Raw genomic sequence first — 57671 nt, forward strand, 5'->3', positions numbered from 1 at the left:
CGTTTTACCGAAGCAAAACGGATCTGACCCCTGATTGATTTCGATATCTGACAGAAGTGTCGACCAAGGTCGACACCTACCAAACGCCATCGGAATCCGTCAGAGGTGGGGCGGTGTCGGAGTGCGGGGTGTCAGCCGCATGGATGCGGCTGCCAAGCTTGCAGGGACGTACTTGCAGCGTCCCCGCAGTCCGACACCGCCCCGCCATCCCACGGAATCCATGCTGTTGCTGTTGCTGTTGCTCCAGCGCGTAGCGGGTGCAGGGCTGCAAGCCCTGCCGAACAACCCCCTAATCGTGACCGCTGTCGTCCAGGCTGATGATGCCGCGCCGCAGCGCCTGGGTCACCGCGTGCGTGCGATCACCCACCCCGAGCTTGTCCATCAGGCTCTTCATGTGCGCCTTCACCGTCTGCTCGGAAATCTGCATGCGCTCGCCGATGCGCTTGTTCGACAGGCCACCGGCCACATGCCGCAGCACCTCGGTCTCGCGCGGCGACAACCGGTCCTCCACCACATGTGCGGCAATGCTCGCAGCGACTGCCGGTGGTATCGGTGCGCGCCGGCCGCCAGCGACCATGCGGATCGTATCGACCAGCTCGTGGCGCAGCATGTCCTTCAACAGGTACGCACTGGCGCCGGCCTGCAGCGCCCGTACCGCACGCACGTCACCGCGATAGGTGGTCAGCACGATGATGCGCGCACGCGGGTCCATCGCGCGGATCCGCACGATGGCTTCCACACCATCCAGGCGTGGCATCTGCAGGTCCATCAGCACCACGTCCGGCTGCAGCTGCTGATAGCGCTCGATGGCTTCCTCGCCATCGGCGGCCTCGCCGAGCAGGCGCAGGTCGGAATGGGCGCCCAGCAGCGCGGCCAGGCCGTCACGCAGCAGTGGGTGGTCGTCGACCACCAGCACGCCGATCGGGGCAGGGGACTCAGTCATGGTGGCTTCTACTCCAGGGCCAGCGCCAACGCGATGGGCGGCGGTGATACAGGCGACGGGCGGGAACCGCCAGCGCGACTTCAGTGCCCAGCCCGGGGCGGGTCCACAGCCGCAGCTCCGCGCCGAGGCGCTGCGCGCGCTCACGCATGCCCTGCAGGCCCCAATGGCCATGCCCGGCATTTTCGTCGGCGATGCCGACGCCATCGTCGCGCACGTGCAGCAGGAAGCACCGCGCGCCGTAGGACAGCTCTACCTCGATGGCGCTGGCATTGGCGTGGCGCAGTGCATTGCGGATGGCCTCGCGGCCGATCAGGAACACCTCCTCGGCGGCATCGGCCTGCAGCGCTGGTGTTGCGCCTTCCACAGTCAGGCGCAGCGGATTGGTGCCGTGCCCGGCGTATTCGGCGTGAACATCGGCCAGCGCCGAAGCGAGGTCGCGGCCCGCGAAAGGAGCGTCGCGCAGTGCGTTGACCCGCTCCCGGCCCTCGGCCAGGTTGCGTTCGGCCAGCTGCATCGCCGATTCCAGCTGGCCGCGCACCCTGTCCGGGGTCTGCGGCGACTGGCTGATCGCGTGCAGCCGCAGGATCAGGCCCTGGCTGCCCTGCAGCAGCGTGTCGTGCAGGTCGCGGGCAATGCGTTCGCGTTCGCCATGGCGTTCCTGCAGGCGCGCACGGAACAGTGCAGCCAGCTGCCCGCTGCGGATGCGCACCGCCAGGACCAGCAGCGCAAGCACCGCGGCGGCGCACAGCAGCTTGAACCACAGGGTCTGCATGAAGGTAGGGGCGATGCGGAAGGTGCGGCTGGCGGGTGCAGTGCTCCAGATGCCGTCTTCGTTGGCGGCTTCCACCTCGAACCGGTAATTGCCCGGTGCGAGGTTGGTGTAATACGCGCGCGTGCTGCTGCCGGCATCCTGCCAGCCGTCGTCGACCCCGGACAGGCGATAGCGGTAGCGGTTGCGCTCCGGGCGCGCCAACGACAGCGCCACGTAATCGATCTGCAATTGGCTGGTGCCGGCCGGAAGGCGCAGGCCGTCGCGCAGTGGCTGGTGTTCACTGCCGTACAGCACGTCGCCGATGCGCACGCTGGGCGCCATGGTGTTGACGTGCGAGCGGGTGGTGTCCAGCCAGGCCAGGCCCTGGTTGGTGGCCAGCCACAACAGGCCATCGCTGGCCAGCGCGGTGGTGGAGATCGGTCCGCTCTGCAGGGCGATGCCCGGCATGCCATCCACCGCATCGAACAGGCGGGGCGTCACCGGCTGCCGGCTGCGCAATGCGCGCCGCAGCTGATCGCTCCCGAGCCGGACCAGGCCACGACTGCCATTGAGCCAGAGGTAGCCATTCGCATCGGCCACCATGCCGGTGATGCCTTCCATGACGCCGGCCATGTCGGTGCTCACCTGAACGAACCGGCCATTGCCCGGGCGCACGGCCAATCCGGCCTCGCCGGCTACCAGCAGGAGGTCCTGATGATCGAGTACCGCCGTGATCGGCCCGACCGACAGGCCGTGGCTGGCGTCGAAGGTTTCGATCTGCGTCGCCCCCATGCGGCGCAGCCGGCCGTCTGCATAGCCGAGCAGCAGCTGGCCGTTGGCATCCAGCGCCAGTGACGAGCAGGCCTGTTCGGGCAGGCGGCGTTCGCGTTGCCACTGGCCCTGCTGGTAGTGCAGCACCCCCCGTTCGCCGGTGCAGACCCAGGCCTGTTCGTCGTCGGGGAACAGCAGGGCATGCAGTGGTTGCCCGGTGAACGGCGCAGGCAGCGGAATCCGCGTGGTGCGGCCGGCCACGGTGCGCGCAAGGTTGACCCAGTCGAACTGCCAGATCGGGGCAGCTGCCTGGCGCGCGGCGGCCTGCAGCTGCGTGGCGCTGCCATCGAGCAGGGTGCGCTCGAGGTCGTAGGGCTTGAGGTCTTCGCCATAGCCATACACATGGCCATCGCTGGCCCGCACCAGCGAGCGGTAGGGATCACTGGGACCAACCGCCAGCGTGTGCACGCTGCGCGCGCGGAAGCGGTTGAGGCCGAGATTGGTGCCGACCCAGAGATTGCCTTCGCGATCAACGATGATCGGCACGGCCGAGGTGGCGGTCAGCCCGTGCGGCGAATCGAAGCGCTCCATGCGTATGGCGCGGTCGCCATCGAAGGTGACCCGGGCGACACCGCCATGCGGGCTCATCGTTGCCCACAGCGCGCCATCGGCAGTGAACTGCAGGCGCGCCGCCACCAGCTCCGGCAACCGCCGTGCCTCGCGCTCGCTGTCCGGCAGCAGGCCTCGTGCGTTGGCCAGCGGCGACGTACCGCGCACGCGGTCGGCCAGCCACACTTCCCCCTGCGGACTTTCGGCCAGCGTCGCCATCTGCGAAACGGCGATGCCGGTGTCCTTGAAGGCCGCCTGGCCGGCCGCGCGCACCCAGATCTTCAGGTCGGCCAGTACCCAGAAGGTGCCGCGGCTGTCGTGCAGCAGCCATTGCACGCGATGTTCCGGCACCCCCATGCCAGCGGGCAGCGGCTGCCAGCGTTGGCCAGTGAACTGGCGTAGTCCACCATTGATCGCGGCCCACAGCCGGCCGTCACGGTCCTGGCTGAAGTGTGGCACCACACCCACCGGCACGCCCTGGTCGCGGCCGTAGTTGTGCAGCTGGCCGCGCGCAAACTGGCTGATGCCGGCCTGGAAGTAGCCGATCCACAGTGCATCGTCGCGGCCCCGCGCAAGGGTGACCATGTTGGTGGACGGGAAATGGCTGCCCGCGGGAGCGGCCTGGCGTTCAAAGCGACGACCGTCGAAGCGGTACAGCCCTGAGCCGGTGGCCAGCCACAACAGGCCATCGCGATCCTGGGTGATGTCCCAGATGTCACCGGGGGCGCCCTGGCCGACGCGCCAGGCCGTGTGCTCGTAATCGGGCAACCCGCCGCTCACCGGCGGGCGCTGCACGGCAAGGGCGGGCAGGGCGGTCAACAGCAGCAGGCAGGTCAGCAGCGTCCGCAGGTGACGTTGCAACGGGAAGGGGCGGCCACGCATGGCGCGCATTCTGGCAGGTGCGGGGCAGTCCGGGGTGACCCGAACGGGGTAGGCAGTGGCCGCCGTGGTCGGCTATCACGCCGGCATGACCCCTGGAGCCCGGCCATGCAGCGCCTGTTCGTGATGTTCCCTGATCGCGGTCCGGGCATCGGCCTGCTGTGGCTGCGGCTGTGCCTGGCCGCCGCGCTGTGCGCGCCTGGCACGCATGCTGGTTGGGGGGCGGTGCTGTGCGGGCTGGCGGCGGCCATGCTCGTGCTGGGCGTGTTGACGCCGCTGGCGACCCTGATGGCAGCCGCGACCATGTTCGCGCAGCAGGCACCGTGGCCGCTGGTGGCGTTGCCTGCGGCGCTGCTGATGCTGGGGCCGGGCGCCTACTCGGTGGATGCGCGCTTGTTCGGGCGCCGCCTGCTCGGCCGTCGGCCTCCCCCATTCGGGTAGGTGCCGGCCTCGACCGACGGGGGTAGGGCATCGTGCGCCGGCCACGCACCATGGGCCACCCCCTCGCGGCGCCCCGCATGGCCACCGTCAGTCCGTCCGATCCGTCCGCCACCCCGCTTGCCCCGCAGCAGGCCGCCGCACTGCAGCGCGCCCTGCGCTATGTCGATGAGCACCTGTCGCAGCCGCTGCGGGTGACCGAGCTGGCGCAGGCTGCCTGTGTCAGCCGCTTCCACCTGGTGCGCCTGTTCCGTAGCGGCACCGGTGCCAGCCCGCTGCGCTACGTGCGCCGCCGCCGCATCCAGCGTGCCTGCCAACTGCTGCCCAGCGCGCAGTTGCCGATGGCGTGCCTGGCCCAGCAGCTGGGCTTCTTCGACCAGAGCCATTTCGTCCGCAGCTTCCGCGCCGAGACCGGCTGCAGCCCCGGCCAGTATCGGGCCGGCGATGCGGCCCTGCTGCTTCCCCCTGATCATGTTTCCCACGGAGTCCACCCATGAGCCTTGCCACCGCCACGCCCGCCCCGGCCCTGCTGTCGCCCACCGACCATGCCCTGGTGCTGATCGACTTCCAGTCGCAGATGGCATTTGCTACCCACACGATCGACATCTCCGCGCTGCGCAACAACGTGTCGCTGATCAGCAAGGGGGCCAAGGGGTTCAACGTGCCGGTCGTGTTGACCACGGTGGCCGAGACGTCATTCTCCGGCCCGATGTTCCCGGAACTGCCGCAGATCTTCCCGGGCCAGCCGGTGTTCGACCGCACTTCGATGAATACCTGGGAAGACCAGCCGGTAATCGATGAGATCAACCGCATCGGCAAGCGCCGGCTGGTTCTTGCCGGCCTGTGGACCAGTGTCTGCATCGTGGGTCCGGCGCTGTCGGCGCTGGCGCAGGGCTTCGAGGTCCACGTGATCACCGACGCCTGTGGCGATGTCAGCGAAGAAGCGCACGAGCGTGCGATCACCCGCATGGTGCAGGCCGGCGCGGTGCCGATGACCAGCGTGCAGTACCTGCTTGAACTGCAGCGTGACTGGGCACGCGGTGAAACCTACGACCTGACCACCGGCATCGCCCGCGACCACGCCGGCGGCTATGGCATCGGCATCCAGTACGCCAAGCGCATGTTCGGCGCGCAGGAAGGCGGGCACTGAGCATGCTGGCCGGCCACGGCCTCGACCTGGCCCTGCTGATGCTGCGGGTGGCGGCAGGCGGCTTCCTGCTGCCTCACGCGCTGGGCAAGCTGTTTGGCTGGTTCGGCGGACCGGGGCTGGCCGGCTTCGCCACCGAGCTGCGCGGTTTTGGGCTGCCGGCAGTGGCGCCGTTGCCGCTGCTGTTGTCCCTGCTGCAGGTGCTGTCCGGGCTGGCCGTGCTGCTGGGCTGGCAGACCCGCATCGCCGCGCTTGCCGCCGCTGCCTTCATCGGCTTCACCGTCCTGTTGGCCTTGCCCAGGGGCTGGTTCTGGATGCGCGGCGGCAGTGAGTACCCGCTGATGTGGGCCACGGTGCTGCTGGCCATCGCCCTGGCCGGGCCGGGGGCCTGGGCGCTGGACGGTCCACGACTTCCGGGAGCTTTCGCATGAGTCACGATCCCCTCGACCACGGCCGCCGCAACGTGGTGCTGGCCAGCGGTGCCGCGGTTGCGCTCGGCCTGGCCGGTCGCGCCGCTGCCGCACTCGATTCCACTTCCAAGGAGCGTCGCATGAGCACGCTGGTCATCCGCAATGCCCGCATCACCACACTCGACCCGCAGCAACCTCACGCGCAGGCATTGGCCGTGCAGGAGGGCCGCATCGTCGCTGTCGGCAGCGATGAGGAGATCATGCGCGGCTGGGGCAATGAAGCGACCCTGATCGACGCGCAGGGTCGGCGCCTGCTGCCCGGCCTAAACGACAGCCATACCCACCTGATCCGCGGTGGCCTGAACTACAACCTGGAGCTGCGCTGGGACGGTTTGCGCTCGCTGGGCGACGCGCTGGACATGTTGAAGGCCCAGGTCGACCGCACCCCGGCACCGCAGTGGGTGCGCGTGGTCGGTGGCTTCACTGCCGCACAGTTCAACGAGAAGCGCCTGCCGACGCTGCAGGAGCTCAACGACATTGCGCCGGATACGCCGGTGTTCCTGCTGCACCTGTATGACCGCGCGCTGCTCAACCGCGCCGCGCTGCGCGCCTGCGGCTACAGCAAGGACACGCCGGATCCACCGGGCGGGCAGATCGTGCGTGACTCGCTGGGCAACCCGACCGGGCTGCTGCTGGCCAAGCCCAACGCGCTGATCCTGTATGCGACGCTGGCCAAGGGGCCACGCCTGCCGATCGAGTACCAGGCGAACTCGACGCGCCACTTCATGCGCGAACTGAACCGGCTCGGCATCACCTCGGTGATCGACGCTGGCGGTGGTTTCCAGAACTACCCCGAGGACTACCAGGTCATCGAGCAGCTGCATCGCGATGACCAGCTGACGGTGCGCATCGCCTACAACCTGTTCACCCAGAACAAGGGCAAGGAAGTGGACGACTTCCGCGGCTGGAGCGAGATACTGCAGCCGCGCCAGGGCGATGACCTGCTGCGCCACAACGGCGCTGGCGAAATGCTGGTGTTCTCCGCGGCCGACTTCGAGCTGTTCAACGAGCCGCGCCCGGAACTGCCGCCTGAGCTGGAACCGGAACTGCACGATGTGGTGAAACTGCTGGTCGAGAAGCGTTGGCCGTTCCGCATCCACGCCACCTATGACGAGAGCATCACCCGCATCCTCGATGTGTACGAACAGGTCAACCGCGAGGTGCCGTTCGATGGCCTGCACTGGTTCATCGACCACGCCGAGACCATCACCCCGCGCAACATCGAACGCATCCGCGCGCTGGGCGGCGGCATCGCCGTGCAGCACCGCATGGCCTACCAGGGCGAAGCCTTCGTCGAGCGCTATGGTGTGCAGGCGGCGCGGCACACGCCGCCGGTCAAGCGCATGCTGGCCGAAGGCGTGCCGGTCGGTGCCGGTACCGATGCCACCCGCGTGGCCAGCTACAACCCGTGGGTGGCGTTGTCCTGGCTGGTGACCGGGCGCACCGTGGGCGGGCTGGCCCTGTATGGCGATGAGAACCTGCTCGAGCGCGAACAGGCGCTGCGCCTGTGGACCCAGGGCAGCGCCTGGTTCTCCGGCGACGAAGCGGTGAAGGGCACGCTGAAAGCTGGCCAGCTGGCTGATTTCATCCTGCTCTCGGCCGACTTCTTCCGCGTTGATGACGCGCAGATCGCCGACATCACCAGCCTGCTGACCGTGGTCGGCGGCCGCATCGTGCACGCCGACGGCGACTACGCCGGCCTGGCGCCGCAGCTGCCGCCGGCGATGCCGGACTGGTCGCCGGTCAACCGCTTCGGTGGCTACCACGTTGGCGGTGCCGCCACCGGATTGGCCGCCGCGCATCGCCACCATCACGGTGTGCCCTGCAGTACGCATGGTGCTCACGGCCATGCCGCGCAGCATTCGGCGCCCACCGACGACCTGAGCGCCTTCTGGGGTGCGATGGGATGCTCGTGCTTCGCCTTCTGAGCCTGGCGCTGCTGGCCATGCCATGGATGGCGCTGGCCTGTGACACCGGCCGCTGCACCGACATGGGCGGCGGGCAACTGCAATGGGACGCCTCGCTGCGCTTCAGGGGGATGTACTACGACCCGGCCCGGTTCGGTATCGGCGGCAGTGAAGACGGCTACGGTCTGCTGCGTGCACTGGCGTCGGCCACGTATGTCGAGGACAACTGGCAGGCACGGGTGCAGCTGGGCGTGCATGCCGAGAATGGCAAGGCAGGTGGACCCGGCCGCACCGACCGCAGCGCGCTGGACGTGCAGCAGGCGTACTGGCGCTGGCAGCGCGGTGGCTTCCATCTGCAACTCGGCCGGCAGGAAGCCGGCTATGGCAGCTCGCGGCTGTTGTCGGTGCGCGATGGGCCGAACATCCGGCTGGCATTCGATGGTGCCCGTGCAGGCTGGAAAGGCCGCCTCGGCACGCTGGACCTGATGGCGCTGCGACCGCTGGAGAACCGACCCGGCGCCTTCGATGACCGCAGCGAACGCGGTGCCCACTTGTGGGGCGCGTATGCGACCACCGCGCGTGGTCGTGGCCCAGGCCAATGGGATCTGTACCTGCTGGACTACCGTCGTGAAGGCGCGCGCTTTGCGGCGGGCTCCGGTACCGAGCGACGGCAGACCCTGGGCGCGCGCTGGTTCGGCCAGGCTGGTGCACTGGACTGGAACAGCGAGCTGGTGGCGCAGGGCGGTGAACTGCGAACGACCGCTGGCACGCTCGCTATCCACGCCTGGACGCTGGCCACCGATACGGGGTGGCGCTGGACGGACCTGCCGCTGCAGCCGCGTCTGGGGCTGAAGGCCGACATCGCCAGTGGCGATGGCAATCTGCACGACGGCCGCCTGGGCACCTTCAATGCCTTGTTCCCGAAGTCGGCCTATTTCAGCGAGGCCAGCTTGCTGGCCCCGGCCAACCTGATGGACGTCCAGCCGACCCTGACACTGCGCCTGCACGACGCGGTGACCACGGAACTGGGCGTACAGATGGCCTGGAAGCATCGTCGCGCCGATGCGGTCTACACCACGCCGGCACCGCTGGTGGCGTTGCCGGGCAGCGCCGGCGGCGCGCGCCGCATCGGCACGCAGTACAAATCCGAAACCCGCTGGCAGGCCAGCGAACACTGGCAATGGCAGCTGCAGCTGGCCTGGGTCGATGCCGGGCCTGCACTGAAGCAGGCCGGCGGCCGGGACACGCTGTTCGCCTCGATCGTTGGAGCATGGCAATGGTGAACGCAACCGCGTCGCAACCCCCCGTACAGGCCGCAGGCGCCTGGTCCCCACTGAAGATCCAGATGTTCCGCTCGATCTGGCTGGCGATCCTGGCCAGCAACATCGGCACCTGGGTCAATGACGTGGCCGCCGCCTGGGTGATGGCCGAACGTACCGGCTCGCCGTTGATGGTGGCCCTGGTGCAGTCGGCCACCACCGTGCCGATCGTGCTGCTGGCACTGGCCGCCGGAACCCTGGCCGACATCGTTGATCGCCGCAGGTACCTGCTGGCCACGCAGGGTTGGATGCTGCTGGTCGCCGCCGTGATGGCGGCGCTGACCGCAATGGACATGCTGACCCCGCAGCTGCTGGTGCTGCTGACCTTCTGCATGGGCTGCGGTGCGGCGATGGCGATGCCGGCGCAGGCCGCTATCGTGTCCGAACTGGTGCCGCAGCCGATGCTGGCCTCGGCGGTGGCGCTGAACTCGATCGGCATCAACATCGCGCGCTCGATCGGCCCGGCCATCGGCGGCGTGATCGTCGCCCAGCTCGGTGCGGTCTGGGCCTTCGGCTTCAACGCCATCACCTTCGCCGCAATGCTGTTCGTGGTGTGGGGCTGGAAGCGCGACCCGAAGCAGTCCAGCCTGCCGCCGGAAGGCTTCGGTGCGGGCCTGAAAGCGGGCCTGCGCTATGCGAGCCGCGCCGGGCGGTTGCAGGCGGTGCTGATCAAGTCGGTCGGCTTCTTCTTCTTCGCCGCAGCGATGAATGCGTTGCTGCCGGTGGTGGTGCGTGGGCAGATGCAGGGCGGGGCGGGCCAATACGGCATGCTGCTCGGCTGCATCGGCATCGGTGCGGTGGGGGGGGCGCTGCTGCTGCCGAAGCTGCGCGCGCAGCTGGATCGCGACCTGCTGGTACTGCTGGCGACCCTGTCGCTGGCCATGAGCCTGGTCGGGCTGGCGCTGACCCGAAGCTGGTACGTGCTGCCGCTGGTGATGCTGGTCAATGGCTTTGCGTGGATCACCGTGCTGTCGTCGCTGCAGATCGCGGCGCAGACCGCAGTGCCGGCGTGGGTGCGTGCGCGTGCGCTGGCGCTGTACATCATGGTGTTCTCTGCCGGCATGGCCGCCGGCGGCCTGAGCTGGGGCGCACTGGCTCAGCGCACCTCACCGGAGCTGGCCCTGCTGGTGGCTGCCGCGGGTGCGGTCATCGGCGGGTTGCTGGTGTGGCGCGTGCGCATCGCCGGCACCGAAGACCTGAACCTGCGTCCGGCGGGGCACTGGCCAGCCCCCGAACTGTCGGTACCGGTATCCAATGATCGAGGCCCGGTGCTGGTGACCATCGAGTACCGCATTGACGATGCTGATCGCGCCGCGTTCCAGGCGCAGATGCGCGCACTGGGCACCATCCGCCGCCGCGATGGCGCCGTGGTCTGGGGCGTGGTCGAGGATGTGGCCACCCCGGGCATCCACCTGGAGTATTTCGTGACCCCGTCGTGGCTGGAGCACCTGCGCCAGCACGAACGCATCACCGCCGACGACAGGGCGATCCAGGAAGTGCTGCGCGGATTGCATCGCGGTGAGCGTGCGCCGGTGGTGCGCCACTTCGTGGGTGGGCATGACCCGCTGCCTGCCGCTGTGCCGCATCACCACAACGACATCTGACAAAAAAAGGGGACGGAGGGGATTAAGTCGTTTGTGCACAAACGACTTAATCCCCTCCGTCCCCTTTTTGCGATCGAAGGGGCGGCGGCACCGTTACAGTGCCGCCGCGGCACATCAACTGCGCGCGAACGCCAACAGGTCGGCGTTGAACTGCTCGGCGTGGGTGATGGTCAGGCCGTGCGGGGCACCGGCGTATACCTTCAGTTCGGCATTCTTGATGATCTGCGAGGAGAGCTTGGCCGAGGCATCGAACGGGACGATCTGGTCGTCATCACCGTGCACGACCAGTGCCGGCACGTCGATCTTCTTCAGGTCTTCGGTGTAATCCACTTCTGAGAATTCGTGCACGCAGTCGTACTGGCCCTTGACGCCACCGAGCATGCCCTGCAGCCAGAACGCATCACGCATGCCCTGGGTGACCGTGTTGCCATCGCGGTTGGCGCCGAAGAACGGGGTGGTCAGGTCCTTGAAGAACTGCGAACGGTCGCCGCCGGTGCCCTTGCGGATGCCGTCGAAGACCTCCAGCGGGGTGCCGGCCGGGTTGCCGGCGGTCTTGAGCATCAGCGGCGGCACGGCGCCGACCAGCACCACCTTGGCCACGCGCGTGCTGCCGTGGCGGCCGATGTAGTGGGCCACTTCGCCGCCGCCGGTGGAATGGCCGACCAGGATCGCGTCCTTCAGGTCCAGCGCCTCGATCACTGCAGCCAGATCGTCGGCGTAGGTGTCCATGTTGTTGCCGTCCCAGGTCTGGCTGGAACGGCCGTGGCTGCGGCGGTCGTGGGCGATCACGCGGTAACCGTTCTGGCCCATGAACAGCATCTGCGGATCCCAGGCATCGGACGACAGCGGCCAGCCGTGGGCGAACACGATCGGCTGGCCGTTGCCCCAATCCTTGTAGAAGATGCGGGCGCCGTCGGCGACGGTGACGAAGTTGCTCATTGCAGGTTCCTTGGCGGAAGGGAGGGAAGGCACCGGCAGGCTGCCGGTGCCTTCGGCAGTACAGCGCAGGTGCCGGCGACGGACTTGCACCGCTGTGCTGGATTGCAGAGGATGTGACGCATATCGCTCTGGCGGGACCCGAGTCGCGCGCCGAGGATGTCCGCAGCCCGCCTGTGGAATGCCCGGATGCCCGCCACGCGATGGTCCCTGCTGTTGTGCCTGCTGTTGCCGATGGCCGCGCCGGCTCAGACCAATGTCTACAAATGCGTGGATGGACCGCATCCGGTCTACCAGCAGACACCCTGCCAGGGCCGGGCGGCGTGGCGCTGGGATGTCCCGGCGGAGCAGTCATTGTCCCGTGGGGCGGTGGTTCCCGCAGTCACGCCATCGAAGCCGTCGCGTCGCCCGCGTCGTGCCGTCCGGGCGCAGGGCGCATTGATCACGATCAGTACGGATGCGGCGGCCTGCGAGCGTGTGCGCCGCCAGCGCGGACAGGCGCTGCTCAAACGTCGGCGGTTGGATTTCGTGCAGCGCCGGCAGCTGGATGACGCAGTCTACGACGCCTGCCAGTGAAGTGGTGCACTGAAGCGCCGAAAACAACAACGGCGCCCTGGGGCGCCGTCGTGTGCAATGCCGTGAGTGCAGCTCTCAGCGGCCGTCGCTGGTGGCGGCCGGTGCCGGCGAGGGCACGCTGTCCGGCTTGGGCAGGCTCAACTCCGGGTTGCCCTGTTCGGCCTGCAGGATCTGGATGCGGCGCTGCAGGGCATCCAGCTGGCTGTTGGTGCTCTGCACATCGGTGCTGAGGCTGACTGCCTGCTGCTGGGCCTGCTGCAGGGCGGCGCTGACCTGCGCCGACTGTGCCTGCTGCTGTTCCATTTCCTGCTGCAGGGTGCGCAGGCGTTCTTCGTTGTAGGCCACCAGGCGCTCGGTGTAGCGCTTGCCGGCTTCCAGGCGCGTGGTGTCGATGTAGACCTGGGCCAGCTGCTCGGACTGCTGCGCGAAGGTGCGGTAGACACGTTCGGCGTTGTCCACCGCATCGGTCTTGATCACCCGCCAGAAGTTCTTCTCCTGGAACAGGGCGACGTAGTAGGTCAGGGTTTTGGCGTTGAACAGCAGGCTGGCGCCGTAGTTGCCGTTGTAGGTGGTGCGCAGCTCGGTCAGCTGGCGCGAATCCATCAACTGCTTGAGCTCGTCCACGGTATTGCGCACCACCGGCGCGCTGCGCGCCGGTTCGGCTGCAGCCTCGCGGTCGCCACGCGCGGCCATCGCCGCCGGTGCCACCAGCATCATGGCCACGGCCAGCACTGCTGCGTTGCGCGCATGCCGGGCGAAGACCGCGCCCCCTGAAGTTTCTCGCATGTCTAGACCATCCACGGATGAGTGTGGGTTGAGATGAAGGTGGTTCCCCGCCGGGAGTCTAGCATGGGCGCGGGCGCCGCCAAGGGCGGCGGTCACGGCGCGATTTCAATAGACCAGCTGTGCCGCGCTGCACTGGATCGACTGCACGTTGACGTCGGTCCGGCCCAGTTCCAGGCCCAGCACGCTGGCCAGCAGGTTGGTCAGCAGAGTGCCGACACTGTTGAGCACCGGTCGCAGTGCGGCCAGGATCGGCTTCAGCACGGTGCACAGCAGGCCGCTGCAGCTGACGCTTCCGTCCGGGTTGGCGACGCCGCTGCCACCGGCGCCATCGAGGAAACCCGCCGGCGCGGTCTGGATGTACGACGCCAGGTTGTTGCGTACGCAGCCGTTGTAGTCGATCAGGTTGCCGAGCAGGCTGTCGCAGCGGTTGATCAGCAGGCCGCCGACCAGCGAGCCGAGCAGGCCATCGAGCAGGCCCAGGCCCTGGCCGGTGACGGTCGTCCTGTAACCGGTCCACACCGAACCGTCTTCCCAGCAGGTGGTCAGGCCCAGCAGGCAGGGCTTGGGGACGCCATTCTTCACCGTCCAGTTGCCCAGCGGGGCGAGGTTGCGTGCCGGATCGCCATCGCGCAGCAGCGGGATGACCTGGTCGACGTTGTAGCGTCCGCCAGTGGGAAAGGCCGCCTGCAGGTAACGATCGGCCAGCGCCTTGGCCGTGTCGTTGGCACTCATGCCCTGCTTGGGCGAGCTGAGCATGCCCGACAGCACCCGCAGCAGCTCGTTGACCAGGCTCGACACTGCGTCACCGATCGCGAGCGGATTGATCCGGGTCGAGCCGGTCTCGCCCGCAGCCAGGGTCAGGTTCTGTGAGCCGGTGAGGGCGGGCAGGGTGATCCTGTCGTTGATCAGCGGCTGGCCCAGCAGCTTCAACAGCTGTTCGTTCTGCAGCGTGGCGTCGCAGACATTGGCCTTGGAGAATCGCTGTGCGGGGTCGACGTTGCCGACGCAGGCACGCAGCACCGAGGAATCGACCTGGATGGTGGCCTTGGGGGGACTGCCGCCGCACTGGATGCCGGTCAGGGTACCCATGCCGTTGGCCACGTCGACGTGCAGCGGCAGGTGCAGGCGCGTGCCGAGCAGGTTCAGCAGCGGCCCAAGCGCGAACAGGTTGTTGCTGTCCACGTCCACCATCAGCCGCACCTGCGCATTGTAGGCGCGGGTGCCGACGCCGCCGATGGCGATCGACGGCGGCTCGACCACGCCGCCCTGGATGTTGATGCCCAGCAGGTCCAGCCCCTTGATCGTCACGCCGTTGCCATCGTTGGCGATGGAGATGGCGGTGCTGATCAGGTTGAGCACGTTGATCTTCGATTCCAGTGCGCTGCCGACGGTGCCGTCGGGTGAGACAACTTCCGCGAACAGCCCGCCGCCGCCGGCCTGGCTGCCGAGCACGATGTTGAGCTTGTTGATGTCCAGCTGGGTGGCGACCAGGTCGGACAGGGCGCGCAGCTGCACGCCCACCGTCGAGTCACGGCCGACCACGGTGGCGGTGGCATCGACCAGTTGCGCCAGCGAGATCTTGTTGACCGACAGCAGGCGGTTGAAATCGGCCACGCTGAGGTTGGCGCTCACCGGGATGTTGAGTGCCTTCAGCAGGCCGGATGGGGTGACGTTGGCCTGCGCCAGACCGTCATAGGACAGCACCGTGGCATTGCTGACATCCAGGCCGACCAGGCGCAGGGTCGACAGCAGCACGGAATCGCCATTGGTACGCAGCAGCTGCGAGCCCACCGCGAACACCGCCGTTGGCTCCGAGCGGCGGGCGACCGCCTGCACGCTGACGGTCGGCAGGCTGGTGTTCTGGCCGAAGAAGGGCAGCGCGCTGCGCTCGGCGATCACCTGCACCGCATTGCGCGGGTTGCTGGCATCAACGCTGGTGACGAAACGGTTGCTGGTACCGCGGCTGGCACTCCAGTTGCCGCAGCGGACCTGCAAGGTGCCTGCGAACCTGTTCTGGGCCAGTGCGCTTTGCCGGGCGGCGCTGTTGTCGCTGTTGTCCGCGCTGCACAACTCCAGTCGCTGCGCGCCGGCCAGTGCGGCCAGGTCGGCAACCTTCTGCGCATCGCGCTTGGCCCAGAACAGATAGCCGATCTCGATCAGGCCCAGCATCGCCAGCAAGGCCAGCATGACCAGCATCATGGTGACCGACATGCCGCCGCGTGCGCGGCCGAAACTGAACTGGCGCGGGCGTTTCATGGCCTACCTCAGCGTCCGGAGGAGGAGGCATCCTTGGACCGGGCAACATCGGTCTCAAAGAAGTCCGGGATCTCGTGTTCAAAGCTCTTCAGGTAACGCGCATAACTCAGGGTGGCCTGGTCACCCAGGATCGGCAGGCGCTGGCCGGCCTGCTGTCCCGACGCCTGCAGGCGGAACAGGTTGCGGGTGGCTTCGCCGCTCTGCAGGCGCGCACGCGGTGTTGCCGGCGGGGCACCGTCGGTTGCGGGGAGTGCCGGTGGCACCGCTGCCACCGCCGCGGATGCGGCGGGTGCGGCCAGCTCCACGGTGGGAAGCGGCTCGGCCTGCATCGGTGCTGCGGCCGGTGCCGACGGCAAGGGGCCACCTAGCATCTGTCCGGTCAATGGCTGTTGCTGGGCCTGCACGGCACCGGCAGCAAGCAGGCAGGACAGCACGGGCAACAGGCGTCGGGTCAGGCGCATCGCAGTCATGGTGTGCTTCCGGTCGGGTGTTCGGTGGTGCTGAAGCGTTCCAGCATCGACGGTGGCAGGCGCTGCGGATCGCGCTCGTCACGTGCTTCGCGGCGTGGTTCGGCTGCCAGCCGGGTGCTGCCCGACGCACGGGCGCCGTGTTCGCTGCTGGCCGCGGACGCAGGCGCAGGGGCGTTGACGGCGGCCGCCGCCTGCCGCTGCTGCAGGCGCGTGCGGATCTGCTGGGCCTGCTGCTGGATGCTGCGGCGCGTTTCGTCGTTGAGGTTGGCCTGTGCCGCCAGGCGCTCCGCGGTGGCCTGGTCGCCGCGCAGGAGCGCCCACAGTGCGAGGTTGGCCGTGGCCTTGGCGTTGCCTGGCGACAGTTCCAGGGCCTTGGCCAGCGGCTCGCGCGCCTGGTCGAACTGGCCGGCGCGCAGCCGCGCATAACCCAGGTCGCCCAGGTAGTCGGTGTTCAAGGGCTGCAGTTGCGTGGCGCGCGCCAGCGCCTGTTCGCTGCCGGCGTCGTCATCGCGGCGTGCAGCGATCAGGCCCAGGCCGTGGGCGGCCGCGGCGGCCTGCGGCCCGCTGGACAGCTCGCGATACAGCGCGACCGCTGCGTCGCTCTGGCCAGTCTCGCGCAGGGCGTCGGCCTGCAGCAGGCGCAGGGCGGGGCGATCACCATAGCGTTGGCGGAAGGCCTCCACGTGGGCGAGCGAGGCATACCAGGCGCCCTGCTGCTGCATGCGCTCGATCAGCTCCAGATAGGTGTTGCGGCTGTCCTGCGGATCGGGCTCCGGCGGCGCAAGGCTGGGCGCCCGCACGTACTTCGGCGTGGTCGATGCGCAGCCACTGGCCAGGGTGGCGAGGGCGACGGCAAGCAGCAGGCAGGGGGTGCGCAGGGCGGGCATCAGGGCGATCCCATCTTGGACATGGTGGTGGCCAGCGCGACCAGCGCTGGACCGGCAAGCACCAGCATCAGTGCCGGCAACAGGGTCAGCATCATCACCACGGTCATCTTCACCGAGAGCTTGCCGACCTTTTCCTTCAACGTGTTGCGGCGCTGCTCGCGCAGGCGGATGCTGAACTGGCGCAGCGGTTCCTGCACGGCGCCGCCGTGCGCATGCACCTGCAGGATCAGCTGCATCAGGCTGGCCAGGTCGTCATCGGCGTAGACCTCGCTCAAGCGCCGCAGTGACTGCGCGCGGGTGCGGCCGTGGGTGTAGGCCACGTTGGCTTCCTGCAGTTCGCCGCCCAGTACCGGCAACGCATCGCGCAGCTTGTCGCCCAGCGTCTGCAGGCTCTGGTCCATGCTGAAGCCCACGCCCTGCAGCAGGCGCAGCAGGTCGATCAGCAAGGGCAGTTCGTTCTCGACCGCGCGGCGGCGGCGCTTGACCCACGACGACAGCACGAACTTGGGCAGCAGCAGCCCGGCCGCCAGCGCACCGATCACCACCATCACCCTGGCCAGACCGTGCGCGCTGCTGAACGCCAGCGCCAGCGCCAGCACCAGCAGCGCAAGCAACAGGCGCAGGCCGAGATAGATGGCGGTGCCGCGGCGCGTGTTCCAGCCGGCCAGGTCCAGCAGCAGCCTGTCCTCGTTGGCCAGCAGCGCGGCCTCCAGGCGGCCACCACTGAGCGAGCGCCCGAAGCGCTCGAGCCAGCCCAGCGAGTCGCGGCGCGTGGCCTCGGTGTCGCGGGCTTCCTCGCGCGGCTGCAGGGCGGTCTTCAGCGCGGCCGAGGTGCGGTGCTCGCGATGGCTGCGCACCCAGCCGGCAATGCCGAGCAGGGCGACGCCCGCTGCCAGCACCAGCAGCGAAAGGGCGAACCAGGCGCTGGCGCTCATCGGGCACCTCCCGGGTAGCTGCGGGCGGTCATAGCGATTTGGCCAGGCGGTACAGCAGCAACGCCCCGAGCAGTTCCAGGCCCAGTGCGATCAGCAGGATCCTGTGGCCGAGCGGGTCATGCAGCACCGGCTGGAAGAACGCCGGGCTGGAGATCGCCATCAGCACCGCACTGGCCGGTGGCAGCAGCCCCAATACCCAGGCCGACATGCGGGTTTCCGAGGTGGTGGCGGCCAGCTCCTGCTGGGCCTGCTCCAGGTCGCGCATGAAATCACCCATGCGCTGCAGGATCTGGTCGGCGCGCCCGCCGATGCGCACGCTCACCCCGATCACCACCGCCAGCACCTTCAGCACGTCCATCCGGTACGGCTGTGCGGCCAGGCTCAATGCACGATCCAGCTCCATGCCGCTGCGCGCATAGCGCACCGTGGTGTCCAGCAGGCCGCGGAGTGGCGCGCTGGTCTGCATCGAAGACACCTGGAACGCGGCCTGCAGGCTGTTGCCCAGCGCGGTGAGGCGGACCAGGTTGTCGAGGAAGTCCGGCATCTGGTGCAGCAGCTGCGCGCGCAGTCTCGTGATCCGGCGCATCACCCACAGCCAGCAGCCCAGCAGGTACAGCATAAGGGTCAGCGGAAACATCCAGGCCGTGCCCAGCCGCACCGCCGCCACGACCGCAAGCACCAGTCCCGGTACCAGCAGCATCAGTGGCATCTTCCAGCCCGGCTGCAGGCCGGCGCGCTGCAGGACGCCATCCCAGGGTAATGCGCGGCTCCCACTGCTGGCGGGGCGGGCCGAATCGTTCGCCGCCGCAACGGCAGGCCCGGCCGGCACCGCACCGGCCGTGCTGCCGCGTGCCAGCTGCTGCTCGGTGTGCTGCAGCGAGGCCTGGCGCTGTTCACGGCTGCTGGCGGTACCCCACAGCCAGACGGCCAGCGCCAGCAGCACCGAGATGATGCTCAACACGCCCAGCAGCAGGCCGGTGCCCATGTTCAGAAGTCCCCGTAGAGTGATTCGCGCAGCTGCTGGCGGAACGGCTCCAGCTTGTGCGAATGCGGATGGAAGCCCAGGCCGATCCAGCGGTCGATCTCGCGGCCGGTGCCATCGATCTGCACCTCGTGGCGGAACATCTCCTGGGTGGTGATCAGGTTGTCGCTGACCCCGGTGATCTCGGTGATCGAGACCAGCACCCGGCGCCCGCTGCCCAGTCGCGAGATCTGCACGATGAAATCAATGGCGCTGGCGATCTGCCGGCGCAGGCTGTCTTCGCTGCCCTGGAAGCCGGCAAACCCGGCCAGCATCTCGATGCGGTACAGGCAGTCGCGCGGCGTGTTGGCGTGGATGGTGGCCATCGATCCGTCGTGGCCGGTGTTCATCGCCTGCAGCATTTCCAGCACTTCAGCGCCGCGCACTTCGCCGACCACGATGCGGTCCGGGCGCATGCGCAGGCTGTTGCGCACCAGGTCGCGGATGCTGACCGCGCCCTGGCCCTCGGCGCCGCCGATGCGGCTCTCCAGGCGCACCACGTGCGGATGGTTCAGCGAAAGCTCGGCGGTGTCCTCCACGGTGATGACGCGCTCATCGGCCGGCACGTAGCTGGCCAGGGCATTGAGCAGCGAGGTCTTGCCCGAGCTGGTGCCGCCGGAGACCAGGATGTTGCAGCGCCCCAGCACCATCGCCTTCAGCAGTGCCTGCATCGGTGCGTCGAAGGTACCCTTGGCGAGCAGTTCGTCGGGGGTGAACGGGTCCTTGCGGAACTTGCGGATGGACACCATCGGTCCGTCCACCGCCAGCGGCGAGATGATCGCGTTGAGGCGGCCACCGTTGGGCAGGCGCGCGTCGACCATCGGATTGGAATCATCCAGCCGGCGGCCGAGCGGGGCGAGGATGCGGCGCAGGATGCGCAGCAGGTGGGTATCATCGGTGAAGCGCTGGGTGGCGCGCTTGAGCTGTCCGCCCTGCGAAACGTGCACGTCCTTGAAGCCGTTGATCAGGATGTCTTCGATGGATGGGTCGTGGAGCAGGTCGTCCAGCGGGCCGAAACCGGTCAGCTCCTTGACCAGTCCCTCGGCGACCACCTGCATCTCTTCTTCGTTGATCGGGATGCGCCATTCCTGGATGAAGCCCACGGTCTGCACCTGCACCCAGCGGGCGATGGTGTCCGGGGCCCAGGAATCGATGTCGATGCGCTCGTCCTCGATGCTGTTGAGCAGGTGCTCATGCGCGGCCGACAGCACCTTCTGGTACTGCTCGGTCTGCGCGAACGGCAGGTGGCCCGGGGCAGATTCGGGCAGTACCGGGCGGGCAACGGCATGCGGGAACGGGGTTACCTTGTCTTCCATTGCGATCCACCCAGGGCAAGGGAGAGTCTTTCCCGCAGGCCATGCGGCTGGACCGGGCAGGCGGCCGGATCCAGGCGCGACACGAGCGGGGCGAGGGCACGCAGATAGGGGTCGCGCGGGGCATCCTGCAGCAGCAGGTGTCCCTGGCTGGCGGCCAGGCGCACGCGCGGTCGTTCGGGCAGCGTCGCCAGCAGCGGTACTTCGAAGCGGCGTGCGATCTGTTCCGGGCTCATGCCGCTGCTGTCATCGTGGCGGTTGATCACCAGTTGCAGGCGCTTCTCGCGCTCACGCTGGCCCGCCAGGTGCTTCAGGGCCTGGTCCAGAGAAACCAGCGTGGCGATCGAGGCATCGGTGACCAGCCAGATCTCGTCGGCCTGGTCCAGCAACAGGGGCGGAAGCTGCCGCAACGGGCAGCCGCCGGCATCGCACAGCACGCTGGCGAACACGCCGCGCAGGCGCTGCAGCAGCGCGCCAGGATCCGAGGGCGGAACGGCATCGCTGCCACTGGCACGATCCAGCAGCACCAGCCCGGAGTCATGGCGCGCCATGGCCGTGCGGGCGAGGGTGGCATCGATGCGGCTGGCATTGCGCAGCGCGTCTTCGTAGTGGAAGCGGCTGTCGAGATTGAGGTACAGCGCGAGGTCGCCGGAGGGCTGCGCCAGCTCCATCAGCAGGCCGTCCTGCTGCACGGCTTCGCCCTGGGCCAAGGCGCGCGTCTGCTGCGCCAGCACCGAAAGATGTGCGGCCAGGGTGCTGGTGCCGACGCCGGCGCGCACACCCAGCAGCACGATCAGGCGTGCCTTGTGTGCGTGCTGGGCAACCGCTGCCGGGCGCGGAGACAGGGCGCGCCGCAAGGCCGCCTCGATGCCTGCGTCGTCACTGTCCAGGTCCAGTACATCGCGCAGGCCGGCGCGCAGCGCGATCACCACGCCTTCGACCTGGCCGGCGCTGGTGGCGCCCACGGCCACCAGCGGCAGGTCCGGTTGGGTCTGCTGCAGCTGCTGCGCCAGCACGCTCGAGGCGGCCGCATGCTCGGGCCGGAAGTCGAGCAGCACCAGGCTCTGCGGGCCGCGTTGCAGGTCCTGGGCGGAGGTGGGGGCGTTGCTGTCCTGCCAATGCAGGGCGGTGCTCGGCGGCAGCTTGGCGGCCAGCCGGGGCAGCAGTTCGCGGTCGATGCCGTACAGGACCAGGTTCATTGGCGGTCCTTGCGGATGCAGCGGCTGGGCGGTGGCGTAGGGCATGGGCGTGGTATCGCAGGCATCATGGAGTCAGCGCGAGAATCCGGGCACCGGGTCCTGGCTGACCGGACCCAGCAACCAGGAACCCCACTCGGGGAGATGCGGCCTGGCTTCGCGCTCGCCGGGCAGCGGCAGTTCGGTGTTGCGCGCCAGTGGTTGCACCAGGCGCGGGGTGACGATGATCACCAGCTCCTTGTCCTGGCGCTTGTAATCGAAGTTGCGGAAGAACGAGCCGATGATCGGCAGGTCGCCCAGCAGCGGAATCTTGCTGACGTTGGAGACGATGTTGGAGCTGACCAGGCCCCCGATGACGAAACTCTCGCCATCACCCAGCTCGACGGTGGTGTCGGCGCGGCGGGTGGTGATCGAGGGAATCTGCACGTTGTTGAGCACAATGGCATTGCTGTAGTCCAGGTCGCTCGCTTCGGGCGCTACCTTCAGCGCGATGCGGTTCGCTGCCAGCACGGTCGGGGTCACGGTCAGGCCGATGCCGAACGGCTTGTAGGTGATGGTGGTGGTGCCAAGCCCCTGCGGTTCCAGGATCGGCAGTTCGCCACCGGCCAGGAAACTGGCGCTCTGCCCGGACAGCGCCACCAGCGTCGGCTCGGCCAGTACGCGGGCCATGCCATTGGCCTGCAGCAGTTCGACATCGGCGTTCCACAGCCCCTTGGTCGAGCCGAAAACAAGGCGGAACGCCGAGGAAATCGGCGAGACGGCCTCGTTGCTGCTGTTGCCTTCCTTCATGCCGGGCAGCAGGCCGGTGTTGCCCGGCAACCCGGTGCCGGGCCGCGCGAAGCCGTAGGCGAAGCCGCCGTTGCGGTTCTGGAAGTTGATGCCGATCTGCTTCATCGCGGTCTTGTTGAACTCGACCACCTTGACCTCGACCTGGACCACACCGCCGCTGCTGATGGTGGACGTATCGGCAAGCGCACCTTCCTTGCCCAGTGCCATCGCCGCCGTGCGTTGTTCCTGCATGTGCGAGAGCACGCTGTCAGTGCTTCCCTGCAAAAGGCCCTGCCGGTCCTGCTGGGTGAACACCAGATCGTTGCCGCCGGTGCTGGCCGCACCCTGTACGGCGCTCTGCACCCGTACCGTCACCCGTTGCGGCTCGGCCTGCTTGCGGTGCCACAGCAGCAGGGTGGTGGTGCCGGGCATCCTGCCCACCAGCAGCGCCTGGCGCTGGCCGCGCAGCATCACGATGTCGGCAACGCCGGGGTCGGCAATGGCCACCCGTTCCAGGTCGGCCGGCAGGTTCCAGGGACGCTGCTCACGGGCCTGCAGCACCAGGTCATCGGCGGCCACGCTCGTTGCCGGTGCCAGCAGCACCAGCAGCAGGGCCAGCCACCGCTGGCGGGGAGAAAGGCGTGGACGGCGGCGACGTTCGGTCATGGATGCGCTCGATGCAGGTCAAAGGGAGCCACGGGGGGCGGAACTGTCGCCACGGATGATCTCGATACCCGAAGCGCGCGGGGCGCTGCGACGGGGCGCCGGCGCACGCGCGGGTGCATCCGCGTTGCTGCGTGGCGGGGCACTGCCGCGGCCGGCCAGCGCGTCGCCGTCGATACCGGCGAAGGCGTGGTTCTCCGGGCGCTGCAGTGCCAGCTGCTGCTCTGCGTCGAGCCCACGCAGCGGATCGATCACGCCGCGCGACTGAGGGAACAGTGCGAGGTCGGGCAGGCCGGTATCGGCGGGATTGCGCAGCGCCAGGAACAGCTTGCCCTGCTGCGCACCCAGCAGCAGTCGATTGGCGTCGGCCACCGGTACCGCCAGCACCGCGCTGCGCGCGGGTTGCGGGGCTTCATTGCTGCTGTGGCTGCCGCCACTGCCGGTGATGTCGGCCGCGCGCGGGTCGTTGCGGGTGTCGGCCTCGCTATTGGAGGTGGCTTCCGAGGCGACCGGCGCGATGTCCTGCTGCCCATAGCTCAGCACGCGCAGGCGCGACAGCAGCAGGCGCGTCTGCGCGGCTTCGGCGGGGCTGTTGATGCTGGGCTGGGCATTGCGCAGGTTGAGGAAGACGTCGACGAAGTCGCCGGGAAGGATGCGGTTGCCGGCACCGACCAGTTCGTCCACGGGCACGGCCAGTGCGCGCTCGCCCGGCCGCAGCTGCAGCGAGAAGCCCTGTGCCAATGCGCTGCTGCTGACCGGGCTGCCTTCGGCGATGTCCTGCACCGGCACCTTGCCGACCACGGCGGCGATGCTGGTGGCGGCACCGGCGACGGGGGATGTGCGCTGGGCCAGGCGCAGGTCGTTGGCGCTGATCGGCTCGCCCGCGGGCAGGCGCGCCACGGCTTCCACCACCGTGATGGCCTGCACTTCGTTGTGCGTGATCGGCGCGGCCGTGACCGGTGCGGCCGGTTTGCGCCCGATCATGAAGGCGATCAGCGCCAGCAGCACGGCCAGGCCGATCAGGGCGACGGCAGCGATGCGGGTCAACTTGAGCATGGAACCGTCTCCAAAATACCGGTCATCAGTTGCCGCTGCCGAGATCGAGCTGGGCGACCGCGACGCTGCGGATGGGAGCCTGCATCACCCACTTGTAGAGCGTGGCGGTGCCGGGCAGGAAGGGATGGCTGGCGTAGTCGTAGCTGACTGTCACGGTCATGCACTGGGCCGTGGCCAGGCCGGCGCAGGGCGCCTGCGCGGACACCACGATGGCATTGCTGCCCCCCGCGCTGCAGTCCACGTTCTGCTTGGAGAACTGCAGCAGCCATTGCATCGAGGTGCGTGCGGCGACGCAGGCGGCGGTGCGCCGTTCGCCGGCCGTGCCGTAGCGCAGCGAGGCGCGCGCGCCTTCGGCCGAGGCGGTGGCCAGGGTCTGCTGTGCTGCCATGATCATCACCCCGGAGAAGGTGAACAGCAGCAGCGGCAACAGGCCGAGCATCAGCATCAGGGCGAACTCGATGCTGGCGACGCCGCGTTGCCGGCGCGGGCTGCGGATGTTCATGGTGCACCTCCGTAGATGCTTGCCAGCACCCAGCCGATGGCGGCGAGTGCGAGGTAGGCGGCATAGGGAATGCCACGTCGTCCCTGGCGTGCGGCCTGCATGCCGCGCAGGGCCGGATGCGCGTGCCACTGCGTGCTGGTGCGATTCACCTGCATCTGCAGGTGGCCGGGCAGCAACACGCCCAGGCGCCGGCCCGCCAGCACCAGCACGGCGTGCAACCCGGCGGCGAGGCTGGCGACCAGCCAGACCGGCAGCAGCGCCTGCCAGCCCAGCATCAGCCCCAGCACGGCAAAGAACTTCACGTCGCCGGCGCCCATCCAGCGCAGGGCATAGAACGGCAGCAGCGCCAACAGGCCGAGCGCCGCGCCGGCAACGTGGGGCAGCCACGGCTGGCGCGGCGCACTGAACTGGCCGAAGACGATCACCACGGTGGCGATCACGCAAGCGGCGATCAGCCAGGCGTTGGGCACCCGACGGGCATACAGATCACTGATCGCGATCCGCAGGCATACGCCGATGGCCAACAATCCCAGCAGTGTCATCGCACACTCCGTCGTCCGTCACTGGACGGTCTTCGCCTGGTTCCATGCGCCCCACCGTCGCGGCTCTGCCGGCCGCGCGCGGTCGCCGCTCAGGTCGTCGAGCCCGACGCCTTGGTGGCCAGTGCGGAGAGGTTCTTGAACAGCGTTTCGAAGAACCCCTTGATCTGGTCGTTGCCGACCGCGATCAGGACACCAGCGATGACGGCAGCCAGCAGCCCGTACTCGAGCGCGGTGACACCGTCTTCTTCCTTCAGGAATTTGCGGATCGATGCGTTCATGACCAATGTCTCCCTCTACCTGTCTGCGGATGCAGTACACCTGCGTTGGGCGGTGGCCCGGCTCCGCCGGGATCGTCCGTGGGCCTCCGCGCGTCCTGGCGGAGGAGGCACGGCGGGATGGGCCCGCTGTGCTCAAGCAGGGTGATCGTCTCCAGGCAGGCCGCCAGCCGCACGGTCGCGACCGCTCGGCCCGGGGCCGGTGGTCGAGGCATCCAATGATGCGTGCGTGGTCATGCTGTCCCCCTGGGTGCGGCCGGATCAGTTGGCCGGATCACCGTGCTATCGACTTTGCCTGAATGGAAGTTGGCTGCAACAGGAACCTATATGCAAATTCGGCAGAAACCCCGCGATGCTGAAACTTTCAGGCCGTTTCTGTGACGAGAATCCGTTCGAAGGCAAAACGATTCATGGTCGTGCAGATTATGTGATTTCCATTTTCCGGCGCATGCGAAGACCGTGCCAATGGCGCCGACATTTTCTTCATCTGTGTATCTTTTTTCTTCATTGCAGCCCGCGGGTTTACCTTCGCCGATTATCGGGCATACTCGCATTCAAGCTGTTGCATTTCCATGGTTGGCCGCATCGGAGCCGATGCGGCCTGCACGACAACGGAAGTGGTTTCTGGATCGCTGCGCGCCCTGTCAGGCAGTGGGGGCCGCATCGCATGGCGGATCAACGGGGGACAACACTGTCATGGTCGATGGTGGGGTAGGAGACAGCGGCGACAGCGGCCTGCGGTCGATAGACCTGGCCACGCTGAGCGGCGTGCTTCGTGTCTGTGATGTCGAACTGCTGCTGCTCGATGGCAATGGGCCACGTGCGGCATTCGCTTCGCGCGTGCACGAGGAAGCCCTGTTCTGCAGCATCAGCTGCGGTTTCCACTGCCGCGGCCGTTTCATGCTGCCGCCGGACTGGGCGATGCTCGGGTACCTGCACGCCACCGATGAGACGCTGAGCTGGTGCCATGGCGTACCGCTCACGCCGGGGATGGCGTTGACGATCATGCCGGAAGGCATCAGTGAGTTCACCCTGAGCCCAGGCACGCACATGACCCTGATGCTGCTGCCGGTGGCACGGGTGCAGCGCAAGCTGACCGAACTGAGCCTGCGCAGCACGCCTCCCGCTGGCCAGGCACTGTCACTGTTCAATCTGGCCAGCGAAGGCACGCCGTTGGCACGCCACTACCAGCAGCTGCACCTGCAGCTGGGGCAGGGTGCAGGCCTGCAGCCGGAAGAAACTGAAACCCTGCTGCACGAGCATGTGCAGGCCCTTCTGGGTGCCGGTGCGGCGGATCGCCCGGGTTGCAGCCGTGCACGGCGTACGCATTATCTGATCGCACAGCGGGCAGAGAACTTCATGCGGCTCAACCTGCGCCGCAATATCTACATGAATGAAATCTGCGATGCGGCTGGGGTCAGCGAGCGCGGCCTGCGTTATGCGTTCGAGGACCTGTTTGGAACCTCGCCCAACCGGTATCTCTCCATGCTGCGCCTGTGCGCGGCCTGCCGCAGCCTGTCGATGGCCGATTCCAGCCGTCGCTCGGTGAAAGCCATCGCCCTCAGCTGCGGCTTGTGGGATCTTTCGCGCTTCGCCGACAATTACCGCAAGGTATTCGGCGAACTGCCGCGCGATACCCTGATGCGCGCGCCCGCGCAGATCGGCCAGCCGGCCTGAGCCAAGCCCCGCAAGGGTTTTCGCGGCATTCGTGCCGGAATTGCACATCCGCTTGCCGATCATGTTGCCGCTTCTGCATAAACGGCTGCCGATTCCGGCCGTGGATTTGCCGGAATGCGCGATTGCCGTGCCGGATTGAAGTGCGCCGCCACCGTTGCAACCGCTGAAATGTCAGTCACCTGCCTAACGGCAAGTCCACTGACATTCCAGTTGTTCGCCTACGGGGGAAATGCTCATGAACCGCATCTACCGGCGTGTATGGAACCGCCAGCTCAATGCTCTGGTTGTGGCCTCGGAACTGGCCACCGGCGACAGCGGCGGCGCCGCACGCGATCCGCGCGCCTTCCTGCTGATGCCCACCGCGCTGGCCCTGGCACTGCTGTGCGCGCTGGCCAGCGGCCACGCAGGGGCATCGGAAACCAATCAGTCGCTGCGCGACCTGCAAGCGCTTGCGGCGAAGTATGCGCAGCCGATGCCGGTCAAGGTCGACGCGGAAGTGGCCTTGGCTGCCGCCGCGCGACAGGCGCAGAGCAGCCCCGCGATCAGTGCGGACGCTCGCCTGGGCCTGCAGTTGAACACCACATCGCTGCCGGTGGTGCGTGACGTATTGCCGGCCGCCGTACAGGTGAAGCTGGCAGCGAACACCACGCCGAAGCAGGTGGCCGTGCCGGCGCTGGCGGCCGATGTACGCGCGACTGTCGGCCTGGGCAACACTGCGATCAAGGCGGCACAGGTGGATGCATCGCTGGCAGCGCACGTTGCGCCGGGCGCGCAGGCGCCGCTGGGCGTCGCTGCCGATGCGCGCGCCAGGGCCAAGGTCGGCATCGCTGGCCATCAGGTCGCTTCGATCGATTCGGGTGCCCGGGCGGCAGCGGGCCTCAGCGGTTCGTCCCTGAAGGCCTCTGTCGACGGCGACACCGACGCGCATCTGGCGGTGGCTGGCCATCACATCGAGGGGCAGGGCCAGGCCCGGGCGACGGCGGCGGTCACGCTGCCGGCCAAGGAGGAACTGCCGGGTGACACGCATGATCGCGCCATCAGTGCCGCGTTCGATGCCGGCGCCGCGGGCAAGGTGCGCGTGCAGGCGCCGGACGGCCAGGAAGTAGTCGCCGATCGCAACCTGAAGCTGGCCGGGCAGGCAACCGTAGCCGCGCAGCACAGCGCGCTGGGCGTCGGCGGTCTGGTGGGCGGAGCAGTGGATGCTGTCGGCGGGACGCTTCACGGTGCCGCGGGTGCGGTCGGTAGCACGGTGGGTGGTGCGCTGAACGGCACCGTTGGCACGGTTGGCGGTGCAGTGGGCGGTGCACTCAACGGCACAGTCGGCGCGGTCGGCGGTGCAGTGGGTGGCACGCTCAACAACGCGGTGGGCGCAGTCGGTGGTGCGGTTGGCGGTGCACTGAACGGCACGGTAGGCACGGTCGGTGGTGCAGTGGGCGGCGCTCTGGACGGTACTGTCGGAACAGTCGGTGGCGCAGTGGGCGGTGCACTCAACGGCACAGTCGGCGCGGTCGGCGGTGCAGTGGGCGGCACGCTCAACAACACAGTCGGCGTGGTCGGTGGTGCAGTTGGCGGTGCACTGAACGGCACGGCAGGCACAGTTGGCGGCGCCGTGAGCGGCGCGCTCAACAACACGGTCGGCGTGGTCGGTGGTGCAGTTGGCGGTGCACTGAACGGCACGGCAGGCACAGTTGGCGGCGCCGTGAGCGGCGCGCTCAACAACACGGTCGGTGCGGTCGGTGGTGCTGTGGGCGGAGCTCTGAACGGCACCGTTGGCCAGGTCGGCAGCGCAGTGGGCGGTACGCTCAACAACACGGTCGGTGCGGTCGGTGGTGCTGTGGGCGGAGCTCTGAACGGCACCGTTGGCCAGGTCGGCAGCGCAGTGGGCGGTACGCTCAACAACACGGTCGGCGCAGTCGGTGGTGCAGTTGGCGGTGCTCTGAACGGCACGGTCGGCACAGTTGGCGGCGCACTGAACGGCACCGTCGGTACCGTCGGCGGTGCGGTGGGCGGAGCTCTGAACGGGACTGTCGGTACGGTCGGCGGTGCAGTGGGCGGCACGCTCAACAACACGGTAGGCGCAGTCGGTGGCGCTCTGAACGGCACTGTCGGTACCGTCGGCAGTGCGGTGGGTGGCGCACTGAACGGCACTGTCGGCCAGGTCGGCGGTGCAGTGGGCGGCACGCTCAACAACACGGTGGGCGCAGTCGGTGGCGCATTGAACGGTACCGTCGGCAGTGCGGTGGGTGGCGCTCTGAACGGCACCGTCGGCCAGGTTGGCAGCGCGGTGGGCGGCACGCTTAGCAATACCGTCGGCACGGTCGGTGGTGCAGTGGGCGGCATTCTCAACGGCACCACCGGTAGCCCCGGCACAGGCCTGGGCGGCGTGCTGGGAAGCACGCTGGGCAACGTCGGCAGCGCGGTGGGCAACCTGCTCAACGGCAATCTCAATGGCACTGTCGGCAACCTGGGCAGCGCCGTGGGTGGCCTGGTGGGTGGCACGCTCGGCAGTCTCGGCCTGACCCAGCCGTCGGCGATCCCGCCGACCAGCCCGAAGGCACCGGCGCCGGCCGACCCGAATGCCGGCCTGATCATCGGCACCGGTGGCCTGGTCGGCAATGTCGGCCAGCTGATCGGGCCGACCACCACCAGCCTGTTCGGCGGCAATGGCTACCTGAGCAATGGCAATCTCAAGCTCAGCAATGCCAACGTGATGCAGACCTATTCGACGGTCAATGTGCTGGGCCTGCCGGTGGTGAACCTGTCGCCGGTCGGCAGCACGCTCAACGGCCTGGGTGGCGCCGCCACGGGCGGCAGCTCGCACCTGACCCTGATCGGTGGCGTCACCTCCGACAGCTATATCTACAACATCAACAACGGCAATCCCGGTGGCCTGCTGGGCCTTCTTCTGCCGACCGATTCGCCGGCGTGGGCGGCCAAGTGCCTGGACATCGCGCTGGCCGACATCTCCTGCTGGGCCGTCAACGCGGCGCAGGACTACCAGGTGCTGATGGGTGACGGCGCCTTCGCCAACGGCTCCAAGGAAGTGGTGATCGGTGCCAACGCACGGCATGAGCTGCCGAAGGTCGATGCCAACGTCGCCTTCCCCGGTGATGGCGTGAACGATCCCAGCAACCCGACCGGCGTGCCGACGGCCGACTATGCCGCGCGCATGGGCCATTCGGTGATCGTCGGCGACAGTGCCGTCGGCACCGCCAACGGGCAGACCCTGCTTGGTGCCGAGTCCACCTCCAACCAGGCCAACTCGGTCGCGCTGGGCTACCGCTCGGCCGCACTGCGTGGCGCGCAGGCCAGCTACAGTGCCTACGGCCTCACGGCGCCGCAGGTCTCGGCCGGTGAAGTATCGGTGGGCACCGCCGGTGGGGGCGAGCGCCAGATCACCAACGTGGCTGCGGGCAGCGGCAACACCGACGCGGTCAACGTAGCGCAGTTGAAGGGCGCGATCAGCCTGATCAACGGCGTGGCGGATGCTGCGGTGACCTACGATCTGGACGCCGGCGGCAATCCGAACTATCGACGGGTCACCCTCGGCGCAGGCACCGGCACCACCACCATCGGCAATCTCGCCGCCGGTGCGGTCACCGCGGGCAGCCTCGAGGCCGTCAACGGTGGCCAGCTGGCGGCCACGAACAGCGCGATCGCCAGCTTCTTCGGTGGTCGTGCAGCCTTTGACCCGGCCAGCGGCATCTTCACCGCACCGCTGTTCGAGATCAGCACGATCTCCACCACCGGCGCCATCGCCCAGGGCCTGTACACCAACGCCACCGATGCCTTCGCGGCGGTGGATGGTTCGCTGGTCAACCTCAACACGCAGATCACCGATATCCGCAACGGCGGTACCAAGTACCTGCGGGTGAACTCGACCGGTACCGAGGCCGTGGCCAGCGGCGCCGATTCGATCGCGGTCGGCACCAATGCGCGGGCGACGGCAGCCAACAGCATCGCAGTGGGTGCGGGAAGCCTTGCCGATCGTGCCAACACGGTTTCCATCGGTACCGCTGGCGCAGAGCGTCAGGTCATCAACGTGGCGGCCGGTACCGCGGCCACCGATGCGGTCAACGTGGGACAGCTGCAGGCCTCGGAGCAGGGGGCACTGCGCTATGACCTCAACGCCGATGGCAGCGTCAACTATGCCAGCGCCACGCTGGGCCAGGCCGGCACCGCCACCACGCTGCGCAATCTCGGCCCGGGCCAGGTCAGCGCCACCAGCAGCGAGGCCATCAACGGGGCCCAGCTGTTCGCCGCCAACCAGGCTGTGGCCACCCACCTCGGCGGTGGTGCTGCGGTCAGCGCCAGCGGCGTGCTGACCGCACCGACGTACTCGATCAACAACGTCGCCGCCAACGGCACCGTGACCAAGGGCAGCTACAACGACGTCGGCACCGCCTTCGATGCGGTCAGCAACTCGCTGGCCAACGTTGCCGACCAGACCGGCGAGATCGACAAGCTGGCCGTGAAATACGATGTCGACGGCAGTGGCAACGTGCTCAACAGCGTGACGCTGACGGGCACCGGTACCGGTGCGGTGAAGATCACCAACGTCGCCGCCGGCAGCATCCTGGCCGGCAGCAGCGACGCCATCACCGGCGACCAGCTGTTCAGCACCCACAGCACCATCGCCAACTACTTCGGCGGCACCACTGCCTACAACGGCACCACCAACGCGTGGACCGCGCCGACGTTCAGCATTTCCAGCATCGCCACCGATGGCACCTTCACCAGCGGCGATTACAACAACGTCACCGCCGCCTTCACTGCCGTCGATGGCTCGCTGAAGGTCCTCAACCAGCGCATCACCAACGGTGGCGGTGGCAGTGCCTACCTGGCGGTGAACTCGACGGCGGCCGCAGCCACCGCGGCCGGTGCGGAAGCGGTGGCGGTCGGCCCGCAGGCCAGTGCAGCCGGTGCCAACAGCGTGGCGGTCGGCAACGGTGCCAGCAGCAGTGCCGGCAACAGCGTGGCGCTGGGTGCCGGTTCGGTGGCCAGCGTTGGCGCACAGAGCGGCTATACCGGCGCCTACGGCCAGACCGGTGCCAGCAACTCGGCCGGTGAGGTCTCGGTGGGCAGCAGCGGCAGCGAGCGCAAGATCACCCACGTTGCCGACGGCTCGGACACCTACGACGCGACCAACGTCGGCCAGCTGAAGAACGGCGTGAATTACGCCATCGACGAGTCGAAGAAGTACACCGACCAGAAGATCCAGAACATCACCAACGTGGCGGGCAGCTTCCGCGCCAACAACACCAACAACCTGGCCGATCCGTCCGCCAGCGGCGCCAACTCGGCCGCCGGTGGTGCAGGCTCCACTGCCGCCGGTGCCAACTCGACCGCGCTCGGCAATGGTTCACAGGCGCAGGCCGACAACTCGGTGGCATTGGGTGCGGGTTCGGTGGCGAACCGGGCCAACACGGTCTCGGTGGGTGCCAGCGGCGCCGAACGCCAGGTGGTCAACGTGGCTGACGGCTCGCAGGCCACCGACGCGGTCAACGTGCGCCAGCTGCAGGCCTCGCAGCAGGGCACCATCCGCTACGACACCACGGTGAACGGTGCGACCAACTACAACAGCGTCACCCTGGGCAGCACCAGCAGCGGCCCGACCACGGTGCGCAACGTTGCCGCTGGCACCGCCGGTACCGACGCGGTCAACGTGGATCAGCTGAAGTCGGGCATGGCGCAGACCCTGGACTGGTCCAAGGCCTACACCGACGAGCGCATGGGTGGCTTCGAGCGCGACCTGCGCAAGACCGACAACCGTGCTTCGGCCGGTATCGCCTCGGCGATGGCCACCGCAGCGCTGCCGCAGCCCAGCGAGGCGGGCCGCAGCATGGCCTCGATCGCGGCTGGCAGCTACAACGGCGAATCGGGCGTGGCGCTGGGCATCTCCGGTGTCTCCGAAGGCGGGCGCTGGATCTACAAGTTCAGCGGTTCGACCAACAGCCGTGGCGAGGCCGGCGTGGCCGTCGGTGCCGGCATCCAGTGGTGATCCCCGCCGCCGGGCCGCACCCGCGGCCCGGCATCGCGGAAACGTCTACAGGGGGAATGACATGAAACAGCATCGCATCGCCCGCGCCGGCCAACATGCCGCTACGCTGGGCCTGATCCTGGGGATGGGCCTGCTGGCCGCCTGCCGCAGCCATGCGCCGGCCACCGACGGTCCTGCCGAGGCCACCGCCGTGCAGTTCCCGGAGGCCTCCAGGGCCTCGTTGAAGGAAGGCATCTATCCGGACGTCGCTGACCTGCGCCGCTTCGCGCCGGGCATGAGCAAGCGGCAGTTGTACACGCTGCTGGGCACGCCGCATTTCAACGAAGGCATGTGGGGCGTGCGCGAGTGGAACTACCTGTTCAACTTCCGCACCGCGCAAGGTGCGGAGTACTTCACCTGCCAGTTCCAGGTCCGCTTTGACAGCAAGGGCATTGCCCAGGCGGGTTACTGGAAGCCGGAATCGTGCGCGGCCGTGCTGGAGCCGCCGCGGCCACCGGCCCCGCCGGCACCGGCACCGGCACCGCTGCCGGAACAGCCGCTGCGGCTGTCGGCCGACGCGTTGTTCGGCTTTGACAGCGCGGTGCTGAGCGCGGAAGGGCAGCAGGCGGTGCAGGGCATCCTGGCGCAGGTACGCGAAGCCGCACAGGTGCAGTCGATCAGGGTGACCGGCTATACCGACCGTATCGGCAGCGCCAGCTACAACCAGGCGCTGTCGCAGCGCCGCGCCGAGGCCGTGCGCAGCGCGCTGGTGCAGGGCGGCGTGCCTGCGGCCAGCATCAGCGCCGAAGGACGCGGCGCGGCTGAGCCGATCGTGCAGTGCGGGCAGCGCAACCGGCGCGAGCTGATTGCCTGCCTGGCGCCGAACCGGCGCGTGCAGATCGCCGGGATGGCACAGCCACGTTGACCCTCCTGCGCCGGGGCGGTGCCCCGGCATCCCGAGTCCCCCCTGACCGCCGGCAGGCGTGGCAACGTCTCCCCCGTCGTCCACGCCTGCCTGCGGCTCAGGTCTACAAACGGTGCACGCGATGAATGCCCAATTCCTGCCACTCTCCATGAAGACGGAAGCTACGCTCAGCGTGTACGGCCAGCTCGGCAACCATGCCGTGGTGCGCATCCCGGGCCGGCGCCTGCCCGGCTTGATCCTGCAGGCCGATACCGTGGCAGGGTTCCTGGCCCAGCTGCAGGAAGCCCAGGCCTGCCTGCGCAGCGGCCGCGCACAGCGCACCGACGCCGAGCTGGACATGCTGATCGACGTGCTGCAGCAGTGGTACGCCTTGATCGAATCGCGCCTCGCCGACGCCGGCGAGGCGCTGTAAAGAAAATGGGGACGGAGGGGATTAAGTCGTTTCCTGCACACGCGGGGCAAGAACGACTTAATCCCCTCCGTCCCCTTTTCCTACGCGCGGGCGCGGACCAGCCAGCAGGCGGCATCCACGCGTACGCGGTCGCCTTCGATGAACGGCGCGAATGCAGCCAGCGCCTGGTGGCGAAGCACGGCGGCACGGGCTTCCGGCATTGAGCGCAGGGCCAGCCCCAACGGGCCCAGCTGGCCGACATAGGTGGGCAGGTCTTCGCGGGCGATCGAGCAGGGCAGGTCTACCGCAACCACCTCCACATCCTTCCAACCGGCGGCCCGCACAAGCCGCTGTACCTGCCCGCCGTCGGCAAAGGCGAACTGTCCCGGCGCGCCGGGTACCCGGGGCGGCAGATCCAGTGCATCGCCGATGGCGCGCTCGGCCGTGGTCATGAATGGATTCTCGTCGGCACTGCGCCAGGCGATGAAGCGCAGCCCAGCGCCGGGTGTCGCGGCACGATGCAGGTTGGCGAACGCGGCCTGGCTGTCCTCGAAGAACATCACGCCCAGCCGCGACTGGATCCAGTCGAAGTGCGCGGACGGCAGAGGATGGCGCTGCGCGTCTGCCACGATGAAGTCCGCGTCCAGTCCCGCAGCCTCGGCGCGCTGGCGGGCCAGCGCCAGCATCGGCGCGGAGATGTCCAGGCCGGTGCTGTGTGTCGCCGGGCGTGCGGCGGCTGATGCCAGCAGGCTGGCACCGGTACCGCAGCCTACATCCAGCAGTTGCGTGACGGTCTCCGGAAGTTCGGCCACCAGCAGGTCGGCCATGGGCTGGAACAGGCCATCGAGAATGGCCTGCTGCGCAACCCAGACCTGGCCGCCAGGACCGTTCCACAGGGCGCTCTGATCAACGGGGGGTGTACGGGTCATGGTCTTGCCTTGCAGGGAAGTCGCCCATAGGTTGGCGCTTGAAGGTCACTTGAGGTCAAGCCCGTGCGTGAACTGGATATCGGCGAAGTGGTCAAGCGCAGTGGCGTGCCGGCCTCGACCCTGCGTTACTACGAACAGCTTGGGCTGCTGCAGGCAGTGGGCCGTCGCGGCCTGCGCCGGCAGTACGACGAGCAGGTGCTGGAGCGGCTGGCACTGGTCGGCCTGGGCCAGGCGGCCGGGCTGTCGCTGCAGCAGATCGGCGCATCGCTGCCGCCGCAGCGCGGATGCCTTACGCTGGATCGTGAGGCCCTGCTGGCGCAGGCTGATGTGCTGCAGCGGCAGATCATCCAGCTGCAACGGGTACGCCGGCACCTGCAACGTGCGGCGGCCTGCCCGCAGGCAGAGGATGTCCGGAAGTGCGGCTCGTTCCGGAAGCTGCTGCGGGCACAGCAGCGCATGGCGGGTGGGTGAGGGAAGCGTATCCACGCATGGCGTGAATCTACTGCAGCACGACCTCGGCAGATCCACGCCCTGCGTGGATGATTCAGTCGCGGGTGCTGACTTCCCACGTGGCATGCAGCACCCCCGGCACGTGCTCCATCCGTGCCAGCACCAGATCCAGCTCGTCGGCACTGACCGCGGTACTGACCAGCACCGCGATCACGTCGGTAGGCGCATCGGCATGCTCGACCACCTGCACATCGCCCACCGGATACTGCGCGGCCTCCAGCGCATCGACCAGTCGCTCGCGCACCCGCGGTACGGCTTCGGTATCCACGCTCAGGCGCACTTCGTAGGTGGCTTCGGTCGCCGCCTCGTTGATCGGGATGCGGTTGATCGCATTCACCAGCGGCCGCAGCAGCGTGTTGCCGGCGATGATCAGCACGGTCAGCAGCACGCCCTCGGCCAGCATGTCCGCGCCGGTGCAGCTGCCGACCGCCGCCGAGCACCACAGGGTGGCGGCGGTGTTCAGGCCGCGCACGTTCATCCCTTCCTTCATGATCACGCCGGCGCCGAGGAAGCCGACACCGGAGACCACGTAGGAGATCACCCGTACCGCCTCGGCGCTGCCGGCGATGCGCATGCCCAGGTCGACGAAGGCGGCGGCGCCCACTGCCACCAGCACGTTGGTGCGCAGGCCGGCGGTGCGTTGCCGGTACTGGCGCTCGGCGCCGATCAGCGTGCCCAGCACGAAGGCGGCCAGCAGGCTGACCACGGTGTCGGCGAAGGGACCGGCCTGGAAGGTCTCAATGAAGCGCATGGCCGGAGTCTACCCGGTCGAGGTGACAGTAGATCCACGCCATGCGCGGATTTCGAAAGTGTCAGAAACGACTTAATCCCCTCCGTCCCCTTTTGGCGGGGTCAGTCGGTGTCGTCGACGCGCTCGCCCATCAGTTCGCGCTGGCGCTTGTCCAGTTCCTCGGCGTAGCGCTTGCGGACGAAGGCTTCAGAGACCACGCCCAGGACCTGGCCGTCGGCGGCGACCACGGCCAGTTCATCGGCCTGGGTCTGGTCGAAGCGCTGCATCACGCTGACCACGTCCGCGGCCGGTGACAGTGACACGTCCCGGTTCTCGGCCAGCTCGCCGATCATGGTCTCCGGCTTCACGCCGTCGCCGTAGACGCGCGGAATCTGCACGATGCCTGCGTAATGGCCTTCGCTGTCGATCAGGATCACCCGGCTGCCCGAACCCAGCGGGAAGCGCTGGCGGAACGTGGCGGCATCGAGATCGGCCGGCGCGGTAGCCACGCCTTTGCGCATCAGCCGGCCGGCGTTGAGGTTCTGCACCCAGCCCACGTCGCGTGCGCTCTTGATGGTCTCGCCGCGCAGGTGCATGCGCCAGGTCGAGAACGAATAACCGAACCACTGCCGTACCAGCGTGCTGGAGACCAGCACCGCACTCATCACCACGCTGGTCAGCAGGAAGTCGTGGGTGCCTTCCAGCACCAGCATGGCCATGGTCATCGGTGCGCCGACCACGGCGGCGGCCAACGCTGCCATGCCAGCCAGCGCGGCGGACGTGGCATCGATCACCGGCACACCAGTGGCCATCGCCAGCAGGCCGGCGAACAGGGCGCCGACCAGGGTGCCCATGAACAACGAGGCGAAGAACAGGCCGCCGCGGAAACCAAACCCGAGCGAGATGCCCGAGGCCAGGCACTTCAGGGTCAGCAGGCCGCCGATCCAGATCAGCGGCAGGTGCGTGGTCAGGTCCAGGTGCAGCGCGCCATGGCCGGACGACAGCACCTGCGGGCTGGCCAGGGCCAGCGGAATCAGCAGCAGGCCGCCCACCACCGGCCGACCCCAGGCAGGCAGCGGGCTGCGCTTGACCGTGCCTTCGATCGAGGCGATCAGCCGCATCACCGCGATGCCGACCATCGCGCAGCAGCAGCCAAGCAGGCCGTAAATGGCGTAGTCGGCGGCGCGGACATCAATCGTCGAGGCAGCCGGCAGCAGGTAGGGCTCGATGCCGGCCTGGTCGGCCACGAATGCACCTGCCAGCGCGGCCACCGCCACTGGCGCCAGTGCGGCCGGGGTGTAGGCGCCGATGACGATCTCGAAGGCGTAGAACGCGCCGGCCAGTGGCGCCCCGAAGGCGGCCGCGATGGCACCGGCGGCACCGGCGCCGACCAGGATGCGCACGTCGTTGCGGCGCAGGCGCATCACCCTGCCCAGCTGCGAGCCGCTGCCCGCTCCCATCTGCGTATACGAAGCCTCCAGCCCGACCGAGGCGCCGCAGCCATTGGACAGCAGGGTCTGGGTCAGCACGATGAGGTTGTCGCGCATCGACATGCGCCCGCCATGCAGGGCATTGGCTTCGACCGCATCGAGCAGGGGCCGCTTGAGCCGGGTCGCGGCCAGGCTGACCAGGCCGACCAGCAGGCCACCCAGCGGCAGCACCAGCAGTGCGGTCCAGGTCAGCGCGGGCAGGGAGCTCAGGCGCATGCCGTCGTCCAGCCCGTACAGGGTGCCCTGCAGCCAGCGTGCGATGCCGGACTGCAGCAGGGTCAGGTAGCCGGCGATCAGGCCGACCAGCAGGGCAAGCGCGATGAACCACAGGTCGCTGCCGCGCAGGCGCAGGCGCAGGCCCTGGAAGGCCAGATGCAGGCGCGATGGCGAAACAGGCAGTGACATGGTGGCGGCATGATACGCCGCCACCGTGGTCGCCGCCGTCACTGCATCGGGCGGTTACCGCGTCAGAAGCGGTAGCGGCCCTGCACGTAGAAGGTGCGTGGCGCAGCCACCATGCGGCCGGCGTTGCCATCGACGTTGCGGGTGTACCAGCGCTTGTCGGTCAGGTTGTTCACGCCCAGCGCGATCTCGCTGTCGTCCAGCCCCGGCACCTGCCAGGCCACCTGCGCGTTCCACAGGCGCACGCCCGGCACGCGGCCCACGCGCGCGTCAGCGGTTTCTTCCCAGGTGTTGGCGGCATCGGAGAACTGGCCGCTCTGGTGGGTGCTGGAGACATTGAAGGTCCAGCCGGCCAGTGCGTAGCGGGCGCCGACGCTGTCGGTGTCGCGCGAGTAGAAGGGCACGTCCAGGCCGCGGTTGTCACCGGACTGCTGGATCGCCTGGGTCCAGGTGTAGTTGGCGTACAGCTCCAGCCCGGCCAGCGCACTGTCCTCGGCGAAGTGGTACTCCAGCGCGCTCTCCACGCCCTTGTGGTCGGTGGCACCAATGTTCTGGAAGGTCGGCGGGGTGATGCCCGGCACCTGCAGGATCTGGTTGTCGAAGCGCATCTTGAACACAGTCACTTCCGCGCGCAATGCACCGTCCTGCCAGCGCGCGCCCAGTTCGGCGGTCTTTGCCACTTCCGGTTTGAGCGGATTGCTGGCGGTCTGGGAATTCAGCTGGATGTTCTGCACCGGCCCGAACGAGGTGGTGTAGTTGCCGAACACAGTCAGCCGCGGCGTCAGCAGGTAGGCGATGTTGAGCGAGGGCAGGGCCTTGTCGTTGCGGCTGCTGAAGGTCGCCGTGCCACCGGCCTGGCGGCGGTCCATGTCGATCCATTCCATGCGCACGCCCGGGGTGATCCGCCACTGGCCGATCGCGATGCGGTCGTCGATGTAGAACGCATGGGCATCGGTCGCGTTGTCGAAACGGGTGGTGGCACTGGCCACGCCGGTGCGGCGGCTGACGGTGTAGCTGCGGTCGTTGCCCCGTTCGCGCAGGAAGCGGTAGCCGGCGGTGATGTCGTGCACCGTGCTGCCCCAATGCAGGCGCTGGGTATAGCGCGGCTCGATGCCAAGCACGCGGTAATCGCGCGGCTGCACGGTCAACTGGGTATTGGCCGCGTTGATCAGCGAGCTGGCGCGGCTGCTTTCGTTGTAATAGGCCAGCACCTCGAATTCGCTGTTGGCCGACAGCGTGTTGGTGTAGCCCAGGTCGATGCCGGTGCGGTGGCCCTTCCAGAAATCGGTGGAGCGGGTGTTCTGGAACGGGTCGGCCTCGTACTGGGCGCGGGTCAGGCCGCCCGGCGTCAGCGAGCGCACATCGTAGTACGACAGCTTGGCACGCAGTTCCTGCTGCGCGTCGATGGCATAGGCGAACTTCAGCGCCAGGTCGTTGAAGCGGTCATCGCTGCCCTGGCGCCAGCCACGCCCGTCCTGGCCGGAGTACAGCAGGGCCGCGCCCAGGCCGTTGTCGCCGGTACCGCCGAGGAAGGCGTTGTACTGGGCACTGTCGCCGCCGCCATGGTCATGGGCGGTGTAGCGCACGCCGGCCTCACCGTGCAGGCCGGGGCCGGTGGGAATGGCGCGGGTGCTGAAGTTGATGATGCCGCCCACGTTCTGCGGGCCGTAGCGCACCGCGCCGCCGCCGCGCACCACGTCGATCGATTCGATGTTGGACAGGCTGGTCGGCGCGAACGACAGCTGCGGCTGGCCATACGGCGCCACCGCCAGCGGTACGCCGTCCAGCAGTACGGTCGAGCGCGGCGAGTAGCGCCCGGTCAGGCCGCGCACGCCGATGTTCAGCGAGACCGAGCTGCCGGCCGTACCGGAGTTGTCGGTGACCTGCACGCCGGGGATGCGGCGCATGGCATCGCCGATGCTGGCCGCGCCGCTGGCCTCGATGCGCTGGCGGTCGACCACCGTGCGCGCGCCGGCGAAGCGCTTCACGCTGTCATGCAGGCCGGTACCCAGCCAGCTGCCAGAGACCTGGATGCTGTCGAGCGTGGTAGCGCCGTCCTGGGCGAAGACGCTGGCGGCCGGAAGCAGGCACAGGGTGAGGGCGGCGGCCAGGGGCAGGCGGGCCGGTTGCAGGGCGTGGATGGGCATCGGTGCAGGCTGTGGAAGGTCGTAAATGAGAATTATTGCTGATTCCATTCGCCAATGGAATGCGCGTCGGGTTCATGCCGTTGCCCCGGTGGTAGAGTGGGCGATTGCTTCCTGACTCGCCGAGATCCGCCATGTCCCAAGCCGCCTTCTACCCCGTCGGAACCCCTGGCCAGCCGTGGGGAGCGGCGGAACGGGAGCTGTGGCGTGGCCGCCAGCAGCGCCTGCGTCGCTATGACCAGGAGGTGCTGCCGCGCATCGAAGCGCTGGCCTCGCGTTTCGACAAGGTGGCCTATGGCCAGCTCGACTACGCTGGCGAGACCTATACGTTGTTCGCCCTGCGCAGCCGCGACTGGAACCCGGCGCTGCCCGCCGCGCTGGTTACCGGTGGCGTGCACGGCTATGAGACCAGTGGCGTGATGGGCGCGCTGGAGTTCCTCGAGAAGCACGCCGCCGACTATGCCGGCAAGGCCAACCTGCTGGTGGCGCCGTGCGTGAATCCGTGGGGCTTCGAGCGCATCAACCGCTGGAACTTCGATGCGATCGACCCGAACCGCAACTTCCGCGCCGATGGCCCGGCCCGCGAGTCGACCGCGCTGATCGAGCTGGTTGCACCGATCAAGGGCCAGTTCGTGCTGCACATCGACCTGCACGAGACCACCGACAGTGATGAAAGCGAGTTCCGCCCGGCGCTGGCCGCGCGTGACGGCAAGCCGTTCGAGCCGGGCCTGATTCCGGATGGCTTCTACCTGGTGGATGACAGCGAGGCCCCGCAGCCGGCCTTCCAGCAGGCGGTCATTGCCGCCGTGGAGAAGGTCACCCATATCGCCCCCGCCGACGACAAAGGCGAGATCATCGGTTCGCCGGTGATCGCCCACGGCGTGATCGAGTATCCGCTGGTGAAGCTGGGCCTGTGCGCCGGCATTACCGGCGCGAAGTACACCACCACCACCGAGGTCTACCCGGACAGCCCGCGGGCAACCCCGCAGCAGTGCAACGACGCACAGGTGGCAGCGGTGTGCGCGGCACTGGATTACGCGCTCGCCCATCGCTGACAGATAAAAAGGGGACGGAGGGGATTAAGTCGTTTGTGGCCCACTACCCCCCGGGCACAAACGACTTAATCCCCTCCGTCCCCTTTTTCACCCCAACGCGTCGGCCCACCAGAGTGCGGCTGGGCCTGGCGGCGTGTCGCGTCGCCACAGCAGGTCGCTGTGGATGCGCCGCGGCCAGCCCGGCAGCACCAGTTCCACCAGCCGCCCACGGTCATAGCGCTGCACCAGCGCCCGCGGCAGTTCGGCCCAGCCGATGCCGTCCTCGGCCATCTCCATCACAATCAGGTAATCGGTGGCGGTCCACGCGAGGCCGGTGACCAAGCGGGTCTGATCGACTTCCGCGCTCAGGCGCACCTGCCGATGCCGTGCCAGTTGTGCGGCGGCGCGGCGCCCGGCGCTGGCCAGCGGGTGTCCGCGCGCCACGTACACCGACAGTTCGCTGTGGTGCGCCAGCGGCCGCGCCACCAGCCCATCGGGATAGCGCTCCTGCCTGGGCAGCAGGCCCAGCGCGGCGCGGCCGCTGCTCACCCGTTCCAGCACGTCCTCGCCTTCGGCATCCAGCCACTCCAGCTCGATCTCCGGGAACGCTTCGGCGAAGCGCTGCAGGATCCGCTGCTCCGGATCCAGCTGGTAGACATCGGAAAACACCACGGTCAGGCGCGGCTCGACCGGCGCGGACAGGCGCACGCTCAACTGCTGCAGGCGCGCATCGGCGGCCAGGATCTCCTGTGCGTGGCCCAGCACCTGGCGCCCGGCCTCGGTCAGCCGCGGGTAGCGCCCGCTGCGGTCGAACAGGCTCACGCCGAGGTCGGCTTCCAGGTGGGCAATGGCGGTGCTGACCGTCGACTGGGTCTTGCCCAGCCGCCGTGCCGCGGCCGAGAACGAGCCCAGCGCGGCGGCTTCCACGAAGGCCTGTAGGGATTCAGGGGAATAGGGCATTGATCCATCGCTCCTGTCGATGGAATCCATTTTGATACCACCGTAAAAGGCGATGATACTAACCCCCGTCGCCCCTGTCTGCGAGGGGCGTTCCGGACCCTCCACGCGCGGCGTGGATCCATTGATGAGGCGGCGCGGTCCCCGTCCTGCAAGGAGTTTCACATGTCCCGTACTGTTCCCGCCCGTGGCGCGCTGGTCGCCTGGGCCTGCCTGACCGTGGCGATCGTCGCCGAAGTGGTCGGCACCTCGTTCATGGCCCACGCCGCCCGCGATGGCGGCTGGACCGGTTATCTGATCATGGCCGGTGCGCTGGCGCTGTCCTACTTCTTCCTGGCGCAGTCGGTGCGTCGCATCGCGGTGGGCGTGGCCTACGCGGTGTGGGAAGGCCTGGGCCTGACCCTGCTGACCGTGGTCGGCCTCACCGTGTTCGGCGAGAGCCTGTCACTGCAGCAGCTGGCCGGCCTGGTGCTGGCGGTGGTGGGCATCGTCTGCGTCACCCTCGGGGAGGCACACTGATGAATACCCTGGCTCTGTTTTTCGTGATCTGTTCGGCGCTGATCGATGTCGCCGCGAACATGATGGTGGCCAAGTCGGAAGGCTTCCGCCGCTGGCGCTGGGGTGTCGCTGCGATCGTCATGGTCTGGATCGCCTTCGCCCTGCTGGGCCAGGCGGTGCGTTACATGGACCTGGCCACCGCCTATGCGATGTGGGGTGCGATCGGCGTGATCGGAACCGCCACCTGCGGACGCCTGTTGTTCGGCAACCGCCTGCGTCCGATCGGTTGGATCGGCATCGGTCTGGTCACTGCGGCGGTGCTGCTGCTCAGCACCGCCAAGTAGCAACGGGTCTTTTCGCGGGCGTGGCGGCACCGGTGCGGGCGATTTGCGAAGTCGCCCGCGCTCGCCGACACTGCGGCTTTCCACAAGGAGTGCCCGCATGTTCAGCCACATCACCGTTGGAACGAACGACATGGACGTCGCGCATCGCTTCTACGATGCCCTGTTCGCCGCGATGGGGGCACGTCCGGGTGTGTTCGACGAAAAGGGTCGGCTGCTGTACTTCAAGGATGGGCGGATGTTCGGCGTGACCGCGCCGATCGATGGGCAGCCAGCGTGCCATGCCAACGGCGGCACCATCGGTTTCAGTCTGGGCAGTGCAGAGGCCGTGCGTGCCTGGCAGGAAGCTGGCGTGGCTCACGGTGGTACCGCAATCGAAGATCCGCCCGGCGTCCGCAACATGTCCGGTCGGCAGGTGTTTCTGGCCTATCTGCGTGACCCGGATGGCAACAAGCTGTGTGCGGTGCATGTAATGTCGTGATCGGACAGGATGCGCGTGGCCGCGCCGCGGCCCGCGCGGGCAAGGTTGCGCTCCGGCGCGCGCGTGATAACACGGAATGGTGGGCCGGGCCTGTGACCACAGGCCGCAACTTCATGCTCTGTCCACTGCGGTTCAGCCAGAATTGGTCGGCTAACCCTTTGATCTACCGGAGAACGCCGCCCCATGGATGTACTGGAGCCGCAACAATCCCCGGTGCGCACCCTTCGGCCTGTGTTCGCCTTCGCGGCGATCGTTGTCGTGGCGTTCGCGCTGTTCGTCAGCCTGTTTCCGCTCGGTGCGGGCCGCCTGCTGGTCAAGGCGCAGGACTGGGCCGCACTCAATGTCGGCTGGTACTACCTGCTGGCGATGACCCTGTACCTGGTGTTCGTGGTCGGTGTGGCGCTGTCCAAGTATGGTGGCATCAAGCTCGGCGCCGACCATGATGAGCCGGAGTTCAGCTATCTTTCCTGGGCCGGCATGCTGTTCGCCGCCGGCATCAGCATCACCCTGTTCTTCTTCTGCGTCTCCGAACCGCTGACCCACTACCTGCAGCCGCCGCAGGGCGATCCGGCCGCAGGCGAGGCCGGGGCGCGCCAGGCCATGCAGCTGCTCTTCCTGCACTGGGGCCTGCATGGCTGGGGCGTGTTCGCACTCGCAGCGATGGCGATGGCCTACTTCGCCTATCGCCACAATCTGCCGCTGGCGCTGCGCTCGGCGCTGTATCCGCTGATCGGCAAGCGCATCAACGGGCCGATCGGCTACACCGTGGACGCGCTGGGCATTGTCGCCACCGTATTCGGCATCGGCGCCGACATGGGCTTCGGCGTGCTGCACCTCAACGCGGGCCTGTCGCACCTGTTCAACATCCCGCACTCCAACCTGGTGCAGATCATCCTGGTGGTCAGCATGATGGGCGCGGCGGTGGCCGTCGCGGTTTCAGGCGTGGAGAAGGGCGTGCGCTGGATGGCCAACATCAACATGCTGCTGGCGATCGCGCTGGTGCTGTTCATGCTGTGCGCCGGCCCCACCCAGTACCTGCTGAGTACGCTGATGCAGAACCTGGGCGACTACCTGGGCAGCGTGGTCGGCAAGAGTTTCGATGTGTACGCCTATGGCGGCCGGCCGGAATGGCTGGGCGGCTGGACGGTGTTCTACTGGGCCTGGTGGATCGGCTGGGCGCCGTTCGTCGGCCTGTTCATCGCGCGCATCTCGCGTGGCCGCACCATCCGCGAATTCGTGTTCGGCGTGCTGCTGATCCCGCTGGGCTTCACCCTGGCCTGGCTGTCGATCTTCGGCAACAGCGCGCTGGACCAGGTGCTGCACCACGGCCAGCAGCAGCTGGCGCAGCTGGCGGTGGATGACCCACCGACCGTGCTGTATGCACTGCTGGATGGCTACCCGTGGAGCCGCACGGTGATCGCGGTGACCGTGCTGGTCAGCTTCATCTTCTTCGTGACGTCGGCTGATTCGGGGGCGGTGGTGTTGTCCACGCTGTCCTCGCACGGCGGCGCGCCGGAGGATGATGGTCCGCGCTGGCTGCGCGTGTTCTGGGGCACGGTGATCGCGGTGCTGACCGCCGGGCTGCTGCTGGCCGGCAGCATCGATGCACTGAAATCGGCGGTGGTATTGGCCTCGCTGCCGTTCTCGGCGGTGCTGCTGCTGATGATGTGGGGCCTGACCCGCGCCTTCAGTGACGAATCGCACCGCAAGCGCGCGCTGCAGTACCGGCCCTCGCCGCTGATCGGTGACGATCGCCACCATCAGGGCTGGCGCCAGCGCCTGAGCCAGGCCATGCACTTCCCGGTGCGCGACCAGGTCTACCGCTTCATGGATGACACGGTGAAGCCGGCGATGGAAGCGGTGGCCGAACAGCTGCGCGGGCAGGGCTGGGACGTGGCCACGCGCTTCGAGCCCGGCGACATGGAGCTGACGGTGAACCATGGCGAGCAGCAGGATTTCCTGTACCGGGTGATCCTGAGTGGCTACCTGACCCCGTCGTTCGCCGCGCAGCAGCTGCGCAACCAGCGCTACTACCGCGCGGAAGTGCATCTGTTCGAAGGCAGCCAGGACTACGACCTGGTCGGCTACAGCCGCAAGCAGATCATCAACGACATCATCAGCCAGTACGAACGGCACCTGCAGTTCCTGCACCTGAGCCGGTGATGCGGTGGGTGCGGACCGTTGGTCCGCACACCCCAGCAGAGCCGAGCCCATGCTCGGCTTCCTGTTGCCGAAGAGCAGCCGAGCACGGGCTCGGCTCTACAGGTGGCGCATCAGAACCGGTAGCGCGCGCCCAGCGAAACGAACTGCCCGCGCAGGTTGTACTGGCTGATGTCGAAACCGTTGGAGCCGCCGGCCGGGTCGAACGGCGGGTCCTTGTCGGTCAGGTTCAGCACCGACAGCGACAGCGTGGTGTTGGGAATGCCTTCGTACGCCACGTACAGGTCCAGCTGGTGATACGGCTTGACGCGGTCGCGCAGGCCCGGATTGCTGGTGGCCGTCGCCACGCGCTGGTCGTAGCCGCTCACGTACTGCAGGCTCAGCGTGCTGCTCCAGTCGCCCACCGCCCAGTTCAGCGAGGTGGTGCCGCGCGTACGCGGCAACGCGCCGTGGCGATTGTTGCCAGCCCCCTCATACGGCGCCTGACCGGCTACCAGCGGTTGCTTGAAGCTCAGCAGGTGGGTCCAGCTGCCGGCCACGGTGAAGTTGCCCCAGCCCTCGGTGCGGAAGGTGTGGTTGGCGTCCAGGTCCAGCCCGGAGGTGGTCAGTTCGCCCTGGTTGGCGTACTGGTTGGTGATGAACTGGATGCGCCCCTGCGCATCACGCTGTACACGGCCGGGGAACAGCGTCGAGTTGTCGACGATGAACTGCGCGCTGTCCGGCTTGACCAGGTTGTCCTGCTCGATGCGGTACCAGTCCAGGCCGATGCTGGTATCGCCATCCGGCGACCACACCGCGCCCACGTTGAAGTTGCGCGAGCGTTCGGCCTTCAGGTCCGGGTTGCCGGTGCGGATGTTGGTCACGCCACGGCTGCCACCGGGCTGCAGCGGATCCAGCGGATCGATCACCGAGCCGTAGCTGACGGTCTGGCCTGGCGCGATTTCCGGCAGCGAGGGGGCGCGGAAGCCGCGCGAGAACGAACCGCGCAGCAGCAGGCTGTCCAACGGCTGCCAGCGCAGCGCCAGCTTCGGCGAGAACGCCTTGCCGAAATCATCGTAGTGGTCGCCGCGACCAGCCACCTGCAGCTCAAGCGTGCGGTGCAGCGGCACGCTCAATTCGGCGTAGGCGGCGCTGACCTGGCGCTCGCCGTTGACCACGTTGATGGCCGGGCGCAGTTCGGTGCCCGACAGCACCTGTGCACTGGTGCGCGCATCCAGTGACTCCTTGCGGAACTCGGCACCCCAGGCGAAGCCGACCGCACCGGCCGGGAGGTCCCACAGCGAGGTCGAGGCCTTGACGTTCAACGCGTGCAGCTTGTACCAGCCTGGCCGCTTGGTCTGCAGGCGCAGTGCATCCAACGCGCCCGGCGTGCTGGACGGATTGAGGAAGTTGTAGCTGCCATCGCGCAGGATCTGCTCGAACGCGTAGCGGTTGCCGAAGTTGTCGACGTATTCGCGCTGCGCGCTCTGCGAGGTCAGCGCCGCCACTTCCCAGTCCCATCGCTCGCCGCTGCCGCGCACGCCGGCCAGCGCACGGTAGAACACCTGCGTGTTGTCCTTCAGGCGCGGGCCGAGATCGAAGAAGGTGTACTCGAACGGCAGCGGCGCGCTGCCCGGGTTGTTCGGGTGGCCCACCGGCAGCACCGCCGGCACGTCGATCAGGGTGCCGGTGGCCGGGTTGTAGGCACGCAGGCCCGGGCCGACGGTGAGCGGCGCGCTGAAGATCTGGTCGGCCTTGTTGTGGCTGTACAGTACGTCGGCGAAGGCTTCGACGCTGTCGTTGAAGCGGTAGGTCGCGCTCAACGACGCCTGCAGGCGCTCGGCGCCGGGCTGCAGGGTCTTGAACGGCTGGGCGTTGAAGGCGCAGGCCTGGCCGGGCAGGGTGCTGCCGAAATCGCTGTACGGTCGCAGCTGGCTGCCATCCGGGCAGTTGGCGAACGGTTGCGGTGCGCGCGGGTTGGACAGCCAGTTGCCACCGGCGGTGGACCAGCCGGCCAGGCGGCCACCGGGCTTGTCGCGGAAATCGCCGCTGCGGGTGTAGGCACGCTGGTCGGCGTCGAGGCGATCACGCTTGAGCAGGTCCAACCCGAACAGCACGTTCCAGCCCTGCTGTTCGAGATCACCGAAGCCGGCCAGCAGGTTGGCCTTGTGCTCATCGAGGCCGCCCTGGGTGGCGGTACCGAAGCCGCCGCCGACTTCCACGCCCTGGAAGTTCTTTCGCAGGATGATGTTGATGACGCCGGCGATGGCATCGGAACCGTACACCGCCGAGGCGCCATCCTTCAGCACTTCGATGCGTTCCACTGCGCTGATCGGCAGCGCGTTGAGGTCAACGAAGGTGTCCTGCGTGTTGAGCGCAAAGCCGAAGTTGGACACGCGATAGCCGTTGACCAGCACCAGCGTGTTCTTCGGCGACAGGCCGCGCAGGCCGATCGATGCAGAACCGGCGGCGAAGCTGCCGGTGTACTGCTCGTCGAAACTGTTGCCGGCATTGGCCGACAGGTTGCGCAGCACGTCGGTGAGGGTGGAGCGACCGGTCTGCTCGATCTGTTCGCGGCTGACGATCTGCACCGGGTTCGGCCCGGCGGTGTCGCTGCGCTTGATGTTGGAGCCGGTCACCAGCACGGTGCCCAGGGTGGTGCTGTCCTTGCCGGCATCGGCGGTTTCAGCGGCGCCGGCAGCGCCGGCGGTGAGGCCCAGCGCGATCGCGCCGGCAAGCAGGTTCAGGGTGGTGCGGTACATGGAAGCGACAACGCCGAACGGGGGAGGAGCCGTCAGTACCGCATGCAGGCAAGTACGCCTTCCAATGACGAAAGCGCATTCAGTTATACATCACAGGTTCTTAACGAACTGACTCGGTGGGTGCGGACCGTTGGTCCGCACTCCTCCCGGGGGTCAGATCCCTTTCCAGCGGAAAGGGATCTGACCCCGGTTGTCCTACCCTCAAGGCCGCAGCAGCACCTTGCCATTGCGGCCAGAACCGGCGCCCGCCTTCGCCGCCTGGGCGATGTCGTCCAGTGCGAAGATCTTCTCCACCGGCAGGGTCAGTTCGCCGCTGGCCGCACGCTTCAGCAGCTCGCCGACCAGCCGGCGCTTGTCCTCCACCGCCATCGCCTGGCTGACTTTGCTGCCCCAGAAGCCCTTCACCGTGGCCTCCTTGTAGATCAGGCCACCGGCGGGAATGCGCATCGGCTCGCCGCTCATCACCCCGAACGACACCAGGGTGCCGTGGTGGCCGAGCAGGTCGACCAGGTCACCGCTGGCGTCGCCGCCGATGGAATCCACCGCGGCCGCGGCCTGTGCTTCGCCAGTCGCTTCACGCACGCGATCCTTCCAACCCTCCACCGAGGTGTCGAACACATGATCGATACCCAGCGCCTGCAACTGCGCGACGGCATCGGCATTGCGCACCAGGTTGGCCACATGCACGCCACGCGCCCGCGCCAGCATCGCCAGCGACTTGCCCACCGCGCCATTGGCGGTGTTCTGCACGATCCACTGGCCTGCTTCGACGTGCAGGAATTCCAGCAGCATCAGCGCGCTCAGCGGCATGGCGATCAGCTGCGCGGCCATTTCGTCGGGGATCGCCTCGGGCATCGGAATCACCATGCGTGCCGGTGCAATGAACGCTTCGGCCCAGGTGCCATGCACCGAGGCGGCGGCCACCCGCTGGCCGATCTGCAGGCCGTCGACGCCTTCGCCGAGTGCATCGACCACGCCCAATGCTTCACTGCCACCGATCGCCGGCAGTGTCGGCTTGTAGCCGTAGAGGCCGCGCACGGTCAGCAGGTCGTGATTGTGGATCGAGGCCAGCACGGTGCGGATGCGCACCTCGCCGGGGCCGGGCTCGGGGAGGGTGGCATCGGCAATGGCGAGGACGTCGGCCGGGTTGCCGAAGGAAGGGTACTGGGCAGCGCGCATGGGCGGTGTTCCGCGGAAAGTTGATGTTGTACCGAACTGGGGACGCAGGCGCTGTCGACAAGGCGCCGCAGGTGCAACACGGCATCCTGCGACTGATCGTCGCGGCATGTCGTGATTGCCGCATCTTGTGTTGACGGTTCTGATTATCCCCACTATGTTGTGGTCGTCACTCCCGGTCAGCCGCCGCCGCCGGACATGCAGCAAACGTCCCGCGGCCCGCCCCTGAAGGCTTGCCGTGTCGACGCGGCCGCCATCGTGCGGACCCAGATCGCCCCCACGGCCCGGATACCGGCCGCAGGCGCAGGCTGTTGCCGACGATCTGGTGTTCCCGCGCTTTGGCATCCCACCCCGACCGCCCCGTGCGCCGGTATCGCGTGCAGGGCCGCCATGGCATCGACCGCCAACGCGCGTGCGAGCCTGGAGTTTCACCACCATGACCGACAGTACCTTCCGCGTGGCCGATCTGGCCGGCTCTGGCGACGCCTTGCGCGCCGGTGGCGAGCGCGTGCCGACCTGGATCACCAAGGAGGCCGGCAACCGCCGCCTGCCATTCGACGCCGGGCGACTGCAGCGCAGCATCGATGCGGTGCACGCCGAGTTCCCGCAGCTGGATGTGAGCGACTACCGCCGCGTGGTGCAGGCAATGGTCGAGCGCAAGCCCAGCATCAGTGCCGATGACCTGGTCGATCTGCTGATCCGCGAGGCCGAATCGCGCGTGGACCTGGTCGCGCCGGAGTGGGAGCAGTTTGCCGCGCGCATCTACCTGCGCCGCCTGTACAAGCGTGCCAGCCGCAACCGCTTCTACGATGTCGGCCTGAAGTACGGCTCCTACGTGGGCCTGCAGGAAAGCCTGGCTGACCGCGGCATCTACAGCAACGACATCCTGCGCTGCTACTCGAAGGAAGAACTGCAGCAGGCCGGCGGGATGATCGATCCGGAACGCGACCGCCTGTTCGCCTACAACGGCCTGTACCTGCTGGCCACGCGCTATCTGGCCAGCGACCGCAGCCGCGAGGTCTATGAGCTGCCGCAGGAGCGTTGGCTGACCATCGCGCTGTACCTCATGCAGGAAGAAAAGCCGCGCGAGCGGCGCATGCAGCTGGTCGGCGAGGCGTACTGGGCGCTGTCCAACCTGTACATGACGGTGGCCACGCCGACCCTGGCCAACGCCGGCAAGGTCGGGGGGCAACTGTCCAGCTGCTTCATCGACACGGTGGACGACAGCCTGCAGGGCATCTATGACTCCAATACCGACATCGCCCGCGTGTCCAAGCACGGCGGCGGCGTGGGTGCCTATCTGGGCTATGTGCGCAGCAGCGGCGCGCCGATACGGGGCGTGCCCAATTCCTCCGGCGGCGTGGTGCCGTGGATCAAGCAGCTCAACAACACCGCAGTGTCGGTCGACCAGCTTGGCCAGCGCAAGGGCGCGGTGGCGGTGTACCTGGACATCTGGCACCGCGACATCGAAGCCTTCATGGACCTGCGCCTCAACAACGGCGACCAGCGCCTGCGCGCGCATGATGTGTTCACCTCGGTGTGCGTGCCGGACCTGTTCATGGAAGCAGTCGAACGCCGTGCCGACTGGTACCTGTTCGACCCGCACGAGGTGAAGCAGGCCAAGGGCTGGTACCTGCAGGACTTCTACGACGAGAAGCGCGGCGCGGGCAGCTTCCGCGACCGCTACGCCGAACTGGTGGCCGACGAGCGCATCAGCCGGCGCACGGTGAAGGCGATCGATCTGTTCAAGCGCATCATGCTCAGCCAGCTGGAGACCGGCAACCCGTTCCTGTTCTACCGCGACGAGGTCAACCGCCGTAACCCGAACAAGCACGCCGGCATGATCTATTCCAGCAACCTGTGCACCGAGATCCTGCAGAACATGAGCCCGACGCGGATGATCCAGGAGATCGTCAGCGGCGACCAGATCGTCACCACACGCCGCGCCGGCGACTTCGTGGTCTGCAACCTGTCTTCGATCAACCTCGGCCGCGCGATCCATGCGCCGGATGACCTGCTGGCCACCGATGTGCTGGAGCGCCTGATCCCGATCCAGGTGCGCATGCTGGACAACGTGATCGACCTCAACGCACTGCCGGTGCCGCAGGCCACGATCACCAACCGCAAGTACCGCGCCATCGGACTGGGCACGTTCGGTTGGCACCACCTCCTGGCGCAGCAGGCGATCCAGTGGGATTCACCGGATGCCGAACAACTGGCCGACCGCCTGTATGAGCGCATCAATTTCCTGACCATCCAGGCCAGCGCGCAACTGGCGAAGGAAAAGGGCAGCTATCCGATGTTCACCGGCAGCGATTGGCACAACGGGCGTTACTTCCGTGATCGCGACTACACTGGCGCCGCATGGGACAGCCTGGCGCGCGAGGTCGCCACGCACGGCCTGCGCAACGGCTGGCTGCTGGCGGTGGCGCCGAACATGAGCACCGCGCAGATTGCCGGTTCCACCGCATCGATCGACCCGATCTACAGCGCGTTCTACTACGAGGAAAAAAAGGACTTCCGGCGGCCGGTGGCAGCGCCGGGGTTGTCGCTGGAAACCTGGCCGTACTACGAGAAGGGGGCGTACAAGGTCGACCAGCTCGCCAGCGTGCGCCAGAACGCGCGTCGCCAGCGCCATGTTGATCAGTCGATCAGCTTCAACCTGTACGTGCCCAGCACGATCCGCGCCAGCACCCTGCTGGAGCTGCACCTGAGCGCCTGGCGTGAAGGCCTGAAGACCACGTACTACGTGCGCTCCAACGACATCGACATCAGCGAATGCGAGTGGTGCGCCAGCTGACCGCTGCGGCCCCTGTAGCGCCGAGCCCACGCTCGGCTCCGACGCGAAGAGCAGCCGAGCATGGGCTCGGCTCTACATCTGCAACGCACGTAATACGAAGGTAGACGACCATGGCAACACCCCTCGACCGCATCAAGATCCTCGAACCGCGCCATCCCAACCGCAGCACCGGCATCATCAACGGCCGCACCAGCGGGATCCTGAACTGGAATGACATCCCGTACCCGTCGTTCTATCGGGCCTACAAGGAGCTGTCGACCAACTTCTGGATCCCCGACGAAGTCGACATGAAGGCCGATGCGCGCCAGTACGGCGAGCTGTCCGGGCGCGAAAAGAACGCCTACGACTCGATCATCGGCCTGCTGGCCACGCTCGACTCACCGCAGACGCGCTTCATCTACAACGTGGCCGAGTACATCACCGACCCGGCCGCGCATGCCAATGCCGCGATCATCGGCCAGCAGGAAGTGATCCACAACGAGAGTTACAGCTATGTGCTGGCCTCGATCACCGACCTGCCGAACCAGAACCGCGTATTTGAACTGGCGCGCACCCATCCGACCATCATCAAGCGCAACGCGCCGATCATGGGCGCGTATGACGACTTCATGCGCGAGAAGACCGCCGAGACCCTGTTGAAGTCGTTGATCCAGTCCTCGATCCTGGAGGGCATCAACTTCTATTCCGGATTTGCGTACTTCTACAACATGGTGCGGCAGAACCGCATGACCGGCACCGGCAAGATCATCAGTTTCATCAACCGCGACGAACTGGCCCATACCAAGTTCATCAGCGAGCTGATCCGCGCCATCATCGGCGAGAACCCGGAGCTGCAGACCAACGAGCTGACCGCCTATGTGCACCAGGCGTTCGAGCACGCCATCGAACTGGAAACCCAGTGGTCATCGGAAGTACTGGACGGCATCGATGGCATCGATGTGGAGGAAATGACGCGCTACGTGAAGTACCGCGCCAACAAGATGGCCGGCATGCTCGGCATCGAGCGCCTGTACAGCGACACCACCGACAACGTGATGCCGTGGATCAAGGCCTACGCTGACAACTTCACCGAGACCAAGACCGACTTCTTCGAGATGCGCAATGCAAGTTACAAGAAGACCAACGTCGACAACGGCTTCGACGACCTCTGAGTCCGGCACGGCGCTGAGCATCCTGCTGGTGGTGGCCTCACTGAGCGGCAACACCCGCGAGCTTGGCCGGCAGATTGCCGAGCGTTGCCGCGCTGCAGGCCATGCCGTGCACTGGCAGGAGGCCGACGACCTGCAGCAGGCGCCGTCCCTGGCGGCCGACGAGGCCGACCTGGTGCTGCTGGGCTGCTGGACCGACAACGCCGGCCGCACGCCTTCGGAGATGAAGGCATGGGTGGCTGGCATCGCCGAGCGCGGCGAGCGGCCGCGGCAGCTGGCGGTGTTCGGTACCGGCGAGACACAGTGGGGGCAGGAGTACTACTGCGGTGCTGTGCACCGGCTGATCCGCTACTTCCACAGCGACTATCCGCCGCTGGAGATCGAACAGATGCCGCATGGCGAGCGCCATGCCGCGGCCATCGAGGCTTGGACCGATGCGGTCCTGGCCCAATACTGGAGCAACAGCGATGCAGATCATCGACGCCACCACGCCTGAGCAGTTCCAGCAGCTGCTGGCCGAACACCCGCGCGTACTGGTGGACTTCCACAAGGACCAGTGCCCGGGGTGCCGGATGCTGGAGATGTCGCTGCACCGGGTGGCCAACAGCGTCGCGGGGCAGGGCACCACGCTGCTGCGCGTGCAGCTGGAGGTGCTGGGCGAGGCGTTCTTCAGGGAACTGGGGCTGCGGCAGACGCCGACGCTCTCGCTGTTCCGTGACGGGGACGAACGTACCCGCCTGGCAGGGTTCCAGTCGCCGCAGCAGATCGAGGCCGCGATTGCGTTGCATTTGTAGAGCCGAGCCATGCTCGGCTGCTGTTCGTGCGGTGTGCGATGAGTCGAGCATGGCTCGACTCTACACAGGCGTCCCTGGTACTTCGCGCTATGCGCCGTTGAGGGTGTCCACCAGCAGCTTCACGTTCAACACCACGATCACCAGCGCGATCACCCAGGCGATCGCGCCCAGCCAGCGCGGTGCGACCAGCGCGCCCATCGTCACCTTGTCGGTCACGATCCGTACCAGCGGGATGATCGCGAACGGCAACTGCATCGACAGCACCACTTGGCTCAGCACCAGCAGCTTCACCGCGCCCTGGTCGCCGAACAGCAGGATCACCACCACCACCGGGATGATGGCCAGCGCACGCGTGATCAGCCGACGCAGCCACGGCGGCATTCGCAGGTGCAGGAAGCCTTCCATCACGATCTGGCCGGCCAGCGTGGCGGTCACCGTCGAATTCAGGCCCGAGGCCAGCAGGGCCACCGCGAACAACGTCGCCGCCGCGCCCACACCCAGCATCGGTGCCAACAGCTGGTGCGCCTGCTCGATGTCTTCCACATCAAATCGGCCATTGGCATGGAACACCGCCGCCGCCAGGATCAGGATGCTGGCGTTGATGAACAGCGCCAGGGTCAGCGCGAGGGTGCTGTCGGTCACCGCCCAGCGCAGCGCACTGCGGCGGCCTTCATCGGTACGTGGGTAGGCGCGGGTCTGCACGATGGACGAATGCAGGTACAGGTTGTGCGGCATCACGGTGGCACCAATGATGCCGATCGCGATGTACAGCGCGTGCGGATCGGTCACCACCTGCGCGCGCGGAATGAAGCCGCCCAGCACCGCCATCACCGGCGGCGCCGCCATCGCGATCTGCACCACGAAGCAGGCGAAGATCACCATCAGCAGCGCGATCACGAACGCTTCCAGCGCACGGAAGCCGCGGTTCATCAGCAGCAGCACCAGCAGCGTGTCCAGCGCGGTGATCACCGCACCCCACAGCAGTGGCAGATCGAACAGCAGTTTCAGTGCGATGGCGGTGCCGATCACCTCGGCCAGGTCGCAGGCGATGATCGCCGCCTCGCACAGCGCCCACAACGCCAGGTTCACCGGCTTGGGGTAACGCGCGCGGCAGGCCTGCGCCAGGTCCATGCCGGTGGCGATGCCGAGCCGCGCCGACAGCGCCTGCAGGATCACCGCCATCAGGTTGGAGACGAGGATGACCGACAGCAGCAGGTAGCCGAAGCGCGAACCGCCGGCGAGGTCAGTGGCCCAGTTGCCAGGGTCCATGTAGCCGACCGAGATCATGTAGCCCGGGCCGAGGAAGGCCAGCAGGCGGAACCACCAATGGCCCTTGTCGGGCACCGCGACCGAGGCGTTGAGCGCACCCAGGCTGGCCGGAGTGGAGGCCGAAGGGTCGCTGGGCGCCAGGGTATTCATGGGTCCGAATATAGCTCCTGCTATAGTCATTAGCAATGTGAAACAATCGTCTTTGTCGTGTGACTGGTCCAGAATTCAGGTTCAAGACCGGATTGCACCGGAAGGACAGGCGCAGGCGTGGGCAAGACCGACGATTCGACATCGCTGAAAAGCACCCCCTTGATCGAGGCCGAGCGCCAGGTCGAGAGCTTCCGGCAAGTGCGCGAGGCGCACCGGATGGAACTGGTGGAGGACTATGTCGAGCTGATTTCGGACCTGCTGGCCGACGGCGGCGAGGCCCGCCAGGTCGACATTGCCACCCGACTGGGCGTGGCCCAGCCCACCGTGGCGAAGATGCTGCGGCGCCTGGCCCGTGATGGCTGGGTGGTACAGCGGCCGTACCGTGGCGTGTTCCTGACCCCGGAAGGCGAAGCGCTGGCCCACGCCAGCCGCCAGCGCCACCAGACCGTGGAGCGTTTCCTGCTGGCGCTGGGCGTGGACGCGGATACCGCGCGGCGCGATGCCGAGGGCATCGAGCACCATGTGAGCGAGCAGACGCTGGCCTTGTTCGAAGCCTTCGTGCGCAAGGCCGAGGGCGAGGCGCCGTAACGGTAGCGCCGGGCCATGGCCTCCGGCCGTTCGCGCGATCCCGGTTTTTGTAGAGCCGAGCCATGCTCGGCTGCCGTTCGCACGGTGATCGAATGCGTCGAGCGTGGCTCGACTCTACAGATCGGGCGGGCAGCGCGCCTGCTGCTGCGCACACGCCCGTTTCATCCATTCCTTCAACACCGGCTGCAGGCCTTCATAGCGCCGGCCTTGCCAGCCGTTGGCCAGCACCGTGCCGTCGGCATCGATCAGTACCAGGTTCGGCGGTGCCAGCCCGGCCAATGCCTGCAGCGCCGGCATGCGCGCGGCGCGGCGCGGGTCCAGCACCGGCCACGGCATGTCCTGCGCGTGCATGTAGCGGCGCAGCGCGCTCTCGCTCTCATCCAGGCTGACGTACACCACTTCGGTATCGGCGCCGGCTTCGCGCAATGCGTCGCGCACGCTGCGCAGCGTGGGGACGAACGCATGGCACGGTGCGCACCAGTCGGCACCGAAGTACAGCGCGACCAGCTTCGGCGGCGGCGACCACTGCATCGGCCGCAGCGAGCGCTGCTCCGGCCGCATCAACGAGGCCGAGACCTGCGCGTGCAGGTCCGCAGCCACCGTCGGTGCGGCCGGCAGCACGGCACAAGCCAGCACCAACGCTCGCAGCGCTTCAGAACGCATAGCGCAGGTTGACATACCACGAGCGCGCGAAGCGCGGCCCGTAGACATAGTCGCTGTCACGCAGTGCGCCCACTTCCAGATCCTTCTGGCGCTGATCGAACACGTTCTTGACGCCCGCGGCCACCGACACTTCCTGCTGCGCCTGTGCGCCCAGGTGACGGTGCCAACGCGCCCCGAGATCGGTGACCAGGAACGAACGCGTGCGGTGCAGTTCGCCCAACCGGTTGTTCAGCACCGACATCGGCCCGGTATGGCGCAGCGCGACGAAGGTCTCCCACGGTTCGGCCGGCATCCAGCTGAGCTGGGCCAGGCCGGTCCAGCGCGGAGTCTTCAGGTAGTCGCGGCTTTCGATCACGGTGTCGCCACCGTCGCCGCTGTCGTCGAAGATGCGCTGCGGCTCGCGGAAGCGCGAGCGGTACCACGAGGCGCCGGCGGTCAGGCGCCACTGCGGCGACGGCTGCCAGCCGAGGTTGGTTTCCGCACCCAGCACGTCCGAGCCGGAGGCGTTGTAACGCAGCTGGCTCAGCTGGCCGTCATCGCTGCGCTGGATCTCGCCCAGCGCGAAGGTATCGCGGATGCGTGCATAGGAGGCGGTAGCATCCCAGCTCCACACCGGATTGGCCGGGTCCGAGCGCCAGTCGAAGCCGAACAGGGTGGTCAACGCGCGCTCCTC

General features: G+C 67.7%; 49 protein-coding genes (1 of these 49 running past the window's edge). 23 read left to right on the plus strand and 26 right to left on the minus strand.

The features are described 5' to 3' along the window. Positions 1-289: 289 nt before the first annotated feature. On the minus strand, positions 290-943 hold the full coding sequence (locus tag VG561_RS18385; RefSeq protein WP_014647476.1) for a response regulator: 654 nt from the start codon (positions 941-943) through the stop codon (positions 290-292). Continuing rightward, positions 936-3965 (minus strand): sensor histidine kinase, encoded by a 3030-nt coding sequence (locus tag VG561_RS18390; RefSeq protein WP_075077226.1) that lies wholly within the window; start codon positions 3963-3965, stop codon positions 936-938. The genes VG561_RS18385 and VG561_RS18390 overlap by 8 nt, the downstream gene beginning before the upstream one ends. Before the next feature lie 96 nt (positions 3966-4061). Here VG561_RS18390 and VG561_RS18395 point away from each other — a divergent pair, with 96 nt between their 5' ends. From VG561_RS18395 to VG561_RS18425, 7 genes are all read left to right on the plus strand, one after another. After that, entirely contained in the window at positions 4062-4394 is a 333-nt protein-coding gene (locus tag VG561_RS18395) for a hypothetical protein (protein WP_046431144.1), read from the plus strand. A gap of 77 nt (positions 4395-4471) precedes the next feature. Next, positions 4472-4888, plus strand: a complete 417-nt coding sequence (locus tag VG561_RS18400; RefSeq protein WP_049407118.1) for a helix-turn-helix transcriptional regulator — start codon at positions 4472-4474, stop codon at positions 4886-4888. Then, complete coding sequence (locus VG561_RS18405; RefSeq protein ID WP_014647472.1) at positions 4885-5541, plus strand: hydrolase; 657 nt, start codon at positions 4885-4887, stop codon at positions 5539-5541. The genes VG561_RS18400 and VG561_RS18405 overlap by 4 nt, the downstream gene beginning before the upstream one ends. Before the next feature lie 2 nt (positions 5542-5543). Next, entirely contained in the window at positions 5544-5969 is a 426-nt protein-coding gene (locus VG561_RS18410) for a DoxX family protein (protein ID WP_288495276.1), read from the plus strand. Positions 5970-6088: 119 nt separating this feature from the next. Beyond that, positions 6089-7936 carry an amidohydrolase gene (locus tag VG561_RS18415; RefSeq protein ID WP_423179872.1) on the plus strand — a complete coding sequence of 616 codons (1848 nt, stop codon included), beginning with the start codon at positions 6089-6091 and terminating at the stop codon, positions 7934-7936. Further along, positions 7915-9198, plus strand: a complete 1284-nt coding sequence (locus tag VG561_RS18420) for an alginate export family protein (protein ID WP_262093150.1) — start codon at positions 7915-7917, stop codon at positions 9196-9198. Before VG561_RS18415 ends, VG561_RS18420 begins: the two co-directional genes overlap by 22 nt. Further along, positions 9192-10838 (plus strand): MFS transporter, encoded by a 1647-nt coding sequence (locus tag VG561_RS18425; RefSeq protein ID WP_197602807.1) that lies wholly within the window; start codon positions 9192-9194, stop codon positions 10836-10838. The genes VG561_RS18420 and VG561_RS18425 overlap by 7 nt, the downstream gene beginning before the upstream one ends. Before the next feature lie 114 nt (positions 10839-10952). Here VG561_RS18425 and VG561_RS18430 read toward each other — a convergent pair whose 3' ends face one another. Next, positions 10953-11777, minus strand: coding sequence for an alpha/beta fold hydrolase (locus VG561_RS18430; protein ID WP_014647467.1), 825 nt, complete (start codon positions 11775-11777; stop codon positions 10953-10955). Between the two features lie 186 nt (positions 11778-11963). Between VG561_RS18430 and VG561_RS18435 the strand changes: the two genes are divergently transcribed. Continuing rightward, positions 11964-12350, plus strand: a complete 387-nt coding sequence (locus VG561_RS18435) for a hypothetical protein (protein ID WP_014647466.1) — start codon at positions 11964-11966, stop codon at positions 12348-12350. A gap of 75 nt (positions 12351-12425) precedes the next feature. Here the strand turns inward: VG561_RS18435 and VG561_RS18440 are convergent, their stop codons facing one another. The 13 genes from VG561_RS18440 to VG561_RS18500 all read right to left on the minus strand — a co-directional run bounded on the left by VG561_RS18440 (position 12426) and on the right by VG561_RS18500 (position 25023). Next, a complete protein-coding gene (locus VG561_RS18440; protein ID WP_262093152.1) occupies positions 12426-13136 on the minus strand; it encodes a DUF2968 domain-containing protein in 711 nt (236 codons plus the stop codon). A 105-nt stretch (positions 13137-13241) separates the two neighbouring features. Next, positions 13242-15392, minus strand: a complete 2151-nt coding sequence (locus VG561_RS18445) for a TadG family pilus assembly protein (RefSeq protein WP_262093153.1) — start codon at positions 15390-15392, stop codon at positions 13242-13244. Between the two features lie 8 nt (positions 15393-15400). Next, positions 15401-15862: a DUF3613 domain-containing protein gene (locus tag VG561_RS18450; protein WP_049440896.1), complete on the minus strand. Its 462-nt coding sequence runs from the start codon at positions 15860-15862 to the stop codon at positions 15401-15403. Continuing rightward, on the minus strand, positions 15859-16749 hold the full coding sequence (locus VG561_RS18455) for a Flp pilus assembly protein TadD (RefSeq protein WP_032962555.1): 891 nt from the start codon (positions 16747-16749) through the stop codon (positions 15859-15861). Before VG561_RS18455 ends, VG561_RS18450 begins: the two co-directional genes overlap by 4 nt. After that, on the minus strand, positions 16749-17684 hold the full coding sequence (locus VG561_RS18460; protein WP_014647461.1) for a type II secretion system F family protein: 936 nt from the start codon (positions 17682-17684) through the stop codon (positions 16749-16751). Before VG561_RS18460 ends, VG561_RS18455 begins: the two co-directional genes overlap by 1 nt. Positions 17685-17712: 28 nt before the next feature. Then, positions 17713-18669, minus strand: coding sequence for a type II secretion system F family protein (locus VG561_RS18465; RefSeq protein ID WP_262093154.1), 957 nt, complete (start codon positions 18667-18669; stop codon positions 17713-17715). 2 nt (positions 18670-18671) lie between these two features. Then, complete coding sequence (locus tag VG561_RS18470) at positions 18672-20021, minus strand: ATPase, T2SS/T4P/T4SS family (protein WP_197574543.1); 1350 nt, start codon at positions 20019-20021, stop codon at positions 18672-18674. Next, a complete protein-coding gene (locus VG561_RS18475) occupies positions 20006-21262 on the minus strand; it encodes an AAA family ATPase (protein ID WP_041863560.1) in 1257 nt (418 codons plus the stop codon). The genes VG561_RS18470 and VG561_RS18475 overlap by 16 nt, the downstream gene beginning before the upstream one ends. A 27-nt stretch (positions 21263-21289) precedes the next feature. Continuing rightward, positions 21290-22648: a type II and III secretion system protein family protein gene (locus VG561_RS18480; RefSeq protein WP_423179863.1), complete on the minus strand. Its 1359-nt coding sequence runs from the start codon at positions 22646-22648 to the stop codon at positions 21290-21292. 18 nt (positions 22649-22666) lie between these two features. After that, positions 22667-23701, minus strand: a complete 1035-nt coding sequence (cpaB, locus tag VG561_RS18485) for a Flp pilus assembly protein CpaB (RefSeq protein WP_126412474.1) — start codon at positions 23699-23701, stop codon at positions 22667-22669. A 25-nt stretch (positions 23702-23726) separates the two neighbouring features. Continuing rightward, positions 23727-24203, minus strand: coding sequence for a TadE/TadG family type IV pilus assembly protein (locus VG561_RS18490; protein WP_032962550.1), 477 nt, complete (start codon positions 24201-24203; stop codon positions 23727-23729). Continuing rightward, complete coding sequence (locus VG561_RS18495) at positions 24200-24745, minus strand: A24 family peptidase (RefSeq protein ID WP_423179864.1); 546 nt, start codon at positions 24743-24745, stop codon at positions 24200-24202. Before VG561_RS18495 ends, VG561_RS18490 begins: the two co-directional genes overlap by 4 nt. A gap of 89 nt (positions 24746-24834) precedes the next feature. Beyond that, a complete protein-coding gene (locus VG561_RS18500) occupies positions 24835-25023 on the minus strand; it encodes a Flp family type IVb pilin (protein ID WP_005416979.1) in 189 nt (62 codons plus the stop codon). A gap of 693 nt (positions 25024-25716) precedes the next feature. On the opposite strand from VG561_RS18500, the gene VG561_RS18505 reads away from it, so the two are divergent. The 4 genes from VG561_RS18505 (at position 25717) to VG561_RS18520 (ending at position 34014) form a co-directional block, all read left to right on the plus strand. Further along, positions 25717-26697: an AraC family transcriptional regulator gene (locus VG561_RS18505; RefSeq protein ID WP_032962548.1), complete on the plus strand. Its 981-nt coding sequence runs from the start codon at positions 25717-25719 to the stop codon at positions 26695-26697. A gap of 235 nt (positions 26698-26932) precedes the next feature. Then, positions 26933-32698 carry an ESPR-type extended signal peptide-containing protein gene (locus VG561_RS18510; protein WP_423179865.1) on the plus strand — a complete coding sequence of 1922 codons (5766 nt, stop codon included), beginning with the start codon at positions 26933-26935 and terminating at the stop codon, positions 32696-32698. 61 nt (positions 32699-32759) lie between these two features. Continuing rightward, entirely contained in the window at positions 32760-33602 is an 843-nt protein-coding gene (locus VG561_RS18515; protein ID WP_053494469.1) for an OmpA family protein, read from the plus strand. A gap of 148 nt (positions 33603-33750) precedes the next feature. After that, on the plus strand, positions 33751-34014 hold the full coding sequence (locus VG561_RS18520; protein ID WP_223224455.1) for a DUF6959 family protein: 264 nt from the start codon (positions 33751-33753) through the stop codon (positions 34012-34014). A gap of 80 nt (positions 34015-34094) precedes the next feature. Here VG561_RS18520 and VG561_RS18525 read toward each other — a convergent pair whose 3' ends face one another. Then, entirely contained in the window at positions 34095-34922 is an 828-nt protein-coding gene (locus tag VG561_RS18525; RefSeq protein WP_032962545.1) for a class I SAM-dependent methyltransferase, read from the minus strand. 63 nt (positions 34923-34985) lie between these two features. On the opposite strand from VG561_RS18525, the gene VG561_RS18530 reads away from it, so the two are divergent. Next, the gene (locus VG561_RS18530) at positions 34986-35393 is read left to right on the plus strand and encodes a MerR family transcriptional regulator (protein ID WP_423179866.1); all 408 of its coding nucleotides are present in this window, start codon (positions 34986-34988) and stop codon (positions 35391-35393) included. Positions 35394-35466: 73 nt separating this feature from the next. Here the strand turns inward: VG561_RS18530 and VG561_RS18535 are convergent, their stop codons facing one another. The 3 genes from VG561_RS18535 to VG561_RS18545 form a co-directional block, all read right to left on the minus strand. Beyond that, positions 35467-36183, minus strand: coding sequence for an MgtC/SapB family protein (locus tag VG561_RS18535; protein WP_423179867.1), 717 nt, complete (start codon positions 36181-36183; stop codon positions 35467-35469). Between the two features lie 101 nt (positions 36184-36284). After that, entirely contained in the window at positions 36285-38057 is a 1773-nt protein-coding gene (locus tag VG561_RS18540; protein WP_046431088.1) for a chloride channel protein, read from the minus strand. A gap of 62 nt (positions 38058-38119) precedes the next feature. Continuing rightward, complete coding sequence (locus VG561_RS18545) at positions 38120-40201, minus strand: TonB-dependent siderophore receptor (protein WP_262093158.1); 2082 nt, start codon at positions 40199-40201, stop codon at positions 38120-38122. A gap of 131 nt (positions 40202-40332) precedes the next feature. Here VG561_RS18545 and VG561_RS18550 point away from each other — a divergent pair, with 131 nt between their 5' ends. Then, positions 40333-41253, plus strand: coding sequence for a M14 family metallopeptidase (locus VG561_RS18550; RefSeq protein WP_046431082.1), 921 nt, complete (start codon positions 40333-40335; stop codon positions 41251-41253). A gap of 87 nt (positions 41254-41340) precedes the next feature. Here VG561_RS18550 and VG561_RS18555 read toward each other — a convergent pair whose 3' ends face one another. Then, a complete protein-coding gene (locus VG561_RS18555; RefSeq protein ID WP_423179868.1) occupies positions 41341-42192 on the minus strand; it encodes a LysR family transcriptional regulator in 852 nt (283 codons plus the stop codon). A gap of 162 nt (positions 42193-42354) precedes the next feature. On the opposite strand from VG561_RS18555, the gene VG561_RS18560 reads away from it, so the two are divergent. The 4 genes from VG561_RS18560 (at position 42355) to betT (ending at position 45672) form a co-directional block, all read left to right on the plus strand. Beyond that, entirely contained in the window at positions 42355-42708 is a 354-nt protein-coding gene (locus VG561_RS18560; protein ID WP_010485170.1) for an SMR family transporter, read from the plus strand. Continuing rightward, positions 42708-43031 carry a DMT family transporter gene (locus VG561_RS18565; RefSeq protein ID WP_014647443.1) on the plus strand — a complete coding sequence of 108 codons (324 nt, stop codon included), beginning with the start codon at positions 42708-42710 and terminating at the stop codon, positions 43029-43031. The genes VG561_RS18560 and VG561_RS18565 overlap by 1 nt, the downstream gene beginning before the upstream one ends. A gap of 97 nt (positions 43032-43128) precedes the next feature. Further along, a complete protein-coding gene (locus tag VG561_RS18570) occupies positions 43129-43509 on the plus strand; it encodes a VOC family protein (RefSeq protein ID WP_046431075.1) in 381 nt (126 codons plus the stop codon). Positions 43510-43692: 183 nt separating this feature from the next. Beyond that, on the plus strand, positions 43693-45672 hold the full coding sequence (betT, locus tag VG561_RS18575) for a choline BCCT transporter BetT (RefSeq protein WP_134808995.1): 1980 nt from the start codon (positions 43693-43695) through the stop codon (positions 45670-45672). 110 nt (positions 45673-45782) lie between these two features. Here betT and VG561_RS18580 read toward each other — a convergent pair whose 3' ends face one another. After that, the gene (locus tag VG561_RS18580) at positions 45783-48410 is read right to left on the minus strand and encodes a TonB-dependent receptor (protein ID WP_423179869.1); all 2628 of its coding nucleotides are present in this window, start codon (positions 48408-48410) and stop codon (positions 45783-45785) included. A gap of 201 nt (positions 48411-48611) precedes the next feature. Further along, positions 48612-49589, minus strand: a complete 978-nt coding sequence (locus VG561_RS18585; protein ID WP_075077108.1) for a zinc-binding dehydrogenase — start codon at positions 49587-49589, stop codon at positions 48612-48614. A gap of 433 nt (positions 49590-50022) precedes the next feature. Between VG561_RS18585 and VG561_RS18590 the strand changes: the two genes are divergently transcribed. The 4 genes from VG561_RS18590 (at position 50023) to VG561_RS18605 (ending at position 54328) form a co-directional block, all read left to right on the plus strand. Further along, positions 50023-52386 carry a ribonucleoside-diphosphate reductase subunit alpha gene (locus VG561_RS18590; protein ID WP_423179870.1) on the plus strand — a complete coding sequence of 788 codons (2364 nt, stop codon included), beginning with the start codon at positions 50023-50025 and terminating at the stop codon, positions 52384-52386. A gap of 110 nt (positions 52387-52496) precedes the next feature. Further along, entirely contained in the window at positions 52497-53537 is a 1041-nt protein-coding gene (locus VG561_RS18595) for a ribonucleotide-diphosphate reductase subunit beta (RefSeq protein WP_008267116.1), read from the plus strand. 13 nt (positions 53538-53550) lie between these two features. Beyond that, complete coding sequence (locus VG561_RS18600; protein WP_423179873.1) at positions 53551-54030, plus strand: flavodoxin; 480 nt, start codon at positions 53551-53553, stop codon at positions 54028-54030. Then, the gene (locus tag VG561_RS18605; protein WP_005409967.1) at positions 54002-54328 is read left to right on the plus strand and encodes a thioredoxin family protein; all 327 of its coding nucleotides are present in this window, start codon (positions 54002-54004) and stop codon (positions 54326-54328) included. Before VG561_RS18600 ends, VG561_RS18605 begins: the two co-directional genes overlap by 29 nt. 87 nt (positions 54329-54415) lie before the next feature. Here VG561_RS18605 and VG561_RS18610 read toward each other — a convergent pair whose 3' ends face one another. Further along, on the minus strand, positions 54416-55747 hold the full coding sequence (locus tag VG561_RS18610; protein ID WP_423179871.1) for an Nramp family divalent metal transporter: 1332 nt from the start codon (positions 55745-55747) through the stop codon (positions 54416-54418). Positions 55748-55864: 117 nt separating this feature from the next. Between VG561_RS18610 and mntR the strand changes: the two genes are divergently transcribed. Next, a complete protein-coding gene (mntR, locus tag VG561_RS18615) occupies positions 55865-56335 on the plus strand; it encodes a manganese-binding transcriptional regulator MntR (RefSeq protein ID WP_014647435.1) in 471 nt (156 codons plus the stop codon). 114 nt (positions 56336-56449) lie between these two features. Here mntR and VG561_RS18620 read toward each other — a convergent pair whose 3' ends face one another. Continuing rightward, entirely contained in the window at positions 56450-56998 is a 549-nt protein-coding gene (locus tag VG561_RS18620; RefSeq protein WP_041863553.1) for a thioredoxin-like domain-containing protein, read from the minus strand. Further along, a protein-coding gene (locus VG561_RS18625; protein WP_134808988.1) for a TonB-dependent receptor plug domain-containing protein crosses the window boundary here: on the minus strand, positions 56988-57671 show its 3' portion. The gene runs 1476 nt beyond the window's last position; only the last 684 of its 2160 coding nucleotides appear in the window; its start codon lies beyond the right edge, outside the window — the gene reads right to left on this strand; the stop codon is at positions 56988-56990. Before VG561_RS18625 ends, VG561_RS18620 begins: the two co-directional genes overlap by 11 nt.

It is taken from the genome of Stenotrophomonas sp. CASM110 (assembly GCF_049384345.1).
GTDB lineage: Bacteria > Pseudomonadota > Gammaproteobacteria > Xanthomonadales > Xanthomonadaceae > Stenotrophomonas > Stenotrophomonas muris.

What these genes read in the sequence shown, in the direction of transcription:
- VG561_RS18455 (WP_032962555.1), bottom strand. Translation starts at nt 16,749, where the DNA reads ATGCCCGCCCTGCGCACCCCCTGCCTGCTGCTTGCCGTCGCCCTCGCC.
- VG561_RS18595 (WP_008267116.1), top strand. Translation starts at nt 52,497, where the DNA reads ATGGCAACACCCCTCGACCGCATCAAGATCCTCGAACCGCGCCATCCC.
- VG561_RS18420 (WP_262093150.1), top strand. Translation starts at nt 7,915, where the DNA reads ATGCTCGTGCTTCGCCTTCTGAGCCTGGCGCTGCTGGCCATGCCATGG.
- VG561_RS18555 (WP_423179868.1), bottom strand. Translation starts at nt 42,192, where the DNA reads ATGCCCTATTCCCCTGAATCCCTACAGGCCTTCGTGGAAGCCGCCGCG.
- VG561_RS18560 (WP_010485170.1), top strand. Translation starts at nt 42,355, where the DNA reads ATGTCCCGTACTGTTCCCGCCCGTGGCGCGCTGGTCGCCTGGGCCTGC.
- VG561_RS18480 (WP_423179863.1), bottom strand. Translation starts at nt 22,648, where the DNA reads ATGACCGAACGTCGCCGCCGTCCACGCCTTTCTCCCCGCCAGCGGTGG.
- VG561_RS18580 (WP_423179869.1), bottom strand. Translation starts at nt 48,410, where the DNA reads ATGTACCGCACCACCCTGAACCTGCTTGCCGGCGCGATCGCGCTGGGC.
- VG561_RS18415 (WP_423179872.1), top strand. Translation starts at nt 6,089, where the DNA reads ATGAGCACGCTGGTCATCCGCAATGCCCGCATCACCACACTCGACCCG.
- VG561_RS18570 (WP_046431075.1), top strand. Translation starts at nt 43,129, where the DNA reads ATGTTCAGCCACATCACCGTTGGAACGAACGACATGGACGTCGCGCAT.
- VG561_RS18525 (WP_032962545.1), bottom strand. Translation starts at nt 34,922, where the DNA reads ATGACCCGTACACCCCCCGTTGATCAGAGCGCCCTGTGGAACGGTCCT.
- VG561_RS18515 (WP_053494469.1), top strand. Translation starts at nt 32,760, where the DNA reads ATGAAACAGCATCGCATCGCCCGCGCCGGCCAACATGCCGCTACGCTG.
- VG561_RS18605 (WP_005409967.1), top strand. Translation starts at nt 54,002, where the DNA reads ATGCAGATCATCGACGCCACCACGCCTGAGCAGTTCCAGCAGCTGCTG.
- VG561_RS18385 (WP_014647476.1), bottom strand. Translation starts at nt 943, where the DNA reads ATGACTGAGTCCCCTGCCCCGATCGGCGTGCTGGTGGTCGACGACCAC.
- VG561_RS18425 (WP_197602807.1), top strand. Translation starts at nt 9,192, where the DNA reads ATGGTGAACGCAACCGCGTCGCAACCCCCCGTACAGGCCGCAGGCGCC.
- VG561_RS18410 (WP_288495276.1), top strand. Translation starts at nt 5,544, where the DNA reads ATGCTGGCCGGCCACGGCCTCGACCTGGCCCTGCTGATGCTGCGGGTG.
- VG561_RS18550 (WP_046431082.1), top strand. Translation starts at nt 40,333, where the DNA reads ATGTCCCAAGCCGCCTTCTACCCCGTCGGAACCCCTGGCCAGCCGTGG.
- VG561_RS18470 (WP_197574543.1), bottom strand. Translation starts at nt 20,021, where the DNA reads ATGGAAGACAAGGTAACCCCGTTCCCGCATGCCGTTGCCCGCCCGGTA.
- VG561_RS18445 (WP_262093153.1), bottom strand. Translation starts at nt 15,392, where the DNA reads ATGAAACGCCCGCGCCAGTTCAGTTTCGGCCGCGCACGCGGCGGCATG.
- VG561_RS18395 (WP_046431144.1), top strand. Translation starts at nt 4,062, where the DNA reads ATGCAGCGCCTGTTCGTGATGTTCCCTGATCGCGGTCCGGGCATCGGC.
- VG561_RS18505 (WP_032962548.1), top strand. Translation starts at nt 25,717, where the DNA reads ATGGTCGATGGTGGGGTAGGAGACAGCGGCGACAGCGGCCTGCGGTCG.
- VG561_RS18540 (WP_046431088.1), bottom strand. Translation starts at nt 38,057, where the DNA reads ATGTCACTGCCTGTTTCGCCATCGCGCCTGCATCTGGCCTTCCAGGGC.
- VG561_RS18460 (WP_014647461.1), bottom strand. Translation starts at nt 17,684, where the DNA reads ATGAGCGCCAGCGCCTGGTTCGCCCTTTCGCTGCTGGTGCTGGCAGCG.
- VG561_RS18390 (WP_075077226.1), bottom strand. Translation starts at nt 3,965, where the DNA reads ATGCGCGCCATGCGTGGCCGCCCCTTCCCGTTGCAACGTCACCTGCGG.
- VG561_RS18450 (WP_049440896.1), bottom strand. Translation starts at nt 15,862, where the DNA reads ATGACTGCGATGCGCCTGACCCGACGCCTGTTGCCCGTGCTGTCCTGC.
- VG561_RS18495 (WP_423179864.1), bottom strand. Translation starts at nt 24,745, where the DNA reads ATGACACTGCTGGGATTGTTGGCCATCGGCGTATGCCTGCGGATCGCG.
- VG561_RS18435 (WP_014647466.1), top strand. Translation starts at nt 11,964, where the DNA reads ATGCCCGCCACGCGATGGTCCCTGCTGTTGTGCCTGCTGTTGCCGATG.
- VG561_RS18400 (WP_049407118.1), top strand. Translation starts at nt 4,472, where the DNA reads ATGGCCACCGTCAGTCCGTCCGATCCGTCCGCCACCCCGCTTGCCCCG.
- VG561_RS18545 (WP_262093158.1), bottom strand. Translation starts at nt 40,201, where the DNA reads ATGCCCATCCACGCCCTGCAACCGGCCCGCCTGCCCCTGGCCGCCGCC.
- VG561_RS18430 (WP_014647467.1), bottom strand. Translation starts at nt 11,777, where the DNA reads ATGAGCAACTTCGTCACCGTCGCCGACGGCGCCCGCATCTTCTACAAG.
- VG561_RS18565 (WP_014647443.1), top strand. Translation starts at nt 42,708, where the DNA reads ATGAATACCCTGGCTCTGTTTTTCGTGATCTGTTCGGCGCTGATCGAT.
- VG561_RS18465 (WP_262093154.1), bottom strand. Translation starts at nt 18,669, where the DNA reads ATGGGCACCGGCCTGCTGCTGGGCGTGTTGAGCATCATCTCGGTGCTG.
- VG561_RS18440 (WP_262093152.1), bottom strand. Translation starts at nt 13,136, where the DNA reads ATGCGAGAAACTTCAGGGGGCGCGGTCTTCGCCCGGCATGCGCGCAAC.
- cpaB (WP_126412474.1), bottom strand. Translation starts at nt 23,701, where the DNA reads ATGCTCAAGTTGACCCGCATCGCTGCCGTCGCCCTGATCGGCCTGGCC.
- VG561_RS18490 (WP_032962550.1), bottom strand. Translation starts at nt 24,203, where the DNA reads ATGAACATCCGCAGCCCGCGCCGGCAACGCGGCGTCGCCAGCATCGAG.
- VG561_RS18500 (WP_005416979.1), bottom strand. Translation starts at nt 25,023, where the DNA reads ATGAACGCATCGATCCGCAAATTCCTGAAGGAAGAAGACGGTGTCACC.
- betT (WP_134808995.1), top strand. Translation starts at nt 43,693, where the DNA reads ATGGATGTACTGGAGCCGCAACAATCCCCGGTGCGCACCCTTCGGCCT.
- VG561_RS18590 (WP_423179870.1), top strand. Translation starts at nt 50,023, where the DNA reads ATGACCGACAGTACCTTCCGCGTGGCCGATCTGGCCGGCTCTGGCGAC.
- VG561_RS18475 (WP_041863560.1), bottom strand. Translation starts at nt 21,262, where the DNA reads ATGCCCTACGCCACCGCCCAGCCGCTGCATCCGCAAGGACCGCCAATG.
- VG561_RS18610 (WP_423179871.1), bottom strand. Translation starts at nt 55,747, where the DNA reads ATGAATACCCTGGCGCCCAGCGACCCTTCGGCCTCCACTCCGGCCAGC.
- VG561_RS18535 (WP_423179867.1), bottom strand. Translation starts at nt 36,183, where the DNA reads ATGCGCTTCATTGAGACCTTCCAGGCCGGTCCCTTCGCCGACACCGTG.
- VG561_RS18510 (WP_423179865.1), top strand. Translation starts at nt 26,933, where the DNA reads ATGAACCGCATCTACCGGCGTGTATGGAACCGCCAGCTCAATGCTCTG.
- VG561_RS18405 (WP_014647472.1), top strand. Translation starts at nt 4,885, where the DNA reads ATGAGCCTTGCCACCGCCACGCCCGCCCCGGCCCTGCTGTCGCCCACC.
- VG561_RS18620 (WP_041863553.1), bottom strand. Translation starts at nt 56,998, where the DNA reads ATGCGTTCTGAAGCGCTGCGAGCGTTGGTGCTGGCTTGTGCCGTGCTG.
- VG561_RS18585 (WP_075077108.1), bottom strand. Translation starts at nt 49,589, where the DNA reads ATGCGCGCTGCCCAGTACCCTTCCTTCGGCAACCCGGCCGACGTCCTC.
- VG561_RS18520 (WP_223224455.1), top strand. Translation starts at nt 33,751, where the DNA reads ATGAAGACGGAAGCTACGCTCAGCGTGTACGGCCAGCTCGGCAACCAT.